This window comes from Roseobacter sinensis (genome assembly GCF_025755255.1).
Taxonomy (GTDB): Bacteria; Pseudomonadota; Alphaproteobacteria; order Rhodobacterales; family Rhodobacteraceae; genus Roseobacter; species Roseobacter sinensis.
This window is the reverse complement of record NZ_JALIEB010000006.1, coordinates 168,049-225,129: the sequence shown is the minus strand read 5'-3', so window position 1 is coordinate 225,129 and position 57,081 is coordinate 168,049. Positions and strand designations below refer to the sequence as shown.

The window sequence follows — 57,081 nt, the reverse complement described above, 5'->3', positions numbered from 1 at the left end:
ACCCGCTGGATATGCAGCCCCGAGGGCTGGTCCCATTCGTCCATCACCTCGCCCACCGGATCAGTCTGCTCGGCCACGGCGCGCAGCCCGTCGACAATCCCCCGGATGCGGCCTTCGTCGAGCATCAGGCGGTCCATCATGGCCGCGCTCAGCCCTTTCTCCCGACCGAAGTCGAGGTCCTTGGCATTGGCTTCGATGATCTCCGCACGCCTGCGCCACACGGCCTCGGCAGCGGAGATCAGCGCGGCATGCTTGCGCTCGGCACTTGCAAAGGCAAGCTGCGTGGCCGCCGCGCGTGCGGCGCGGCCCATGTCCCGCATCCGTCCGGGGATGTCCGTGTCATCCAGCATCGTGAAGCCTCCTCCGACAAGCCTATGCAACCGATACGGGATCAGCCTCACAGGTACAACAAAAAGCGCGATCAGGTCGCTGATGTCAGAGCGCCATGTCATCCCTGTGGATCAAGGCAGCACGGCCAGGGTAGCCCAGAATGGCCTCGATGTCGCCGGACCGATGCCCCTTGATGGCCCCGGCCTCTTCGGCTGTATAACGGCTCAATCCAAGGCCGATCTGATGGCCGGCGGCATCCTGGATCGCGATCGGATCGCCGCGCCCGAATGTGCCCGTGACGGCCTTGACCCCCGCCGGCAGCAGGCTGTTTCCGTTGTGCAAGGCCGAGACAGCGCCCGCGTCGAGCTGCACCGCACCACGAGGTTTCATGCCGCCGATCCAGCGCTTGCGGGCGGCATGCGGGTCGAGACCGGCGGTAAACCAGGTTGCGGGCGCGTCCTGCTCCAATGCCCGCAAGGGGTTCTCGACCGACCCTTTGGCAATCACCATCGCACAGCCGCCGGCCGTTGCCGTCTTGGCCGCCATGAGCTTTGTCTTCATGCCGCCCTTCGAAAGGCCCGAGCCCGCATCTCCGGCCATGGCCTCGATCTCCGGGGTGATCTTCTCGATCACGTCGTAGCGTTTCGCCGCAGGGTCTTCGGCAGGGTTCGCGGAGTAAAACCCATCCACATCGGACAGCAGCACCAGCACATCCGCCCCGACGGTGACCGCGATCTGCGCGGCCAGGCGATCGTTGTCGCCAAAGCGGATCTCATCCGTGGCGATGGTGTCGTTTTCGTTCACGATCGCCACCACGCCGAGCGATAGCAACTGCTCCAGTGTCGCGCGGCTGTTGAGATAGCGCCGCCGGTCGGCGCTGTCTTCGAGCGTGACGAGAACCTGCGCCGTGGTGATCTGATGCGGGGCCAGCACTTCTTCATAGGCGCGGGCAAGCCGGATCTGGCCGACCGCTGCAGCCGCCTGCGATTGCTCCAGCGGCAGATCCACCTGCGCCAGCCCCAGAACGCCGCGCCCCAGGGCAATCGACCCCGAGGAAACAAGCACAACGTCCATGCCCTGCCCTTTCAACCAGGCGACATCCGCGGCCAGCGTAGCCAGCCAATCGGCGCGCAAACGCCCGGTGGCGCGGTCGACCAGCAAGGCCGAGCCGATCTTCACCACGATCCGGCGGGCAGTGGTCAGGGATGCCACGGCGCGTCCTCCGCCTGCGGCTTGTGGCGCAGGCGGTCCTCGTCGATCTGCGCGCGCAGGGCCCGGAGCACCTCGGTCACACCGTCACCGGCGACACCGGACATCAGGAGGACCGGCCCGCCGCTTGCTTCTTCGAGACCCTGCCGGGCCGCCGCACGCTCTTCGGCGTCGAGCACGTCGATCTTGTTCAGGGCCGTCACGCGGGGCTTGTCGGCCAAGTCCCCACCATAGGCTTCGAGTTCGGCGAGGATGGTTGCGTAGTCATCCGCGAGCGTCTCGGAGGTGCCGTCAACGAGGTGCAGCAGCACGGCGCATCGCTCGACATGTCCAAGAAAGAGGTCGCCCAGCCCCCTCCCCTCGGACGCACCTGCAATCAGGCCCGGGATATCGGCCACCACGAACTCCGTCTGATCCACGCCGACGACGCCAAGATTGGGATGCAGCGTGGTAAAGGGGTAATCGGCAATCTTGGGCCGCGCATTGGAGGTGGCCGCAAGGAAGGTGGACTTGCCCGCATTCGGCAGCCCCAGCAGCCCCACATCGGCAATCAGTTTCAGCCGCAGCCAGAGCGTGCGCTCGACGCCGTCCTGACCCGGGTTAGCGCGGCGCGGCGCCTGGTTCGTGGCGGATTTGAAATGCAGATTGCCAAAGCCGCCGTTGCCGCCGCGCGCCAGTTGCACCCGCTGGCCCACCTCCGTCAGATCCGCGATCACGGTCTCCTGATCCTCGTCCAGGATCTCGGTGCCCACCGGCACGCGCAGCGTGATGTCATCGCCATCCTTGCCGGTGCGCTGACGCCCCATGCCGGGCTGGCCGTTCTTGGCGAAGAAGTGCTGCTGATAGCGGAAGTCGATGAGCGTATTGAGCCCCTCGACCGCCTCGGCCCAGACCGAACCGCCGGTGCCCCCGTCGCCCCCGTCGGGCCCACCGTATTCGATATACTTCTCCCGCCGGAAGCTGACACAGCCACCGCCACCCGCGCCCGAGCGGACATAGACCTTGCAGAGATCGAGAAACTTCATGGACGGTGTCCTAGCCCGGCGCGCGCGCGCCCTCAATCAGAGTTTTCGCAAGTAGGTCCAGGTGGGCACGGTTGTATCGCGCGCCAGGCTGAAGCTTTCTGCATCGCCCAGATACTCGAACCCGCAGTGGGTCAGCACCCGTGCCGAGGCCGGATTGTCCTGAAAGACACTGGCGAACATGGTCTTGTTGCGCAGCGGGTTCGCCTCGACCAGCGCCTGCACCGCATCCGACGCGAGGCCGGTGTTCCAATAGGGAGGCGCCACCCAGTAGCCGACTTCGGACTGATCGCGATCCATGCGCGCCAGCGAAATGATGCCCATCACCTCGGAGCCACCCGACAGGGTGCCATCCATCGCCCACACATCCTCGTCGCGATCATCCGCCAGGGCGCGGTCAACGAAGGCCTGGGTCCAGCCCGGCGGGACGGGATGCGGAAGGGAGGTCGTCATGCGCGCAACGCGAACGTCGCCGCTGTGAAGCTCGATCAGCCCCATGTCGGATTTGCGCAAGGGGCGCAGCACGAAGCGATCGGTTTCAACCGCAGGTTGGACCGTGATCTTTTCCATTTCCATCGTCATGTCCCTCCTCCGAACAGTACAAATACCACCGACGCGACGGTCAACGCCGCCAACGTCCACATAAGATAAGGTTCCATCGCCGTTCCTGCTATGGTCCGGGCGATCGCATCACCTGCAAGTGTCCAGAGCGGATGCAGAAACGCCTGGCAGCCCAGCAATACAGCAGCAATGGTTGCCGTTGCCTCAACAGCTGGCGTGCCCGGGGCAACAAATGCCGTGAACCCGCCGATAATCATGGCCCAAGCCTTCGGGTTGAGCGGGTGAACGACGAGGCCCGCCACGAAGCCGGGCGCCCTCTTCGTCGCGCCAACCGTACCCAACCGCATGTTTGCGACGCGCCACGCAAGCCAGATGATATAGGCCGCTGAAGCATACTTGAGGGCCTCGAAGACCCAAGGCGCCCGCGCCGCGAGCTCCATCAGGCCAAAGCCCACCGGCCAGATCACCAGCTGTTTGCCAAGCGCCACACCCGCCACAAAGGGCAGCGCCGCACGAAAGCCGTAGCGCGCACCGGTTGTCATCAGCGCCATATTCGCTGGCCCCGGCGTGCCGACCTGGCTGGCCGCAAAGATCGCAAAACTGGTCACTGCGACGCTCATGCTCTGCCCTGCCAGGTCTCGCGCGACAGCGTCACTTTTTGCAACTTGACGGGGGTGCCCGTCGCCTGGCAGGCCGCCATATCGATCCGCGTGGGTGCAAAGCCCAGCTTGGACAGGACCCGCGCCGAGGCGGCATTGCCCAACATGTACCCCGACTGGAGTGGGGCGCGATGCGTCGCGAAGTACGCTCCGACCAAGGCACTTGCCGCCTCGAACGCGTAGCCCAAGCCCCAATAGGGCTGCCCCAGCCAATACCCAAGTTCGTCCCTGATCGAACAGCAGCCGATCACAACGTCTGACTGCGTCACGGCCAGAACCAGCTTGTCACCGGCATGCCGGCCAAAAAAGCCAAGCGCGTCATCCACGCCGTAGGGATGCGGAACTCGGGTCAGCCAGCGCGCCACGTCCAGATTGCCAACCAGTTCCGCCACGCGCCTAGCGTCCGCGTCCCGGAAGGGGCGCAGAACGAGGCGTCGGGTCTGGATGTGCTCTGACATCGATTTGGCCTAACATTCTGGTGTGGCGAAAATGAGAAAGGGGACCGGCGGTGTCGCCGATCCCCCTGAATGTGTCATGTCCTTGAGGAAAGGCTTATTCAGCGGCCTCCGCCACCGGCAGGACCGAAATAAACGTGCGGTTCTTGAGACCCTTGTGGAAGGTCACGGCGCCACCGACTGTCGCAAAGATCGTGTGATCCTTGCCCATGCCAACGCCCTGGCCGGGCCAGAACTTGGTGCCGCGCTGACGCACGATGATGTTGCCCGGAACAGCGACCTGGCCACCGTAGAGCTTTACGCCAAGGCGACGGCCCGCGGAGTCGCGGCCGTTGCGGGATGAACCACCTGCTTTTTTATGTGCCATCTGGTCTCTCCTTAGCCTTTGCTGAGTTCTTTGGCCTGTTTGATCCAGCCTTCACGCTCGATCCGGCCTTTGAACGACAGTTTCTCGTCCATAGCAGCAACGTCCTCGTCGGTCCATGCTGCGATTTGGGCAAATGTGGTCACACCGGCCTCGAGAAGCTTCTTCTCAAGCGCAGGGCCCACGCCGCTGAGCTTCTTCAGATCGTCCGCTGCGGCCTCCGCCTTGGGTGCGGCTTTGGCCTTCGGGGCCTCGGCCTTCGCTTCAGCTTTCTTGGGGGCTGCTTTCTTGGCCGGGGCTGCGGCCTCGACCGCCTTGGCTGAGACGGAGCCTGCGCCAATAGCGGCTTTCACGCCGGATTTGTCGGCCCCCGAGGCGAGGATGTCCGTCACCTTGATCAGCGTCAGCTTCTGACGGTGGCCCTTGGTGCGCTTGGACGAATGCTTCCGGCGGCGCTTGACGAAGTTGATGACCTTCTCGCCTTTGACCTGGTCGACGACCTCGGCCTGCACGCCCGCGTCCTTGACGAAGGGCGCGCCAACGACAATCTTGTCGCCACCCAGCATCAGAATCTCATTGAATTGAATGGTTTCACCTGCGTCGGCAGCCAGTTTTTCAACGCGGAGCATGTCGCCCGATTGAACCTTGTACTGCTTGCCGCCGGTCTTCAGGACCGCAAACATAGCATTTCCTTTGCTCTTACCCGCGTCCTGTGGTCCCCGGCGATCGGGCGTTTTGGCCTCGCGGCCACCTCGAACAGCGCACTCCGGTCAGAGTGATCATTGAAAACAACAAAGCCCGGCGCGCCGGACCTCATCTGTGAAGCCGCCATGTGCATCAGAGCGCGGCACATGTCAAGCACGATTGCGCTCAGATATCGTTGCCCGCGGCGTTCATCGCGACGGCCCGCCCCAGGCCATAGGCGATATCGGTGAAAATCGCCTCGTAGCCAGCGAAGAGCGCCGCATTAAGATCGGCGCCTGCGGGGCTGTCGGCGAAGGCCACATAGGCCTCCAGATCCGCGATGTCGAGCGGCTGCTGCGCCAGATAGAAATACCCGCGCAGCCAGGTCTCGGCGTCTTCGCGCAGGCCCTGCTCCGACTCCCAGACCTGTGCCAGGATCTGGTCATCCGTCATCTCGAGCAAGCCCCCATCCGCCAGACCGCGCGAGAACTGATAGCTCGAACTCATGGTCAGCGCGACATTCAGCTCCAGCAGATCATTAAGCGCGATGAACCGAGAGACCAACTCGGCATAGGGGTTATCGGCTGCGAGCGCATCATAGGCAGCCGCGGCGGTCTCTTCGACCGACGGCTCCCGCATCGCATCACGCGCCGCGATCTCCAGCTCGGTGATGCGTTGACCCCGCGCGCTGTCGAAAAACTGAAGCGCGACGTCGAGCGCTGTATCGTCGAGCCCGTCTGCCAAGGCGCGATAAAACGTATCCTCCATGGGGCCTGTGTCGTAAAGCCGGGACACCTGCTGGCTCCAGAAGGCCCCGCCCTGCCCGTTCAGCATATCGGCGTTCAGATCATCCGCATCCGCCATGCCTTCGGCACGCAACGATTGCACCAGTTGCGGCAAGCGCAGCGCGTCCATCAGCACGGTCACCCGGGCGTCAGCCCAGACCGGCACCGCGATCACGCAGAACAGTGCAGCAAGGACAGCGCCGCGCATGGCCTCAAAGGTCCTGGCTGGGACGCAGGTCGCTCATCCGCTGTGCAACCGCTTCATAGCGGTTTGCCATGATCTCGAACTGAACCGCGTTCATCAGCTCGTAAACCTGTTTCATCTTCGGATGTTCAAGAGCGTCCGCATAAGCTGTGATGTCCTCATCCGAAAACGACTGATATGTGTAGGCCGAGCCGGACAGCGCCGATATCTGCATGTTGCGCCGCATCTCGCCCTCCTGAGCCTTCAGGCTCTCGCGCAGATCCGCCTCTTCCATCTGCAACTCGATGACACCGGCCGCGGCGGCGGCCATCAGGAACCGGACCTGCACCTCCTGGATCGCCCGGATCGACGCATCCTCGGACCCGGTGGCATTGTTCAGCCGCTTCAACTCCTCAAGCCGCGGCGAGCCGAGCCGCACGAGCCCTGCGACGATCGCCTCGCCCGCTTCGGTTTTCAGCGCGTCGTCCTCGGCCATATGCGAGGCGTTTTCCGCCACCACGAGACGCTGCCCCAGATCCGAGGCATAGAAATCCACCGCATGGGTCAGCAGGTCATCCTCGAGCGTCTGCGACAGGATATCGAGCGCCATGCCGTGCATCTGTTCCACATCGAAGACATCCTCGACCAGCCGCGTCCACTCCGCCCCGAAGTCATCCGCTTCGAGCCCGATCATATTGGGCGCCGTCTCGGCCGTCAGCTTGATGCTTTCGAGTGCGACGTCAAAGCCTGTGACCTCGAGAAAGGCTTCGAGCCGGTCGAGATCGGCGGCCCGGGCCGGCACAAGGGCGACAGCCATATAGAACGCGGCGAGCATCACCGGCACGCAGGATCTCAACAGAGCGGTCATAGGGGCCTCCTTCGCGTCCACTTGCTTTTTACGTAGTGCCGAAGCTTAGAGTTTTCACCTTTACGAGCAATGAAATTTCCCGTGTGGAGCGGCTGCGCGCCAATCGCCTCTTGTCACACGGCACAAAGGTGACTAAACGGCCATGCACCAGACCCCCGCGGAGAGGTGCCGGAGTGGTCGAACGGGGCGGTCTCGAAAACCGTTGTGGGTGCAAGCCTACCCAGGGTTCGAATCCCTGTCTCTCCGCCACAAAACTGGCGTCACGAGCCAAGCCGACCCCGAAAACCTCAATGATTTCAAATATCCTGCGGCGCGTTCACGCGCTGGAACGGGCGCTCCCCTCATAAAATCCAACATGATTTCCCGCATAGTGGCCGGTTTGGTGATGGAGGGTTTTGCATGGGGCTGACGTAGGGTCGGGGTCGGTATTACGTCGTGATGAATGTGCCAAAGCATCTTTTCGGGAAGGTTTTGAGCAAGGCCGGGCGGCAGGTGCGGCACGCGTTGCGGACGGCGGATCTGAGCTTGGCCGCTCTGCGCTCTCGCCGCGCGTTGGTCCGCCGACCGCCGGCCCATGCAGGACAATCTATCGGTCGCAAAGGGCGACGCCGATGCGTCAAGGAAACAGGTCTTGAGGCTAAATCAATCGTCTAGGCCCCCAAAAAAACTTTGCAATCAAGCCAATGAGGCGCTTTGAGCAGCTTGCGATCTGGAATACCGCAACTGACTACTGAACGTTTCTCAAAGTACCGATTGACTGGCTCGGAGTTTCACCGAACTGCTGCCGGTAGAGCTTGGCGAAATTGCTGGCACTTGAGAACCCCGCAGCGTGGGCGATCTCGGCGACAGTGTTGTATTGATCCAGCAGGATGAGGTTACGCGCGTAGTTGAGACGCACTGATCTGATGAAGGACGCCGGCGATTGGCCATTGGCCTGTTTCAGTCGGCGACCCAGTGTTTTCTGGCTCACAGCCAGCGCGGCGGCGAGCTTTTCGACTCCAAAGCTCTGATCGCCTATGTTGTCCAGCACGCCCTCTGTCGCGCGGTCGAGGAATTGATGCCGGATCGGCAGGTGCTGCTTGCTCTGGGGATTATCCGCCAGGACAGCTTCAAGGGCCTCCAGCCGGGCCCGAGTGGTTTTCTCGGCGTTACCTTGCAGTTGCTCGATGTCTTTTACCCGCTGACCCAGTGCGGCAAGTTCCACCACAGCGGACCGCCGCTCAACCTGCGCTGCGCGCACCATAGTCGAGATCGCCAGCATCATGAACAGCGTCTCGCCCACGATCGCTGCGATGTAGCCCAGCGACAGCGGCCGGGCCAGCACGACATCCAGGGCGGAACTCGCCTCGGTGATGCTGACCGGCACCAGGAAGGAATAGACCGCGACGAAGAGCCCGCCGCTGAAGGTCAGAAGGGAGGCTGCGACGGGCCAGGCCTGGGGAAGCCTCGCCCGGATTTTCCGGATCGCCACGACCAGAAGGATCAGCGGGCTGACAAAGTAGATCAGGTGCAGCGGCATCGCCAAGTGCCAAGGGTCGAGCACCGCCAACCCCGTCACCGCGATGATCACCACCGACAGAAACTGGAAAAGCCGTCGCCACGGCTGCGCGTCTGCGTCGACGTTCAACAGAATCCGGCAGTACTGCACATTTGCCAGCATACCCAACCCGGCGAAGCCTTCCGTCACGGGGGTGAGCGTTGTCGCCGGCAGCGTCACCTCGAAGAGTTGATTCAGCCAGCCATCGTAGATGAAGCTGAACATGAACAGGCAGACCAGATAGAGCGTGTAGTACTGGTAAAAGCGCCGGTCGACCTGGCGAAACACGATCACACTCAAGAGCGCAAATGTGGCAACATAGGCCAGAAACAACGCGGTCATGAGCAGCGTCGCCGTGGTCCAATCTGAGAAGAGCTCTGCCGACATGATCACGGCAGTGATGGTCGGCTCGAAGGTGCCTATGATGCGCAGATAGAACACCCGATCATCGTCGGGCTGCATCACAATCGGAAACCCGGTCCGGAGTGCCGTGCTGTCCTTCGCCTCGGGCCTGATCGTGCGCCCCGCGCGCGAGAGTTCGACGAGCGTTCCGTCCCGATCTTCGAACAGGACCACCTCGTCAAAGATCTTCTCGATGAAACTGATGACCCACTCACGCTCCGCCGTATGCGCGTTGGCGACGGCAAACCGCAGCCACAGAGCCTGGGAGGGCACAGGCGCCGTGAACACACCGCCGCAGCTGCGCGGATGAAAGCTCTGGTCTGCAATGCGATCCCGGTCGATCCCACCCGTGTGGTCCAGAAAGTATTCAGCGCGCAGCGCGCGCAGAAGGTCGTCGGGCGCATCGGACAGCGTGTGGGCCACCGGCGGAGCATCACCCGGGTGTACACATGCGGGCTGTGGGCCCGCGGTGTCTGCCGCCTCCGCCGGGACGACACCGAGCGCCGTCACCAGCAGAGACCAGACGATAGCGTATATCCTGAACATACGCCCTCAATCGACGTTGTGCTTTGTTGGTTCTATGCGAATTCGCCGCCATCGGCTGCGCTGATTTGGGACAAATGTGAGCGCGTTTCGGTCAAATCGGCCGCGCCCCGTTTTCTTCGCACTCCAAAGCTGGCTTGGATGATGCCTGTAACCCACGTGCATTTCAACTCTCGCGAGAAACTTCCCGAGGCAGGCACAGGCCGTGTGCCGCCGGCGCTCCCGTGTCTTGCTGCGCGCGAAACGTCCCAGGGCCTGTCGAGCAGAACCATTTACACGGAGACATAGATATGAAGATGAAGATACTGGCACTGGCTGCCGCCCTCGCCACTCTAACCGCAACGTCCGGTCTTGCGGCCACCGTCAAATTGAAGGTCATCGGAGGGCAGTTGCATGGTGCCTCCAATGTACCCGTGGCGGGCAAGCTCTATGATGTCGAGTTTATCGACGGAAGCTGCGTGTCGGTCTTCAACGGCTGTGATAGTGTCGCGAATTTTGTGTTCTCGACATCCGCACAGGCACAGGCCGCCGCCCGGAGTCTTCTCGATGTCGTGTTTGTCGATGGGCCTTTTGGAAATTTTGACAGCGACCCCACTTTGACCGCTGGTCTTGAGGCAGATGGGTTCGCTGTGATCCCATATGGTCTCACTCCTAGCAAACGGGCGGTTTATGCCGCACACGCCTTTAACAGCTTTTTTTCCGATTTTACGACGCCCATGATAGTCACTTCAACGCAGGATTTCTCAACCGATTTGTCGAGGACTCTGGCCCGTTTCACCCCATCGCCGGTAGCCGCGGTTCCGCTGCCCGCCGGAGCGGTGCTGCTGCTCACCGGTCTCGCCGGGCTGGGCACGCTGCGCGCCCGGCGCAAAGCCGCAACGGCAAGCTGATCCATGCAGTTCTCCGAAGGAATAGAGACATGACAATCAAGAACGTGACCCTCGCAGCCGCGCTGGCCGTCTTCACCGCAACGTCGGGCCTTGCGGCGACGCTCGACTTTACCTTTTCGTTCGCTTCCGGGGACAAAGCCGTCACCGGTCGCGTCGAAGGTTTGATTGACAACGCGACAAGCGAGGCCACCCGGGTCACAATTGAATCCAACCTGTTTGCGTCCTCAATTGGCGCACCGGATTTGGGGCTGGGAGAGTACATCGCCGACGGCACCAGCGTCTATGATGCCAATAGCTTCACCGTAGCCAACGGTGAGATCATTTTTGCGACATTTGGCGGTGTCGGCACGGGGTTCAACGAACTCGCTTTCGCATTTGACCCGCCAAACAGCAATACAGGAGGCATCTGGGAGTCGTTTTGGCTGGGCGTCGGGCCCATCGGTATTCTCAGCGTGCGGATCGAGTTCAGCCCCGTCTCAGGTGATAATCCACCCGTCTCTGCGATTCCTCTGCCTGCAGGAGGCTTTCTGTTGATTGCCGGCCTCGCCGGGCTCGGAGCCGTGCGAGCGCGCCGCAGAACAGCGGCGGCTGGTTGACTGAGTTCCCCCACCCCGGAGGACGGCATCGGTGATGCCGCATCACACCTCATGGATGACTATGCTCAAGCAGAGGCTTTCGGGCCAGAACCAGGCGGCCAACGCACCGCTGACGCGACACACGCGCCCGCAGACCAGGAGTTCCCCACCCCAGAGGCCCAAACGCATTGGCTGAGAAACCTGCCGGCCATCCTCTCGGCCGGGCTGATCTGCGGCGTGCTGACCGCGATGTTCGCCATCTCGGCCGCGGCGCTGCTGTTCTCCACGGTGCTGAGCACGCATATCACGCTGGCCATCGGCATCTGCCTGTTCGGAACGATCGTGCTGAGCGCGGCCATCGCGCTTTTCAGCTCTTACCCAGGGATGGTGTCGGTGACTCAAGAGGTCACGGTGGTGACACTGGCCGTCATTGCGGCCTCGATCTACGGCCGCATGTCTGGCACACACAGCGAAGCGGAGATTATCGCCACGGTCATCGTCATGATCGGGATGGCCACCACACTCACTGGCGTGGCCCTCTTCGCAATGGGCAAACTGCGGCTGGGGCGGCTGATCCGTTTCATCCCCTACCCGGTCTTGGCCGGGTTCCTTGCGGGGATGGGATGGCTCATCGTTGCGGGTGCCCTGGCTGTCACCCTGTCCGGCCCTCTCACCTTGCCGGATCTGCCGAAGCTGCTGGAGGCCGACGCCATGGTCAAATGGGTCCCAGCTGTTCTGTTTGCGCTTTTTGTGGACGTGGCGACCCGCCGCAGCGGGAACCCGTTCGTCCTACCCGCGGCGATCGCCGCATGCCTCATTCTGTTTCATACCGGCGTTTGGTGGTTCGAGCTGACCGTGCCCGAATTGCAGCACCACGGATGGCTCTTCGCTCCGCCACAGACTGGTAACATCCACCTTCCATTCGAGGGCAACCCGCTGGCCCAAGCAGACTGGTCGATGATCTGGCCCGAGCTGCCGAAGATCTGCGTATTGCTGGCGATCAGCACAGCCGCTCTGCTGTTCGCCTCCAGCGGGATTGAACTGTCGGTGCGCCGCGACATTGATCTCGACCGAGAGCTACAGGCCGCCGGCCTTGCGAACCTGCTGGCGGGTGCCGGCGGGGGTGCCGCCGGATTTCAAGGCTTGGGGCTCACCCTGTTGGCACATCACATGGGTGCCGCCTATCGCATCACGGGTGTTCTGGTCGCGGGCGTTTGCGGTGTCATCTTGATGTTCGGCGCAACCTTGCTGAGTGTCATCCCGATCCCGCTCTTTGGGGGCCTGCTGCTCTGGATCGGTGGCGGCCTCCTCTATCAGTGGCTGATCGCGATTTTTGCCAAAGTGTCCTTGAGTGAATATCTGATCATTGTGATCATCGTTTTCTTGATGATCACGAGCGGGTTGCTGGAGGGGATCGTGTTTGGCGTCGTCGCTACGGCGGCGCTCTTCTCTCTGGAATACGCGCGCGTGCGCGTTGTGAAGTACAGCGTGACCGGTGAAACCTATCACGGCCGTGTCGAACAAAACCCCGACGATCATGCCTACCTGCGCAGAAATGGCAGTCAGATCCACCTTCTGCGTCTCCAAGGCTTCATCTTTTTTGGCAGCGTTCACCAAGTGTGTCGACAGGCTCGCGGCTGTTTCGCGGCGAGCAGTGTCGCGGGGAGCCGATTTCTTGTCCTGGATTGCAAGGACGTCACCGGCTTTGACTCATCGGCCCTCCAGGGGCTGATCAAGATCTGTAGACTTGTCCAGGAGTATGAGGGCCAGCTGATCCTCAGCGCGCTAAGACCTGCCATTTCGAAACGGTTGAACAAACTCTCCCCAAACGCCACGCAGGGGCCGCCGATACTCTACTTCGATGACGTGGACACGGCGGTCGCATGGTGTGAAGATCGCCTCTTGAGCGCGTGGGGCCACCGCCCGAGCACATCGCCCATGTATCGCATTGCCGGTCAACTTGCATTCGGTCTGCAGGATGCTGATGCCTTTGACCGTTTGAAACCCTATCTCAGCGAGATCACGCTACAGGCTCAGGACGCTCTGATCAGACAAGGCGACCCGGGTACCGATATCTATTTCATCGAGAGCGGCACCGTGAAGGTGCAGCTTGAGAGCGCCACCAACCCACCCGTTCACTTGCGGACCCTGCGACCGGGCACGGTGGTCGGCGAGATGTCCTTCTTTCTGCAGCGTGTGCGAACGGCCTCTGTGATCGCCGAAACGACTGCCACGGTTTGGCGGCTCAGTCAGGACGATATTGAGCGGATGACCCGGTCACAACCTGCGCTCGCAGCGAAGCTCCACGAATACTTCCTGAGAACGATGGCCGAGCGCCTCGATCAGTCAAACCTGCTGGTGCGGTCCCTAACCGAGTGAGATCACCCCTACAGCAGACCCGCGCAAGTTTCTTGCGGGATCGCAGAGCATCCCACGATGACCAGGCCGATAGAAGATATGTGCCCGGGATGCGCGCAGTCTGCATATCGAGGACGCCGCGTGGCGCCGGGCCTATGGCGGAAGGGGTGCAGATCAGCGTGGCGATCAAGCGTTTCAGTCCGCGCTGCCCTCTTCTGTTGGGTCAACATTGGCTGTTGTGTTTGGCGACACGCTTCCGGCGCCGCAGGAACGCCACGGCGCCAAATCCCGCCAGCAGGAGCGGCAGGGAGGCGGGCAGCGGTATCACTGCGGGCGGCGGGCTGGAGAGTTCCAGACCGCTGAGCAGGGCGAATTGGCGGAACCCGCTGACGGTGTGCGTCAGACTGTAGGTTTCACCGGCCAGAAAGACCGGGATCGTGCCCATGTCGAACTGGGATGTCCCGCGTGAACCGAAGCTGTTGGCGCCCGAGGTGCCATTGACCCCGCTGATCTGGAACGTCTCGTTTCCTGTATTCTCGACATACCCCATGCTGTAGGTCTCGATGACGGTGTCGATGTTGAAGACCAGATCGAGCGTTATGATTGTGTTGGAGTAGTAGCTGCTGAAGTGCATTCCGGAGCGGCTCACCGAGCCGGTGCTCGTCGAGTCGATTACGACGTTCCGGAAGGTCAGCACAAAACCCCCGGCGCTGACGCTGTCGCCGCTGTTGACGTAGCGGTCCCCGAAATCCGCAACGGAGTCGCGTCGGAGATCGAGCGTGACCGTGGCGGCTTGGGCGGGCAGTGTGAGGGCGGCAACGGCGCAGACCAACGCGATTTTTAAGAGTTTCATAATGTCCCCAATTCTCTAAAATATAACTCTGGCTCGTTTCAGCACCCCGGGGGGCGCGGGGGAAAGCGCGGCCGCGTATTTTGTCCTGAATGCGTCGAGATTTGTCCGAAACCGCGTGGATACCTATGGATTTAATGTCGCAATGTTCTTCAAGTCGGGGGCGCGAACGGCCCTTCCCTCTCCCAGACAAACGTGTCCTTCGGCCGTCATTGTAAGTATGCGAAGCAACGTGCAGCGATTGAGGCAGCGATGCGAAATTGCATCCGGCAATCTCATGATCGAAATCTGTCGCCATGAGGCTCTGCCCCTATAGCCCGCACAACGCATCCCTGCAGCGACACATCTTCAGCGGTCTTCTCGTCTCTGGCTCCGATTGACGGCGCGGGACAGCTGATCGAGAGGCATCGATCCGCCAAGGCAAGGCACGCGCGCGATCATGATCGACGGCTGCTTTGCGCCTGGGCCTCGTCTGACCCGCTGCCTCGGTCGTGAGTTCGGAAACCGTACCGCTTGTTGTGCTGTCGCGCCGGGTCTGCGGCGGTCAAAGTGCAAACTTTCAGCGCCTGGTGGATATCGGCACTGTGGGATGCTGGAATCATACATCAAGTCGGCCGACCCAAAGATACGGCCCCGTTTTCAAACGTGTCACGAACGCTCGTTTCACGACCCGACAAACAAATTGCTTTAGTCAACTTCAGATGGAATAAACGCCTTCTCTGCAAGCCATTGATCGAGTCCTACATTGTCGGAACTGCACTACCTTGAAAGCGAGCTCGAGCAGCTTATTCAGGCTGATCCAGCAATATGGAAGTTCATCCGAGAAGCGTCTTTGGATGGTGTCTGGTACTGGGATCTGGACCACCCCGAACATGAATACATGAGTCCGGAGTTTTGGCGGCTCTTCGGCTTTGATCCGGACGACAAAGATCACCTAGCCTCCGAGTGGCAGGATTTGATCTATCCAGAGGACTTGGAGCTCGCCAAAACGAATCTTGCGGCACATTTGGCCGATCCGGATCATCCCTATGACCAAGTCGTGCGATACAAATGCGCGAACGGCGAAACGGCCTGGGTCCGGTGCCGCGGGATCGCCGTGCGCGACAAAGACGGTCAGGCCATCCGACTGCTCGGCGCCCACAATGACATCACTGCGCTCAAAAGGGAGGAGCGCGCCGCCAAGAACAACAGCGAATTCCTGTCACAGATTATGAACACTGCGCGCAGCGCGATCATTGGTCTGAGTGCGCACGGTCAGGTGACGTCGATCAATTCGGCAGGTCGCCATTTTCTGGGGGGTATCAGCGATGACGTCCCGTTTGACTGGCCGGACGAAATCGGCTTTCTGGAAACAGCGTCGTTGCAACCCCTCGAAAACTCCCACAACCCGATCTTGCGGATCTTGGCTGGGGCCACGTTAAAGGAAGAAGTCTTCTTGTTGACGCGCAACGACAGCAAAGACCCACGGTACGTGCGTGTCTCCAGCTCCCCTGTCGAGATATCCGGCGAAAGCCTGCTGAGCGTCATCATTCTCGATGACGTCTCAGAGCAGGAACGGAACCGCCAGCAAATCGAAAGAACGAGCCGCCTTGACGCCTTGGGGCAGCTAACAGGTGGTATTGCACATGATTTCAACAATTTGCTGGCGACCGTCCAATACGCTTTGCAACTCGCACAAGATGCCGGCAGCGAGATGCGCAGGACGCATTACCTCGATACCGCGCTGTCCTCCATTTCCCGTGGGTCGGACCTGACAAAAAGGCTGCTCGCCTTTGCAAAACAACAGCCGGGCAAGGCGGTTTCTCAAGCCGTCTCCGAAATCATGGACGACTTTCGGAGGCTGGCAAACCCTCTTATCGAGCGCAATGTCGCACTGGACTTTCAAGTCTCCGATGCGGATCTTTGGGTGTATTGCGACACCGCACAGCTCTCCAACGCATTGCTCAACCTGTTGCTCAACGCGCGTGACGCCATTCAGAGGAGCGCAAGGGGAAATCGTATCACAATACGGGCGCGGGGCATCGACGAGATCGACGCCGACGTCACCCTACGCCGCGAACATCCCGGCACATACATTGCAAAAGGACTGTACGAAGAGCACTCCCAGGATCGTGAACGCAAGGACAACGCTGCCTACCGCTACATCGAGTTTGCGGTCACCGACAATGGCCCGGGCATGCCAGATGAAGTGAAGCGCCGAGCCATCGACCCGTTCTTCACCACCAAGGATACGAATTCAGGCACCGGCTTGGGTCTGTCGATGGTCTATGGATTTGTCCAGCAGGCCAATGGCGAGTTGAGGATCTATTCTGAACCTGACCAGGGCACGACGGTTCGACTGCTGGTACCGCGCGGCACGTCGCAGGGCCAAAGAGAAGAGCCGGTCGAACGATTGCCCGAGACCCATGGGAGCGGTGAACGCATCTTGGTGGTCGAAGACGAGTTCAGCCTGCGTATGATGATGGAGGATTTGATCACATCCTTGGGCTATTCCATTGAGACGGCACAATCCGGCAGCAATGCCTTGGCCATGATCGAACGGGGAGAAACGTTTGATCTGGTGTTGACTGACATCGTGATGCCCGGAGACATCGGTGGCTTCGTTCTGGCGAAGAAAGTCCGGGAGCTCCTGCCTGAGATACCGATCATATACATGTCGGGCTACACTGGGTATTCGGAAGACGACATGATCGATGTGGTTGCGCCGATCCTGCAAAAACCTTGCCCTCCGGCAGAACTTGCAAAGACAATCTCGGACGCACTGAGAGCGCAAAAGTAACACCCTGCCAAATCCTGGATGCGGCCCCTCTGGCCCACGTTCTGCTACTCGAAGACGACGAGACATCTGGATCTTCGCTGGAAGATGCCGGTCATTCTGTCCACATCTGTCACCACGCGACGTCTGCGTTCTTTGCTTGTCGCGAGGAGTTATCCGATGTCGTTGTCGCAGATCTCATCATTCTGGAAGACGCGCGACCGGGTCCAGATGGTGGTTTGTCGCTCATCTCACGCATCGAGCACCGCGGAAACGCAGAACACCGGTCTGTACCCAGCGTCGCGATTTCCGGTATTCACAAGATGAAGGGGCTGGAAACCGCTCTCGATGCAGCGCGGCAAATCAGTGCGGATGTCTCGCTGCAGAAACCTTTTTCGCCCGCAGATCCGTTGGGTGTGATCGACAGACTTTTGCTCCAAAGGCCTTGTCGCACCCCGCCTGAACGCCTTGACCAGCCGCACAATTGATCTTCGGTCCGAGACGCGCGATCCTGTCGAGGACGTCACGCTCTTGGGCCAGGCAATGCGGTCGCACGCCGCATGAGCGGCCAAGGAGCGCATCGCCGCTCCGGCAGATGGAGTGCGGCCAGATGAGGCAGGGGCAGTCAGGTCGCACTCGATTGGTCCGCGAGCACACGGCGACCGCGTGAGCGGTGAGTACAGTCCCTGATGACGCTCTGAGCGCGACACATCGGATTCACGAGATTTTAGCGAGCACCAGCTTAAAGAAGCAGGATTGTTAAGTCTTTTGGAGCACAAATGTCAGAGGTCAGCGAACTTTGGATCCTCCTGTGCGGACTTATTGTGCTGGATCTGCAATGTGGGTTCCTGTGCCTGGAAGCGGGCACGGTGCGCGCCAAAAACGCCGGGAACGTTGCGCTGAAGAACATCAGCGACATCTGCTGTGTCGCAACTGTCTACTGGGTGTTCGGCTTTGGCCTCATGTTCGGTGCGAGCTATGCAGGGCTCTTCGGTACCACGGGCTTTCTCCCCTCTCTCGACAACTCAACCGGCGAGCTTGCCGCACTTTTCTTCTTTCAGCTGGCCTTCGCCGCGACCGCGGCGACGATTGTCTCCGGCGCGGTGGCCGAACGCGAACGCTATGTCGGCTACGTGCTGTTTTCCTTGATCCTCGGTGGGTTGGTCTACCCGGTGATCGGGCACTGGGTCTGGGGCGGCGGCGTGTTTTCAGGCGACCTCGGCTGGCTGCAGCAGGCCGGGTTTCACGACTTCGCGGGGGCGACTGTCGTGCACGGTGTCGGCGGATGGGCCGCGCTGGTCGCCATTTGCGTGATCGGCCCCAGATTGGGGCGGTTCACGCACCTGAAGCGACGGTTTGAAGGCAGTTCCACCGCGCTGAAGGCCCTTGGCGCGGTCTTCCTGTGGATCGGATGGGGTGCCTTCAATGGCGGAAGCGCGCTCTACTTCGGAGACGCCGTGGGCCCCATCGTCGCGCGCACCACGATCGGCGCCGCTGGCGGTGGTATCGCCGCAATTGCAATCTGTCTCCTGGTGTATGGCTATGCGCGGGTAGACACGATCATCAACGGCGTTCTGGCCGGGCTTGTCGCTGGCACGGCCGGGATCGACATCTACACCGCTGCAGATGCCTTTGTGATCGGAGCGCTTGGGGCATGCGCCATGGTGCTGGCGGTGGAAGTCCTTGAACTGCTGCGCATCGATGACGTCGTCGCCGCCGTGCCGGTGCATCTCGCCGCCGGGGTCTGGGGGACTCTGGCGGTCGCTCTGTTTGGTGATCTCGATGCCCTCCCGGCAGGATCGAGAAGCGCGCAGCTCCTGGTGCAGGTGCAGGGAATCCTCGCAATCGGTCTCTGGGTGGTCCTTGTTCTGACGCCCGCAGCCATTCTGCTCAATCGCGCGGGGCTGTTCCGCGCCACCCGGCGGGACGAGGTCAGAGGACTCAATTACGCCGAAAACCGAGAGCGCAACGCGTTCGCGGATTTCGTGCGCCAGATCAGAACACATCAGCGCAAAGGCAACATCAGTCACCGATTGGCGGTGGAGCGATCCACCGAAAACGGCGCGCTGTCGGCGAGCTTCAACGGCGTGCTGGACCGGATCGAAGAGGAAATCGCATTGCAGCTCTCGCGCCTCAACAAGGAGCGTGAGATGCGGATGCAAGTGGAGAAGTCGTTCTCCGCCTTGCGAAAGGTGCAGGAGGAAAGCGCATGGGCCGCGCGCCATGACGCATTGACCGGGCTGGGGAACCGCATCCTCTTGGAAGAAGTGGCAGGGTCCGAGGTGAGCTCGGATGGCGCCCAAATCCTCTGCATCGCGATCGATCTGGACCGTTTCAAGGACGTGAATGACAGTTTCGGCCATGATGCGGGAGACCGTGTGCTTGTCGCGACAGCCGACCGGATCCGGGCAAAACTGCGCAAGGGTCGCGACTTCGCCTTCCGGGTCGGGGGCGACGAATTCATCGTTCTTGTGGAATTCGAGGGCAACCAGACCGAAGCACAGGTGTTCTGCGACACACTCGTGAGTGATCTGTGCGAGCCTGTGGCGTTTGGTCTCTCGATGCTGCGCGGCGGTGCATCGGTCGGATTTGCGATTGCCGAGCAGGGAGAACGGAGCGCCGAAACCCGGCGGCGGGCCGACCTGGCGCTTTACGAAGCCAAGGCCCAGGGCCGCAATTGTGCTGTCGCATATTCGTCGACCATGGGGGCCCTGCATGAAGAGCGGCTGGACATGCTCCGTGATTTCAAGACCGCGCTGGGGAATGACGAAATCGGTGTTTACCTCCAGCCACAGGTCACCGCTGTAGGGCGCGACCTGGTCGGTTGCGAGGTCCTCGCGCGGTGGGAGCATCCCACGCGGGGGCGTCTTGCGCCGGATGTGTTTCTACCTCTTGCAGAGGAGTTGGGCCTGACCGCAGCGCTCGACGCCAAGGTGTTTGATCTGGCGATAAACGCGTGGTCGGACGTGGCGCGCGCCGGTATCGATCTGCCCGCCCTTTCGGTGAACGTGTCGGCGGAACGGCTCACAGATCCAGCCATCGTGTCCGACATCCGCGACGCCGGGCCCTTCCCCGGGCGCCTGTCCGTCGAAATCCTCGAGACAGCCTTTCTCGACAACATCAGTGAAGCGTTGCGCGACAGGCTTTGGGAGTTGAAAAACTTAGGCGTTCGGATCGAAATCGACGATTTCGGCACCGGACATGCCAGTATCGCCGGGGTGCTCGAACTGCGGCCCGACTGCCTGAAGATCGACCGCGTGTTCGTTCCCGGTATCGATCAGGTGGCGGAACGCAGCAGCCTCGTCAAAGGCATGATCGAGATGGCGCAGAGTGTCGGGACACTGGTGACGGTCGAGGGTGTCGAGACGGAATCGGAAGCAGCCGCACTGGTCGCCGCGGGTGCCGACCAGCTTCAAGGGTACTTGTTCGGGCGGCCCATGCCGGTGGACAGCTTTATCGAATGGGCTGAAAGACGCGCCCCTTCTGAATCAACTGCTGCTGGCTGAACAAAACCGGGCCTTCCATGAAGACCACCGGGGATGATGCGGTAGGCTCAACCACAATTGGGTTTTGCTCAGGTCGTCATCCTCCGATGGCGGTCGGCGCGGCAAAAGCTCCGGTCGAACCGCGCATTGACGCAGGATGCGCGAGCGTGACAATCAGATGTGAGCCAACAAGCGACACGGGCCCATCGCTCCAACCAGCTCAGGTGGGCAAGGGCGCCGTCTCCCGATCTCGCGCAAGCGCTATGTCAGCGGACCACATCTCGCAGGGTGGCCACGGGGTTTGGCGCGCCCGTGGTCAAGCGCTTGCGTCAAGCCCGTCGCGGAAGTCATTCCAGCCACCATCCACTGACGAGGGGGCGTCATGCCACTGATGCAGGACTTCTCCCGTGGCCGGATCGCGGTCGGGAATTGGCAGCATCATGATCCGCTTGCAGGCCTGGTAATAGAGCTCAGATGTCAGAAACGCCTCTTGAATGTTGTCCCAGTCCCGGCCGCCGGCATAGCCGCCGCACATCATGATATCCTCGGAATGGTCCGTCATCTCATGGCTGACACCGGCCGGCATCACGATGACATCCCCCACCTCGAGCCGGAGCTTGGTCCAGCCTTCGACCGAGAGGTTGAATTCCATCCATCCGGCCGCGCAGCCGAGGCACTCATGCGAGGTCGAATGAAAGTGGGCATATTCATAGATGCCCGGATACTCCCAGTTGTTGCCCCAGCCGTTTTCGCGGAACCGCGCCTTGACCGCATCGACACCACCGCCGGGAATGGCGCCGCGGTGTACCAGAAGAGGAAATCGGCTGTTCGGGATTTTGCCTGTCGGTTTCGACGTATAGCTTTCCGTTTTCATCTGTTGCGCCTCCCTGCTTGCGCATGATCAAGGTCTCTGTGCAGCCCGCGTGTTCAAGTAGACGGCCCGCAGCGTCGTCGTGGCACAGATGAACAGCCGATTGCGCTTGATGCCACCAAACTCGACATTGGCGACGACCTCGCCAGTGAGGATCTTGCCAATCAGATCGCCCTCGGGCGTGTAGCAGTGCACCCCGTCCCCCGCCGAGGTCCAGATGTTGCCGTGGAGATCAACCCGGAACCCGTCGAAAAGCCCGGTGTCGCTGGTCGCAAAGATCTCGCCGCCGGACAGGCTGTCACCAGCGCCAACGGCAAAGCGACGGATATGTCGAGGACCATCCTCCACATGGGTGGCTCCGGTGTCCGCCACGTAGAGCAAGCTTTCATCTGGAGAAAACGCCAGACCGTTCGGCTTGACCATATCGGTGATCACCGCGGAGACGGCACCGCTGACCGGATCAATACGGTAGACGTAAGAGCCGTCGATCTCCGCCTCGGCCTTGTCGCCCTCATACTCGCTGTCGATCCCGTATGTGGGGTCGGTGAACCAGATCGAGCCATCCGATTTCACGACCACATCATTGGGCGAATTGAGGCGCTTGCCCTCGAACCGATCCGCAAGAATGGTGGTGGAGCCATCAACTTCGATCCGGCTGACACACCGCCCGCGATGCTCGCAGGAGACGAGCCGCCCGTCCCGATCCACCGTATGGCCGTTGTGATTGCGGCAGGGCCTGAGGAACTCCGACACAGCGCCGCTGGTCTCGTCATAGCGCAGCAGACGGTCGTTGGGGATATCGGACCAGATGAGATATTTGCCCGCCGCAAAATACGCCGGCCCCTCGGCCCAGCGTGTCCCGGTGTAGAGGGTCTCCAAATGCACATTGCCCATCGCATACCGCGTGAACCTCTTGTCGATCACTTCGAAGGCATCGGTGAGCATTGGCGGTTTCCCCCTAACTTGTGACCTTTTGTCCACGTCCGTAGACCAGTAGCATGACAATGATCACACTGCCGTAAATCACCTGTCGCCCGGATTCCGGCATCTGCATGATCGACAGAACCGAGTTGAGCAGGACGATCAGAATGACACCGATCAGCGTGCCGAGATAGCGCCCGCGCCCGCCGAGGATATGGGTGCCGCCGATCACCACGGCGGCAATGGCGGGCAGCAGGTAAGCGTCCCCCATGCCCTGATAGGCTTTCGTGGAGTAGCCCGCGAGCAGCGTACCGGAAAGGCCGGCCAGCATCCCGCAGAGGCAGAAGGCGGCGACAATCACCCAGCGTGTCGGCACGCCAGCGAGATAGGCTGCGGCCTCCTTGTTGCCGATGGCGTAGATGCTCTTGCCGACAGCGGTGCGCTGCAAGAGCAGCATGACGATGATCGACACGGCAGCCCAGACCATCAGCGCCACGGGAATGCCCAAGATCTTGCCGACGGCGAGATACTGCATGAGGTCGGTCGCCGCCGTCTGCGGGGCAAAGCCCCCGGTGTGCGCCACCATCAGGCCCCGCATCACCGCATTGACCCCAAGGGTGAAGATCATCGACGGGATCCGCAGATACGCCACCCCAAGCCCGTTCACCAGACCCACCAGGAGGCCAACGCCGAGACCCACAGGGATCGCCATGGGCCCGCCCACCGTCGTGGCCATCATCGCGCCCGCCGCGATGGTCCAGGGGATGGACAGATCAATGTGGCCCAGCAGGATCACCAACATCATCCCTGCGGCGACGATCCCCAGGAAGGCGCCGACCTGAAGTTGCTGCAGCAGGTACTCCGGCGACAGCAGCGTTGCCGTGCCCTGGGTGTAAAGCGTGTAGACCGTGCCGACGGCGAGGATCACAAGGATGAAGGCCGCGGACATGACAATGGGTTTGTCATCTTCGCCGAGCTTGAAGCGGGCGCGCGCGGTATCTTGCGGCAGGGACGTCATCGGAAGAGCTCCAGCGTGTTCTTGACCCGCAAGACCCGGAAGGCCCCCAGACTGACCGCGGCCAGCAAGACCACCCCTTCGAAGAGCGGCTGCATCAGCGGATCAATCTCGAAAATCCGGAAATTGAACGAGATGGTGCGCAGGATGAGCGCACCGAAGACGGACCCGATGGCGGTGCCGACGCCACCCAACAGCGAGGTGCCGCCGATGACAACCGCGGCGATGGAGTTGAGCGTATAGGCCCCCGCTTGCGGGATGTCGGCGTTGCCCGAAGAGGTTTGCAGCGTCAGGTACAGCCCACCGATGCCCGCAAAGAACCCGCCCAAGGTGAAGGCTGCGATCTTGGCGCGATCGATCGGCAGGCCCGACATATAGGCCGCGCCTTCGCCCGAGCCCACAGCATAGACCGTGCGCCCCGTCACCGACCGCGAGAACGGAAGCCAGATGAAAACCACAACCAGCACCAGCAGCACGAGCGGCACGGGGATCCAGGCAATGGGCTGAAACCACGTCGCTTCACCGTCCTGCGCATAGCCGTAGGTGGCGGCGATCTCGTAAAGATCGTTGGTCGCCGCCCACGACAGATCGTCGTCCACGTTACCACCCGGCGAGGGCCGCAGGAACAAGGCCAGTCCAAGGAAAATGGCCCCCGTGGCCAGCGTGGCGATGATCGGCTGAATACGCCCATAGACGACGATACAGCCGTTCACGAAGCCGCAGGCGGCCCCCGCCGCAAGGCTGACCCCCATCCCGAATGCCATCTGCGCCGGGCTGCCGTTCAGCAAATGGCTGGCGATGGTGTTGACCAGCGTCATGATCGCCCCCACTGACAGATCGAGCCCACCCATCAGCACCGGCACGGTCTGCGCCATGGCCACCATGGCGAGCGTAAACACTTCGTTGGAGTTCTGAATGAGCACGGCGACGGAAAAACCGCGCGGGTGGTTCATGTTGTAGAAGACATAGAACAGGATGAAGATCGCAATCGCGGTCAGCAAGGCCGCGTTCTGGGACAGCCGCACTCTTAGATCACTCATTCCGCCGCCTCATCCATCTTGAGCGCGGAGGCGATGATGTTGCGCTCGTTGATCTCATCGCCCTTCAGCTCCCGCACGATCTCGCCGTCATACATCACCGCGACACGGTCGCAGCAGCCGATCAGCTCTTCGTAATCCGTCGAGTAGTAGATCACCGACGCACCGGCTTCCGCGAGGCTGCGCAGCAGACGGTAAATCTCCTGCTTGGTGCCCACGTCGATGCCGCGTGTCGGATCATTCAGGAGAATGATCTTGGGGTCCGTCATGAGCCATTTGGCGATGACGACCTTTTGCTGGTTGCCGCCCGACAGTGTCGACACCGGATCGGAGCTTGACCCCACCTTGATCTGCATCCGTTGGATACCGTCCTCAACCGCAGCAGTCAGCGCGTCCTGATCGACGAACAGCCCGCGCGACAGCCGGTTCAGCGATGCAATCGTGAGGTTGTCGGCAATTGACATCGGCAGCATCAGCCCTTCGGTCTTGCGATCCTCCGGGATCAGGGCCAGATCGACGCCCGCTGCCTTCGCGTCTTGCGGGGAGGCGATGGTGACCTCTTTGCCCTGGACGGTGATCGTCCCGCTTGTGCCCTTGAGCACACCAAAGAGCCCCAGCAGCAGTTCCTTCTGCCCCTGCCCGTCCAGCCCGCCGAGCCCCACGATTTCGCCAGCGCCCACAGTCAGGTCAATGGACTTCAGCTTGCCCTCCCAAGAATATTTCTCAAGCTGCAACATGGGTTTGGTCGCCTCCGGTGGCGGCGGCTTGGGTGGGAAATGCGCGGTGATCTCCCGGCCGATCATCATCTGCACAATCTCGCCTTCCGATCGCGCGCCCTGCGCGAAGGTCTCGATATGCCGCCCATTGCGGAAGACCGAGCATTTGTCTGCAATGGCTTCGATCTCATGCATCCGGTGAGAAATCGTCAGGATCGAAATTCCATCCTCACGCAGACGTCGCAGGATGCCGAACACCGTGTCCACATCGGCCGAGGTCAGCGCAGAGGTCGCCTCATCGAGGATCAGAACGCTCGGATCCTTGGCCAGCGCCTTTGCAATCTCGACCATCTGCCTGCGCGACAAGGGCAGATCGCGCACGCGCGCCATCGGATTGACGTCTTCACACCCGATCCGCGCCAGCAGGTCTTCCGCGCGTCTGCGTTGGGCTTTCCGGTCGATCAGACCGAACCGCCGCGGCGGTTCGGCAATCGAGATATTGTCTGCCACCGAGAGATCGGGCAACAGCGAGAGCTCCTGGAAAATGCAGACGATCCCTTGGGCATTTGCTGCCGCCGGATGTGAGAAGCTTGTCGGAGTCCCATCGAGGCGAATTTCACCCTCGTCCGGCTGCACCACGCCCGACATGATCTTGATCAGCGTCGATTTGCCGGCTCCGTTCTCACCGAGGACCGCATGGACCGATCCGAGCTCGCAGGCGAAATCGACATTGTCGAGCGCCGTCACCCCGCCATAACGTTTGGTGACGCCGGTCAGTTGGACGTGCGCTTGCGCAGGCTCGCTTGGGGATGTCGACATGGAGCTCCCGAAACACTCAAAGGGACAAATGTACGGTGCCGAACCATGGCCCGGCACCGCCTTTCATGGTGTTATTCGAGGTTCTCCGCGTCGTTCGTCATGATCTCTCGCGCCGTGATGTTCACCCCGCAGGCAGGGAACTCGTTCACGGTGAAGAAGTTGTCCGTGAGATCCGGCCAGAAGTTCTTGCCCGCTTCCAGCTCGTCATAGCGTGTCGCAGGGATCGGGATCGAGATGAGCTGCGGCATGACCTGCCCATCAAGCGCTGCAAGGGCGGCCTTCATCGCGACCGAAACCATCCCTGGGGATTGGCCGATGGAAATCGCCTTCAGCCCGTTGTCCGCCTGCTCTGCGAGGATCTTGCGGAACCCGTTTTCGGCTTCACCGGCCAGTGGGACCATCGGGTGACCCGCATCCAGCATCGCGCGCACCGCGCCTGTGGTGCCTCCTTGGACAACCACGCCATCGAACTGGCTGTGCACGGCAATGGCATCCGCCGTCACTTTCTGCGCGGTGCCGTCATCCCAGTTTCCGACAACCTCGACGATATCCCAATTGCCGCCCGAGGCGTCCATGACCTCGTGGAAGCCGATGTTCCGGTCGCGGTCAACCGAGTTGCCCGGCAGGCCGCGGACCTCCAGGATCTTGCCTTCCGTCTTGTCACCAAGTTGCTCCAGCAGCCAGCGCCCGTACATGCGGCCCATCTCAAGCTGGTCCTTGTTGACCTGCATCACCTTGTCGGTGTCCAGCACGTTGTCGAACGGGACCAGCACCACGTCATTGCGATCCGCAAGGCGGATGACGCGGTCGAAGCCCTCGGGTGAAACCGCGATGGTCACGATCGCATCATACCCCTGGTTGATGAAATCCTCGATCGCGCCGAGCTGCGCGGCCACGTCTGTCCCGGTGGAGACAACCTTGAATTCCTCGATCTGAGCCGCGATGTCCGGCTGGGCGGCATAGGCTTTGGCGGTCTGGATCATCTGGATTCGCCAGGTGTTCCCGACGAAGCCATTGACGATGGCGATCTTGTGCGGCCCTTCCCGTTTCTCCCACTGGAAATAGCCAATCTCGTCATTCCACGGCGCAAAGCACCCTGGGTCAAATCCGGGACCCGAAACCTTGTTCGGGGCGCCAACGGCCGCACCGGCGGCCATCATCAATGCCAGTGCCGACGGGGCAATGGCGCGCTTTAAGCTAAACATTCTGTTTCCTCCACTTTGTATTGCTGGGCCTTATTCGCCCATTATTATTTTCGTATCGCAGCGCCGTGATCGGCGTCTGCTCAAATTTGCTTTTGACCGACGATAGCCGACTTTTGTTTCTTTGCAAGAAATTGGCAGGCCCGGCGTGACCAAGAACAGTCTCAGCAGCGCCGCTGGAGACGCGGCTCGGCTCAATGATGCGCGGCGGCTTGTTCTGCTGGTTCACCTGGCCCCAATCCATACGAATGCGAATGGCACTCGGGTCACCGCGGCCCGCTCTGCAGCAGCTCCCGCGGTGCATGGTGACAGCCTACTGCCTATTCCGCGACCAGGCCGTAGTTCGGGATCAGATGCGCCTCGGCCACATAGCCCTGGGCGTCGAGGGCCGCCCCCTTCGCAAAGGCCGCATCGATCGCAGGATCGCGGAACTGTGGACGCTTCTGGTGATCGCCCGACACGATGACAAGCGCCTCGACCACGGCGTCACTGGTGTTCTCAAGCGAGCGCACTACACCGGCGGGGATCGAAACCGTATCCCAACGGCCCAGATCGACGGCAACATCGCCCGTGTCGTTCATCGCCAGCCGGAGACCGGCGTCCCGAGGGATCACGACCATCTTCTCGGCCAAGGCAAACGCCGACACCTTTTGCCCCGGCGCCAGGCGCAGCCACTCCATCGAAAACCCATGCGGGTTCCGGATCCTGGCGACATGATCCCGGTTTTGCGTGATGCCATAGCCAATGACGGGTGCACTCTCGGCGCCACACCCATCGAGCCCGGCATCGATGAACGCCGGTCGGAAATCGCGGTCGGAGGTGGCCACGATGCGCGCGCGCATATCCTCGGGGCTGTAGTGCCGCAGCTTGGCCACGTCCTCATCCGGCATGGGCGCCATCCGCTGGTCCTCGCTCGGCACCGGGTCCCCCTGCGTGGTGTCGATGAGCTGGTTGTTCTTGGAGAGGTACAAGCCGAAATCGGCGGCCTCGCGGATGATCTCGGGGTGGAAAATGACACCGCCGGTGTTGTCGCCACCAAGGGCTGTGAACACCCACCCCTCGCCCGTGCCAGTGTTGGTGAAGCCACGGAAAATCCATGTGGGGACGGACAGGATATCGCCGGGGCGGCCGATGATCTCGTTTTCGCCGTTCGAGCCCCATCGGAAGGTGTATTCCCCGTCATAGACCATGAACACCTCGGCGGTGAAATGGATGTGCAGGTTGTTGGTGATCCCCGCGGGCATGGCCGCGGCCCCGATGTTGAAGCCATGCGCTTCGGGCAGGTTGATCACCTGCTCCGACGAGGAGGTCACGCCGGGGCCGATGATCGAATAGTTTTGTTTCAGATGCGATCCGGGCGTCCTGCAGTCGATGAACGCCACCGTGCAGGACCGGTAGTCGCTCCGCTTCACGTGCCGCGCGTTGGCTTCGGTCTGGGTCAGTCGGGTCATATCCAAACTCCTGTTTGTCTTCAATCCTGTCGGTCGGTGGTCACGCCGGTCGCGCTGCGCGTGTGCCCATGGGGCAGCCGGGCCGAGCCGCGCACGATCAGCTCACCCGCGATCTCGATCTTTTCGGGCGGTCTGTTATTGTCCTGGATCTCGGCCAGCAACAGGGCCACGGTCGCGTCGATCATCCGTTGCAGCGGTTGCCGGACCGTGGTGAGATCGAAAGTTTTCCAAGCTGCCATCGGTGCGTCGTCATATCCGATGACCGAGACGTCTTCGGGCACGCGCAGGCCGAGTTCCTCCCGTAAGACCTCGAGCGCGCCGAAGGCCATGTGGTCGTTGGCGACGAAGAGCGCATCGGGCGGCCTCGCGGTGTCGAACAGCCGGCGGACCTCATCCATCGCCACGTTTCGGCGGAAATGGCAGTCGGTGCAGGCAACCGGTTCCAGCCCCGCTGCCGCCATCGCGGCGAGGAACCCGGTTTTGCGGTCCACCCCGTTCAGGGCGTCGCGCCAGCCCGCAAGATGTGCGATGCGCTGATGTCCCGCCTCGATCAGAAAGGCGGTGGCCTGGCGGGCGCCTTCGGCATTCGACGCGGTGACCATGGAGGCCAGAGGGTCGCATTGACCGCGATTGAACAGAACGCAGGGAATGCCCGACTTTCGGACCCGCGAGACCAACTCGTTCGACAGGCTGATGCTGGCCAGGACGATCCCATCGACGCGGTCGGCCAGCAGATCGTCGACGATGACGTCCACCTCGTCCGACCGGTTGCCCGCAAAGTAGACGGTGACCGAATAGCCTTGTGCGTTCAGCGCCTTCGACAGCCGCTGCAACGCCTCTCCGAAAAAGCCGTTCTTCAAGTAGGCCAGGACAACTCCAATCCGGAAGGAGTTCCCCGAATTGAGCGAGCGCGCGACAAGATTGGGGATATACCCCAGCTCGCGCGCCGCGGCGCGCACGCGTTCCGCCTTGACAGGATCGACAGCGGTGGAGCGGTTGAAGACCCGGCTGACGGTCGGCTGGCTGACACCAGCTGCCTTCGCCACGTCACTTGCTGTCACCCGCGCCGATCCCATCTGATCAAATCCTGATCCGGTTTTCGGTCTCGGGATCGAAGAGGTAGAGGTGGTCTTCGTTCAGGCTGATCCCGACCACATCATTCTGATCCTTGCGCAGATGCCTATCCCCGCGCGCGATGACCCGTTGCCGACCCCATTGAACGGTCAGCAGCGTACTCTCGCCCGTGTTCTCGAAAGCGTAGATCTTCACGTCGATGTCGCCCTGCCCAGCCTCATGCACCTGCATGTCGTCTGCACGGACGCCCAGGATCGCCGCGTCCCGGTCTTGCGCATCTATCTTGACCAGGCGCGTCCCACCCGTGGTGACGAACATGCCATCCTTCACCGACCCGTCGATCAGGTTCATCGCGGGCGAGCCGATGAACCCGGCCACGAAAAGGTTGGCCGGATCGTTATAGATCTCGTCCGGCGTACCAAGCTGCTGGATCACGCCGTGCTTCATCACCGCCACCCGGTCGGCCAGCGTCATCGCCTCGATCTGGTCGTGCGTCACATAGACCGTCGTGATCTGCAATTCGCGGCTGAGGTGCTTCAGCTCTGCCCGCATGGTGACGCGCAGCTTGGCGTCGAGGTTCGACAGCGGCTCGTCCATCAGGAACACCTTCGGCGTTCTGACGATGGCGCGCGCCAGGGCAACACGCTGTCGCTGACCACCCGACAGCGCCTTGGGCTTGCGGTCGAGAAACTCGGTCAGCTCCACCTGTTCGGCGGCCTTTTCGACCCGCGGCCGGATGTCGGATTTGGCGACACCGCGCACCCTCAGCGGATAGGCAATGTTCTCGAAGATCGTCATATGCGGGTAGAGACCGTAGTTCTGAAACACCATGGCCACATCGCGATCCTTGGGCAGATCATCGTTGACCAGCCGATCCCCGATCCGGATCTCTCCCGCGGTGGGCTCTTCCAGCCCTGCGATCATCCGCATCGTCGTCGTCTTGCCGCATCCCGAGGGACCAAGCAGCACGAGGAACTCGCGATCCCTGATGTGCAGCGACTGATTGTCGACGCCGACGAAATCGCCCCAGCGTTTGGTCAGGTTATCGAGTCTGATCTCAGCCATCTTAGCGGACTGCTCCCATGGTCATGCCTTGCACGAAGTACTTCCGGATCATCAGGGCGAGCACGAACATCGGCGCCATGATGATGATGCCCGCCGCCGAGAGCAGGTTCCAAAGATCGCCCTCTTCACCTTTGAACAGCGCAAGCCCGATGGGCAGCGTGACCGCGTTCTTGTTGGTGAGGATCAGCGCAAAGAGAAACTCGTTCCAGGCGATGATGAAACAGAAGATGGCACTGGTCAGCAGGCCCGGCGCCGCCATCGGCAGCACGATGTTGCGGATCACCTGCAGACGCGAGGAGCCATCGACCATCGCCGCCTCTTCGGTGTCCATCGGAATGCCGTCGATGAAGCCCTTGATCATCCAGATCGCAAACGGCATCACGATGGCGAGGTTCACCAGGATCAGCCCGACACGCGTGTCCAAGAGCCCGATGTCCCGGAACATGACGAAGAACGGCAGGATGATCACCACCGCCGGCACGAATTGCGTGGCCAGGATGATCACCAGCATCATCGTCTCGCCCCGCATGCTGAACCGGCTGAAGGAATAGGCGGCAAGCGTGGCAACCGGGATCGCGATGATCACCGTCACCAGAGCCACCACGGTGGAGTTGAAGAGCTTTTCGCCCAACCGGTAAGGATCGTCGAAGACGATGCCGAAGTTCTCAAGCGTCGGGGTGAAGAACAGTTTCAGCTGATAGACATCGACATGCGTTTTGAACGCAGCGAGGAAGATCCAGAGGATCGGGACCAGCATGATGAACATGGCGATGAGGATCAGAGCCGTCTGAACGGCAGCCCAAAGCTGCTTTCTTTGTCTGCCCGTCACGGCTCAGCCCTTCCGAAACACGAATTTGGCATAGGCGTAGGTGAGGAAGATCATCGGGATCACCATCAGCCAGGCGACCGCGGCCGAATAGCCGATCTGCCCGTATTTCATGCCGTTGAAATAGATGTAGTGGCTCAGCGTCTGGGTCGCTGTGCCCGGGCCGCCGTTCGTCAGCATGAACACCTGGTCGAAGGTCTTCAGGCTGAAGATCGACTTCAGGATGATCACCACCGCCAGCACCGGGCCCAGCTGCGGCAAGGTCACGTCCCGGAAGACACGCCAGCCGCTCGCCCCGTCGACCTGTGCGGCTTCGATGGTATCGCGCGGCACACTGGCCAGCCCGCCGATCAGCACCAGCGTAAGAAACGGAATCCAGCCCCAGACATCGGCCATCACCACCACGGCAAAGGCGAGGGTCGGATCCGCGAGCCAGCTCACATCCGCCAGCGGCGGGATCAGCACGCCGAAGAAAGCATCGAAGAGGCCGAACTCGGGGTTGAACATGAACCGGAACGACACACCGATCAGGGCCGGTGACATGGCGAACGGCAGAATGAGCAGCGTCTGCGCCGAACTTCTCAGCCGCCCGCCCGGAGCAAGCAGAAGCGCCAGCCCCAGGGCCAGGATCGTGGTCAGCCCAACCGTGAGGGTCGTGTAGACCGCGGTCACCCAGACCGAGTTCCAGAAGGCGGGCTCTTCCAGAAACGCCCAAGCGTAGTTTTCCCATCCCAGGTACTGGTCCAGCGACCCCGGACGGTTCAATCGACCAACCGTGAAGGACAGGCGCGCTGCCTCGATCAGAGGCCAGATCGCCGTTGCAAACACAACCACGACCGCAGGCAGGACAAGAAGGTACTTCAGTGTGTTGTCGCGCATGAGACGCACTCCGCTGACGGACGAGTAGTTCGGCGGGTAGAGCGCGGTCTGGCGCGCCTCACCCTCTGTCGGGTCCCTAAGTCAGGATCAAAGACGCCCCGCGCGGCGCAGCGCCTTGTCCGCCCGCTCGGCCGCCTCCGTCATCAGGGTCTCAACATCGCCCCCCGCTGCGGCTTCCGCGATGGCCGCCGAGAGGATATCGCCGATCTCGGGCCACTCCGCGATCTGTGGCATGATGTCGGACTCCTTCAGGCTGTCCCAGGCTGCCGACTGGATGCCGTCATTGGCCGCGTTCACCTCCGGGTCCTGCAGCGACGAGATATGCGTCACCACATTGTTGACGATGGTCTTGCCGCCGACATCGCGCTCGATGGCGTTGGCCTTGTCCATCTCCGGGTTGGACAGCCATTTCAGGAATTCCCACGCGGCGTCCTGGTTCTGCGAATACTCGGAAATCGAAAACGGCATCGAGATCGCATAGGTCTTGGTCTTGCCCTGATAGGAGGGCATGCCGGTGAAGCCGACCTGCTCCTTCGTCAGCGTCGAGCTGTCGGGGTTGTAGAAGCCCGAATAAGCCCACCACCACACCGGGATCATCGCCGATTTGCCCTGCATGAACGACTGGCGCGCGTCCTGCTCGACGAAGGCAAGGCTGTTCGGGTTCGTGACCTGATGCTCGGTGTGCAGCGCGATGTAATCCTTGGTCGCCTGGATCCCGGCCTCCGAGGCCCAGGCCGCGCTGCCGTCTTCGTTGAAGATATCAGCCCCCGCGGCCCAGAGGAAATTGATCCAGATAAACAGGTTCTGACGGTTGCCGTCGTTGTTGTAGTAAAGTGCGAGCGGCGCGATATCGGGGTTGCTCTCCTTCAACTCCTTGCCGATGCGGATCACGTCGTCCCAGGTCTCGGGTGGCTCCGGGATCAGATCCTTGCGATAGAACATCAGCTGCGGGTGCGCCCGCAGCGGGAAGCCGAGCGTTTCGCCCTCAAACTGCGCAGAGCGCGCGAAGGCCGCCGGATAGCGATCCATGCTGATGCCGTCCCGTGCCATCAGATCGTCGATGCGTTTGAGCCAATGCGCGTTCGGCGGCCCCCAGCTGTCCAGATAATTCACCACGTCGAAGGTGCCATTCGCCGCCACGCCCTCGGCGTTGATCTTTTCCTGAAGCGAGCCGAAGGGGATGAACGTCCATTCCAGCTCGATGCCGGTCAGTTCGGTGAATTCCTCATCGCGCAACATCAGGCCGTCGAACTGGGGCGTGACCACGCTCAGGATGTTCAGCTTGGTGCCCTCGAACGGCTTGCCGGGCAGCAGGTTGTAGGTCTCCAGATGACCGTCCGCCAGAGCCACGATCGGCGACAGGGCCATCGCGGCGCCCACCGCGACTGAGGCCAGGAATGTTCTTTTGCGCATGTGTTCCTCCCATTGCGACATGTCCCTCAATTCGGTATACGGCATTGTGAATACGTATTCAACGCTGATGAATTGGCAGTCTTTCGGCAGATCCGCGAAAGGTTACCGGCCGGACGGAAGGGCATGGACGTGAGACAGAACAAGCTCCGAGAGATGGTCGCGGCCAAGAAGCCAATCCTGAATGCATGGCTCTCCATCCCGTCGGGCTACCTTGCGGAAGGCGCCGGCCATCAGGGCTTTCACAGCATCACCATCGATCTGCAACATGGCATGATCGGCTTTGAAACCGCAGTCGCGATGCTGCAGGCGATATCCGCAACACCTGCAACCCCGTTGGTCCGGGCGCCGTCGCTCGATCCGGCGGCGATCATGCAGCTTCTGGATGCAGGCGCCTATGGGGTTGTCTGCCCGATGATCTCGACACGCGCGCAAGCCGAAGAGCTTGTGGCCGCCTGCCGCTATCCCCCGGACGGTGCGCGTTCCTTCGGCCCGGCGCGCGGCAAGCTCTACGGCGGCCCCGACTACTTCGATGCGGCGAACCGCGAGATCCTTGCAATCCCGATGATCGAAACGGCCGAAGCGGTCGAAAACATCAGTGACATCCTCTCGGTCCCGGGCGTCGACATGATATACATAGGCCCAAATGACTTGGCCCTCGATCTGGGCGAGGCGCCGGGCGCGGAACTGCGCGAGAGCACCACGTCGACGACAATCGCGCAGATACTGGACCGGGCCAGATCCGCCAAGGTTGCGACAGGTATCTTCTGCAGCGACGGAGATCTGGCCAGGCGCCGCCTGGCCGAAGGGTTCGACCTTGTCACACCGGGCAACGACTTCGGCGTCCTGATGTCGGCACTGCAGCGCGAGATCGAGAAAAGCCTCTCCTGACGGACCTGGCCCGGCTTATTGAAGTCGGGATCTCGCAGTGGTGGCGCAGCTCGGACGGATGCCCCGCCCCTCCTCACAAACCGATCATCACCCGCAAAGCCGCGACCGGACCGCGCGATGTCGCTTGAGGTTGCGATACTCGAAGTGGGTCGGTGGACGGAAGACCTCCTTCGTCCGCCTCTCGGGAAAGCGCAGCTGTCCGCGCCAGGACACAATCAGACGCTGGGTCTCCACACTCGGAAACACGAGCTCGATCTCATTGCCGACGGGCAAGCGAAGGTCCTCCGACCGGACGGTCTGGCACAGCAGCCGCTCTGAGGTCTGCGCCTGCGCCATCTGTCCGGGCGCCGCCGTGGACAGGTCGATGATGTGCCCGGCCTTGATGCCCGGGTTGCGGATTTCGAAGGTGAGCGGCGCCTCCAGCTCGAAGTGCTCGGTGAGCGCGCCGGGGCCAAAGAGCTCTCGCTCGTCCTGCCAGACCCGGCCCGCGGCGAAGCGCACCCGGTACACGCCCGGCGGCACGAGCACATTGAAGAAAGCGCCGCCCTCGATGTAGGCCGCCAAGGCCTCGGCGCCGGTCTCGTTGTCGATCAGCGTCAGGACATAGTCCCGCCCGGCCCGCGATTTGACCTGCAACGGAAAAACGGCCGGCAGGCCCGTCCGGTTCCACATCAGGCCTGCGGGCTGCGCCAGGGGCGTTTGGTCTGCCAGCTGGTCAGCTGCAAGCGCGGGTGGACTGCACCAGCCGAACAGGGCAAAGACAAGGACAAAGCTGAGATAGGTGGTCGGTCGAGGCATACGTGAGTGTCCCACATCGGCGATCCGATTTCATCCCTCATCAACGCCCCGCGGTCTTCACCTCCGAGTGATCGCGACGGACTTTTCTCAGCGGGCTCCGATGCGCGCTGCGGTGCCGCCGTCCGGCAGGTTGGCGCCCCGGAGAGCCGTCTAATTGGGCGCACGGTATGATTCCAAGCGTCCGCGTTCGGAAGCGAAATGCAAGTGATGTTGAACTTTAAAATCGACTCTGAAATATATGAATAAATTACATTTATTTGGATTGCGTGACTCGCTTGACCTACCATCGCACGGCTGACCCATGTCATGCCAAGGTCAGACAGGGGATGCTAGTCTTCTTGGCATGACGGACCCAGACCCGATCCCATGGTTGCTCGCGGGTGATCCTGCGATCCAGTATCAGACCCACCGCGATCTTCTCGGTGTGGACCGCCCCGACATTCGGGCGCGGATCGCGACCGAGGGCTGGGGCGCCGCGTTTCTCGCTGCGCGCCACGCCGACGGTTCCTGGGGTGAGGGCTTCTATCGGCCGAAATGGACCTGCACGCACTACACGCTGCTGGACCTGAGGCTGCTGGGCCTGGCGCCGGATCACCCGCAGGCCCGCGACAGCATTCGCCGCCTTCTGGCCGACGGAAAAGGCCCGGATGGCGGTCTGCTCTGCGCGCCGGAGGACCGGGCGAGCGATGTCTGCGTCAACGGGATGGTGCTCAACTATGCAAGCTACTTCCGCACGCCCGAGACGCTGCTGCGCTCGGTGGTCGATGCGCTGCTGGCCCAGCACATGCCGGACGGCGGGTTCAACTGCCGCAGCAACCGCTCCGGCGCGCGGCACAGCTCGCTGCACTCCACGCTGTCGGTTCTGGAAGGGATCCAAAGCTATCAGGCCGGAGGCTATGGCTACCGTCAGAAGGCTCTGCAAGAGACCGCCGCGCAGGCACGCGACTTTGTCCTCCAGCACCGGTTCTACAAATCCGACCGCACCGGCCGGATCATTCGGGACGATTTCCTGCGCCTCTCAGTCCCGCCGCGCTGGTGCTATAACATCCTGCGCGGCCTCGATCATTTTCGCGAGGCCGGTGCACCCTACGACGCGCGGATGGGTGATGCCCTTGAGGTGCTGGTCTCAAAACGCAGGCGTGATGGGCGATGGCCGGTGCAGGCGGCACGGCCGGGGCAAACCCATGTGCGGATGGAACACCCCCGCAAGGCGAGCCGGTGGGTGACGCTGATGGCGCTCCGGGTTCTTGGCACCTACCCCATGCATTGATCGGCAAGACAGCCTGCGTTCGGCCGATCCCGGACGCCCCTGCCCCGCGACTTCCGTCGCGCTCTATCGCCCCATGATCCGCTTGCGCCGGTCGGCCATGCGGTCGTTTGCCTCGACCGTGCCATCGTGAAAGGTGCCCATCCACTTGTCCCACGGGATCTCTAGACTGCCGTAATTGCACTCGAAGTACCGGTGGTGCATCTGGTGGTGGAAGGTGCCCAGGTTCAGCCGGTTCTTGTCCTTGATCAGCAGGCCCTGGTAGCCCGTATGCGTGCTCATGGCTGTCAGGAAATAGTACTGCAGATGGAACAGGATATGCACCGGATGCGCGCCGATGAGAAGATGGATGAACACGGATCCGAGGAAGATCATCTGCTCGATCGGGTGCATCGACATGCCGGACCAGGGGCCAACGTTGATGTTGCGGTGATGCAAGTAGTGGATGTGCCGGTAGAGGACCGGGATGTGGATCAGACGGTGAATACAGTAGAAGTAGAAGCTCTCCCATACCGGGATAAGGAGGAAGAGCGCGATGAACCAGACCGGATGGGCGGCCCAGGTCAGCAGCGGCATATGGCCGTTCGCCAGCGCCCAGAAGAGGATCACCTCATAGGCCGTCCAGATCAGCACGCCGGGGCCCAGCGTCCAGAACATATTGTCGCGCACCTGCCCGCCGAGCGTGAATTGCTTGCCGTTCACCATCAGCGGGCGCGGATCGTACTTGAGCGCCTGTCCTTGCGCCGAGAAGGTGTAGAACCACAGGTGCAACGCGCCGCCCACGGCCAGAGCAAGGACGAGATTGCGCAGGTACATCTGGGCGATCCATCCGACGGCGAAGGTTTTCGTCTCCTCCAGCGGAGGCTGAAACCAGATCAGGCTTGCCCAGGCGAGACCGAGGATGATCAGCTTCTCGGAGATCAGCGCCCAGGAATTCCAGACCCACTTGACCATCTCGACCGGGTTCGGCGGCCAGATGAAGAAGGGGGATACCTTCAACGGCACCTCCGGCATGTGATTCCAGCCCTTCAACCCCGTGTCAGACATGCCGCAACCCCTTGTGACGCCCGAGAAGAGTTTGACATATCGGGCATCCTGCGAAAAACAGAATTAAACGACTTATTACATCTGATTTTGCGAGGTTCGGTGGCGATATCTCTGAAGTCCATGCGCTATTTCACCTGCGCGCTGTCTCACGGCAGCATCTCTCGCGCCGCCGAGGAATTGAATGTGGCCGCCTCGGCCATCTCGGCGGCCATCGATCAGATCGAAGCGCAGTTCCAACTCAAGCTCGTCAACCGGTTCCGGGCGCGAGGCATCTCGGCCACGGCGAGCGGGCGTGCCCTCGCGCGCAAGTTCGCCCACCTGCTGGAGGAATATGAGGCGGTGCTCGCCGAGGGCTCGGATCTGAAACATGCGCTGACGGGATCGCTGCGCATCGGCTATTACGCGCCTGTCGCACCCGCCTTCCTCCCCGAGATCCTGTCAACGCTTGCAACGACCGAAGCCGCGCCAACGATCCATCTGGAGGAATGCAACAACGACCGGGCGCAGGCCGGGCTGCTGGCCGGTGACTTCGATGCGATCCTATTCGTCCCCGACGCTGTTCCGCCTCAGGTCGACTTCGAGGTGCTGATCGAGGCGCCGGCCTATTGTCTCTGCTCTGCCGCGCATCCTCTGGCGCAGCAGGATGCCGTCGATTTGCGGCAGCTCGGCGGCGAACCCGTGATCGTGCTGAACCGCCCTGTCGCGGTCGATTACTATCGGCAACTCCTGGAGGCTGCGGGCCAGAACCCGGCAACGCTCGCCTATGCGAATTCCAGCGAGATGGTGCGCAGCCTCGTCGGGGCTGGCCATGGATGCGCCATACTCAACATGCGCCCGGCCCTCGATATCAGTTATGCGGGGCAAGCGCTGGCAGCGCGGCCCATTCGCGACCCCTTGCCATCGCTGTCGCTCGCCGTGGGCTATGACAGATCCAACCCGCGACGCGTGGTGACGCGTTTCGTCGATGCCTGCCGAGCCTATTTTCGCGAGGGCGCTGGCGCCGCGCTCGTTGTGACAGGGCGAGAGCCGGCGCCACGATGATGTGCGGCTTCATCGGCACCGGCGCCCCTTTTTCCTGAGCCGCGCGAGCCGTTTGCGCCCATCTTTGAGGACATGCCGCTGCGGTTTTGCGCAACGAGAGGGCTGATCTTCGCCAGTTTGCGACGTCGCAGCGGTGCGCAGTTTGACGGTTTTCTTCCGAAAAACAGGTCGATCTTCCGGAAATCTTCAAAAGTCGGAGAATATTTCCGCGTCGTTTTCTTCAAAATGCAGAATACTGGCCTGTCAGCCGCCTGAGTGCCTGTGAATTAATCATTTGCCGAAATACACGTCTGCGTTGAACATGGCCAGAATAACAAGACGACCAAAAAACGGAAAAAAGGGACAAATCATGACAACCAAACTGGTGATTGGCCTGGATGGTGAGGGGTCCGGCGAACGTGCCCTCCGCTTCGCCACCGATCTGGCCAACAAGATCGGGGACTGCGAGCTGATCGTGGCCTATGTGATCGAGTGGTCACCCTACTCGTTCCAGACGGCTGAGGAAAACGCCGAACGGCACAAGCGGCGGGAAGAGGAAATCTCTACCGCGCGCGAACGCGTGGTCGACCCGGCTGTCGCGCAATTGACGCAAAGCGGCATGAAGGCCACCGGCGTCGTGCGCCACGGCGACGTGGCCCATACGCTCAACAGCATCTGCGAGAAGGAAGGGGGGCACCAGATCATCGTCTGCCGCTCTTCCGAAGGTGGCATTACAAAACGCATCTTCGGCAGCTCGACCGTTAATCTTGTCATGAGCGCGACCGTGCCTGTCACGGTCATCTCATAAAGGGGGACAACCATGAAGTATTTGAAAACAGGTTTTTTTGCTGGTGCAGCCGTGGCGGCTGCCCTGCCCGCGCAAGCCCAGGAGGCCGGCACGCTCGATGAACAGGTCAACGCGGTTTTCGCCGAATTCACCGGGCCTTTCGTGAACCTCATCTTCGCGCCATTGCCGGGCACCAGCTTTCCCTGGATCGTTCTGTGGCTGGTGGTCGCAGCCTCGATCTTCACGATCTATTTCTCCTTTGTGCAACTGCGCTTTTTCAGCCACTCCATCGCGTTGGTGAAGGGTGACTATTCCGACCCGGATGATGCCGGTGAGGTCAGCCACTTTCAGGCGCTGGCGACCGCGCTCTCCGGGACGGTGGGTCTGGGCAATATCGCGGGCGTGGCGGTTGCCGTCGGCATCGGTGGTCCGGGCGCCACGTTCTGGATGATCCTCGCGGGCCTTCTCGGCATGGCCTCGAAGTTCACCGAATGTACGCTCGGGGTCAAATACCGCAACGAATACCCCGATGGCACCGTCTCGGGTGGCCCGATGTACTACATGTCGAAGGGGTTCAAGGAACGCGGCCTGCCGGGCGGCGGCCTCCTTGCGATCCTGTTCTCCGTCTTCTGCATCCTCGGCGCTCTGGGGGGCGGCAACATGTTCCAGGCCAACCAGGCCCATGCCCAGATCACCCAGATCACCGGCGACTACCCGGGCTGGATCACCGGCCTCATCTTTGCCGCGGTGGTCTTTGCGGTCATCGTCGGCGGCATCAAGTCCATTGCGCGCGTCACCGAGAAAGTGGTGCCGTTCATGGGGATCATGTATGTGGGCGCAGCGCTCATAATCCTCATCGTCAACTACGACATGGTCGGCTGGGCCTTTGGCCAGATCTTCGCGGGCGCCTTTACCGGCCTCGGCGTGGCGGGCGGCTTTGTCGGCGCGCTGATCCAGGGCTTCAAGCGGGCGGCCTTCTCCAACGAGGCGGGCGTCGGCTCGGCAGCCATCGCGCACTCTGCCGTGCGCACCAAGGAGCCGATCACCGAAGGTTTTGTCTCGCTTCTGGAACCGCTGATCGACACGGTTGTGATCTGCACCATGACAGCGCTGGTGATCATCATCTCGCAGCAGCTGATCATCGACGCGGACACCGGCAACTACATGCTGAATGAAGCCGGCACCGCAATCGCGACGGTCGACGGCAATTCGGGCGTCGCGCTGACCTCCGCGGCCTTCGCCTCGGGCATCAGCTGGTTCCCCTACATTCTGGCGCTGGCCGTGGTGCTCTTTGCCTTCTCGACCATGATCTCGTGGTCCTACTACGGCCTGAAGGCCTGGACCTACCTCTTCGGCGAAGGCAAGGCCTCGGAGCTCACGTTCAAGATCATCTTCTGCATCTTCATCGTCATCGGCGCGGCGGCCAGCCTCGGCCCGGTCATCGATTTCTCCGATGCGGCGATCTTTGCGATGGCGGTGGTCAACATCACGGCGCTCTACTTCCTGATGTCGATCGTCCGTGAGGAGCTGCGCTCCTACTCCGCGCGCCTGCGGAGCGGCGAGATCAAGAAGTTCGCACATTGACCTCTCACCGGGGCGGCTCCGGCCGCCTCGGGCCTCCTGGGCCGGCACGTGGGTGACCGCTCAGGAGGTGTAGCCCGCCACCACCTGCAAGAGCTTGAAGGCCGTGGCCGCATCGTTCTCGATCACCGAGAGCAGCTCTTCCGCGCCGAGACGCAGTGCCTTCACATCCGTCTTGGCCTGCATCGTCAGCGCCCGCGGCACATTGCGGATCACGCCCAGTTCACCCACCAGTGTCCCCGGCCCGACCTCCGCCACAGGTGCGGCCGCCTCCCCGTCCTCCGGATGATACAGCACCGCCTCGCCGGAAAGGATCATGTAGGCCCCGTCCGTCGGCATGTCGGCCTTGCGGAAGATCACATCGCCGGCAGAGGCCGAGAACCACCGCGCGCCGAAGGCCAGCAGACGAAGCTGCTTGCGATTGAGCCCGGAAAAGAGCGGCGTCGTCTCCAGAGCCCGTACCTTGCGCAGCAGGTCGGCGCTGGCCGCGCCCTCCTCGACCCCGCGGCCTACGTCCTCGGCCGAGACCATCCGCCCCTGACGGATTTCAAGGTGGCTGTCGAACCCGTCGTAGGTGTCGAAGCTGTCACCGAGGTAGAGCATTGTGGTCTCGGGAAGAAGCGCGCGCAGGCGCTTGAGCGCGGCAGCGCGATCGCCCGCCGCCTCGCCCTTCAGCACATTGTCGAGGATCAGGATATCGGGGCGCTTGATGGCGGCGCGGCTGATCGCCAAAGGTTCGGCAAAGACCGCGGGCAGATCGGCCCCGCCAAGAGAGAGCGGCAGATCGTAGATCAGCTCGGTGATCGGCAGGCGCAGCCCGGCTGCATCGAGTACGGTTGCCGCGATCCTGCGCAGCTCATCCGCGCGGCCACCGGCACCGTCGGAGATCTTGCCGAAGAGCGCGTTCTCCAGCACCGTCAGCCCCGGCGCGATCTTGTCAGGCTTCAGGGGCGCGTAAAGCGACAGCAGTACACTGCGGGCGTCGAATCCGTTGGCCTTGCGCAGATCCAGGATGCGGCTCTGCATCTCTTCGGTGAAGGTCGGCCCGATCTGCTCGGCCGAGATATGCGCGGGCACGGTCATCAAAAGGGTCTTTTCCGCATCGCTCAACGGCTTGGCGCCGGCGGCGCGGCGACCAAGAACCAGCGCCACCGACTGTTCGAACAGATGCGGATCAAGACCCAGTTTGCGGAACAGCGGATGTTCGGTGCCATCGGTGCCGAAGATCCGGTGCAGCAGCGCGATGACATCGCGCGAGAGCTCCAACAGATCGGCCTCGAGCCCCAAAGCGCGGATCAACTCGAAGAGATCGGTTTGTGCGGCCAGATCCGCCTGGCTGAGCGACCGGCGCATGGTTGCAAAGAGCAGGTTGCTGGTGACCGGCAGGGCTGGGTTGTAGCGGTCGGGATCGAACCGGTAGACCTGCCGGTCGAGACCTGCGGCCACCACCGCCTCCCACACCTTGGGGCGTGCGGCCACAAGGGCTTCGGCCAGCTCCGCGCTGGTCGCGTCATCGAGCCTTTGGTCGAGCGCCCGGCGATAGAGCGGATCAGCCGCGCCCATGCCCTGGAGCAGACGGTGCCACCAGGCGCGGACCTCTCCGGAGGTCTCGAACCCGGCCACCGCCGGCGCGAGCCAATCGGCCTCCACCGGGTCATTGCCAGCGCCCGCCCGCGCGCTTTCCTCCGTGGCGCGCTGCATCTCTTCCGATATCTCACCTCCGGGATGCGGCTTGAGCGGCATCACCGCGTTGTCCTCCAGACTGCCGCGAAAGAGCACCGGGCTGCGCTGTGCGTGCCCGATGCGCGCGGCGATCACCGATTGATGCAGCCCCGCCAGCGGCTGGTCGCCCACCGTCACGCCGCCACTGGCCGGGATCACCTCTCGGGTCAGCACATCGGCGAGCGCCTGCCGGTCCTCGACACTCGGCGCATCGATCGCCACCAGAGATCCCGGCGCAAAGCGCGCGGTGATCTTCTCCAGCACCGGGTTGCCGTCCGCGTCGGTCACCGTCACATCGCTCAGCGCAATCGCACCGCTCAGGCGGGGGATCTCATCCGGCGTGCCCTGCAACAGTGCCTCATCAATCACCCCCGTGGGCGAGAATTTCTCCGTCACCGTCTCCCACCGCAGAGACATGTCCTGTGCCTGGTTGTAAAAGGCAAGCAGCTCCTTCCACGGGGCGCTGAGATCCTTGTAGGCCGCAAGTGCTGCGACCAGCGCCCCAAGCGACACCGCCCCGTTGATCACCAGGTAGCCGCCGACCGAGAAGAAGAAAAACGGCGTCAGCTGGGTGATGAAGTTGTTGAGAAACTTCATGAAGAACTTCTTCCGGTAGATCCGCAGGCGGATCCCGAAGATGATCCCCAACCGATGGCTGATCGCCGAGAGACGGTATCGCCAGCCGCCGTGGATGCGCAGCTCGGACGCGCCCGCCGCGCTCTCGCCGATCAGCGCCGCCAGTTGGCGTACCTCCTTGATCCGCTCCTTGTTCATCACATTGATGTGCCGCTGAAGCCGCGGGATCAGCCAGGCTTGCAGCGGGATGAGCGCCACTGCGGCAAGGCCGAACCATACGCTCTGCAGAAACAGGAAAATCAGGATCGTGAGCATCTGCCCGGCCTGCAGCACCGGTTGGGTGAGCGCGTCGCCCATCATACCGCCCATCGGCTCGGTCTCGCCGGTGATCATGGCGACCAGTTCACCTTGCGATGTGCGGCGAAAATAGGCCTTGGGAAAGCGCAGCATGCGCGAGATCAGCGTGTAGCGCAGACGCCGCAAAAGGCGTTCGGACAGGATACCCTTCTGCGTGTTGATTCGCATCTTGAGCAGCCCATGCGCCAGCACGGAGGCGAGGAAGGCCGCACAGAGCAGGAACAGAAAGCCGAGCTGGGTGAACTCGAGACCGAAGGCGGCAACACTCGTCGCCTGCGCCCCGATGGCGTCATTGATGATCCGCTTCGGCAGCTCCAGCGTCAGGTATAGAAAGGGAAACAGCGTGCTGGTGATCAACAGAAGTTTCAGTTGGTCACGCTTCGAGTACTTCCAAATGAATTGAAAGAGAGACTTTTCGATGGTTCGCACCCCCATGCGAGACCCAGGTGCTGCGGTTCCTGCGCCGTCCGTGTTTTCAGGCAGCATAGCCCAGCCGATGTCATTCGCGAAACGGCTTCGTCACAACGCGGCCATAGCCCTGCGGTCACGCAACGGGGGCGCCGGCAACGGCTCAGGGCGTCGCCCGGCCAGGATACCGCGCTCCAGCGACATGAACGACACGGCCAGGACGACCCCCGAAGTCGCAATCACGCGGTTGGTCTTTGAAGAGTCCTTTGGGGCCAGAGCCGATTTGCGCGCTTCCCCTGACCTTGCCTCTTCAAAGGATTTCGGAAAAAGGGAGGGCGCCAGCAGCAGAATGGCCTGCCCGAACCGGGAAGGCCATCAAGATGTCAAAGGATCTTCTGCGCGTGGGTCAGAGGAGGCAGGACGTCTGCCTTGGCAGACGCGTCCGAAGGCGCGCCTGCATCTGCGATCAGTAGAAGGCTTCGGCGTTCAGGCCCACCGTCATCGCCCCGACCACCTGGTTGGTCGCCGGGTCGGTCAGCGTGAAGGAGACCTGCCCCTGGTAGGTCTGAGTGCTCTCGTCGAATTCGATCTCGCTGACGTGGATCGCATCGGGGCCGACGCCGTAGGTCTTGATGTGCTTGTCCTCATCACCTTGCCAGTAATCAGAGGTAACATCGCTGGCCGCCACGTTCAGGCCGACGGCGTCCATGACGAAAATCTCGGTGATACGTCCGCCCGATGCGGCCACCTGCTCGGACAGAAACGCCGAGAGCGGGTGGGACATGACCGCGCTGACCAGCGGCTGGTCCGTCTGGCCCACTTCCGCGCGCCACTGGGTGTCCCACTCTTCAATCTGCGCCGCACTCACGCCCGCGGTCTTGCCGTTCTTTTCGTTCACCGCGTCGATCACCTGCTGGCTTTGCGCCCAGGACATGATGTCGGTTTCGACAAAGGCTGTCATTGCGGGCGGTGCTTCGACGGCAGCCGCCATGCTGGCTGCAACGACGACCGGGAGGGAAAGTGCAAATGTGCGGAGCATCTATGGGTCCTTTTCAGCGTGGATACGCCAGAGGCGGCGCAAAACTGCGCTCACGCTAAGCTGAACTTCTTTAATGGATGGTAAAGCGGTCAGCGGGCGCCGCGAAACCCTGTTGCCACAACGAATTTTTCGGAGCTGTCCGAGCGTGACGCGGGTGGTTTGATGTTGGCCACCTTGGAGAATCGCTGCTTCAGCAGCTTCTGCAATTCGCCTTCCGCCCCGCCCGCAAGGACCTTGGCCACGAAAGTGCCACCCTCGTCCAGCACGTCGAACGCAAAATATGCAGCCGCCTCACAGAGCGCGATGATCCGCAGGTGATCGGTCTGCTTGTGGCCGGAACTGCTGGCCGCCATGTCCGACATCACAACATCCGCCTTGCCGCCCAGCCACTCTTTCACCTTGGGATCCGCATCCTCCTCCATGAAGTCGAGTTGGTGCAGATCGCAGCCCGCGATGGGCTCCATCTCCTGCAAGTCGATGCCGAGGATGGTGCCCACGGCCTTGCCCGACTTCTCCCCCAGCGCATTGACCCGCTTCACCGCCACCTGGCACCAGCCACCGGGAGCCGCCCCAAGGTCCACCACCCGTGCGCCGGGCACGAGGAAGCGATACTTGTCATCGAGCTCCATGATCTTGTAGGCCGCGCGGCCGCGATACCCCTCGGCCTTGGCGCGCTTGACGTAAGGATCGTTCAACTGCCGCTGCAACCAGCGGGTCGAGCTGAGCTTGCGCCCGCGGGCAGATTTGACCTTGACCTTCAGCTCACGCTGCCCGCGCCCGGATGTGTTCTTGCCGCTTGGCGTCTTTGCCATCAGAACTCTCCGTCTTCCAACACGCCGTCGGCATTCATCTGAGCGTAGAGCAGCCCCTCGCGCAGCCCGCGATCCGCCACCGAAAGCCGGTCCGTCGGCCAGCAGCGCATCAGCGCCTGCAGGATCGCCGAACCGGACATGATCAGCGCTTGCCGGTCCTGCCCGATGCGCGGATCGGCCCGCCGACCCGCCGGGCCGAGCGCGAGATACGAGCGGATCACCCGGTCGATCTGATCCGAGGTCATGTGCAGCCCGTCAACCTTCGTGCGGTCGTAGCGTTTGAGACCGAGGTGGCTCGCGGCCACCGTGGTCACGGTACCGGAGGTGCCCACGATCTGGAATTTCTCATGCGGCTGCGTGTCGTGATAAGGCGTGAAGTCCGCAAGGTTCTCCTCGAAGAACCAGCTCATCAGCGCAAAGCGCGCCGCATCGTCTTCGACGTCGTTGAACTGGTCGCGCAGGGTCGCGACCCCAAGCGGCACCGAGATCCAGTCCACCACCCGCGCCTGCGGCAGGTCCGTCATCACCGGATTGAACCCGTTGTGCAGCCGCATGATCGATTGCGGCCGGTCGTGGCGCGGCACATCCGTCAGGTCAATCCACACCAGCTCGGTCGAGCCGCCGCCGATGTCCACCACGAGCAGGTTCTCGGTATTGCGGCTGACCAGCGGCGCACAGGAGATCACGGCCAGCTGCGCCTCCTCCTGCGGTTTGATGATGTCCAGCCGCAGCCCCGTCTCGCGCTGCACGCGGCGCAGGAAATCCTGTGCATTGAGCGCCCGGCGGCAGGCCTCGGTGGCCACGAGGCGCATCCGCCGCACCTTGTTGCGCCGCAGCTTCTGCTGGCAGATGCGCAGGGCCTGGATGGTGCGCGTCATAGATCCGCGCGACAACCGCCCGGTTTTCTCCAGCCCCGCGCCCAGTTGCACGGATTTGGAGAAGCTGTCGACCACATGAAAACCATTGCCCTTCGGCTGGGCAATCAACATGCGGCAGCTGTTTGTGCCCAGATCGAGCGCGGCATAAAGCTCACCGGATCGGGGCGGAACTGGCGCGGGGCTCAGAGCCGTCTTTTTTTCGAGCGCGCCCGCACCTTTGGGACGCTGTGGCGCCATCTTTTGCGCCTTTCATTTCGAGTTGCGGGTAGAGTAATCCGGCGCGCGCCCGTGCGCAAGCGCTGCTGTGTCCCAGGACATACCGCTCCCGGCCCGGCCGATGCAGTGCGCCTCACAGTCATCATGAGGATTTTGGCGGCGCGCATCGCTCGCTCTGCGCGCGCAGATGCGATACACCCACGGGGTCGCGGACAACGCGCGTTCTGTCGAAATTCGGCCTCGAAAACGGATCAGCAGCCGTTAGACAGGCGCGAAGAGATGCTCATAGGGAATCAGCCCATGCCCGATGTGACAATTGTTTACTGGCGCGATATCCCGGCCCAGGTGATTGTGGGCAAGGGGCGGCGTGGGGCCAAGCGCCCTCTTCCCGAGCGGTTCGAGCAGGCGATCGACCGGGCGGCGATGAAGGTGGGTGCTGCGGACACCGATGCATATCTGGGAGAGTGGCGCAAGGCCGATCCGTTTTCGGTCGACGGCGACCCGGAGGCGATTGCCGACGCGCAGGCGGCGCGGCTCGACACAGAATACGACCGCGACCGCATAAAGGCGCTGATTGATAACGACGGCTGGGCCTGACCCCTGCTGCGCTTCCTCGACCCTCTTCTGACCCGAAAGGACCGTCTGATGGCTCTGCTGAATTTCAAGAAGAAAGCGGCCCCCGTGCTGACCCCGACCAACCCGGAGGTCGAGACGTTCCTGCAGGGATACTCCATCGAGGTGATGCCGCGCACAGCCGAGAAGGTCGAGAACTTCCGCGACCTGCTGCCCGAGGGCACGCGCGTCTATGTCGCTCACATCGAAGGCACGCCCATCGACGACATGGTCGCAACCGCCAAGCGCCTGAACGCCGACGGCTACCCGGTCATGCCGCATTTCCCGGCGCGTATCATCAAGGACAGGGCAACGCTCGCCGACTGGATCGCACGCTATCAGGGCGAGGCGGACGTCAAACAGGCGCTGCTGCTCGCCGGGGGCGTGGCGAGGCCGCATGGCGATTTCGACAGCTCCATGCAGCTGATGGAGACCGGGCTCTTCGATGAAGCAGGCTTCGAGCGCCTGCATGTGGCCGGTCACCCAGAGGGCAACCGCGACATCGACGCCGACGGCTCCATGACCAATGTGACCGCCGCGCTGAAATGGAAGAACGACTTCCAAAGCCGGACGGATGCGCAGATGGCGATCGCCACGCAGTTTGCCTTCGATGCCAAACCGATCATCGCCTGGGCCGACGATCTGGCCGCGCAAGGCATCACCCTGCCCATCCACATCGGCATTGCGGGCCCCGCAAAGCTGCAAACCCTGATCAAATTCGCCATCGCCTGCGGCGTCGGCCCGTCGCTCAAGGTGCTGCAGAAGCGCGCGATGGACGTGACCAAGCTGCTGCTGCCTTATGAGCCCACGGATGTGCTCGGCGTCCTCGCCGCGCACAAGGCGGCGCACCCGGACTTCAACATCACCAACGTGCACTTCTTCCCATTGGGCGGCATCAAGACGAACGCCACATGGGCCATCGACAACGGCGGTGCCTCCGCCGTTCCCGCCAACGCCTGACCTAAGGACCGCTGCATGACCCGCACAATCGTCGAATCCAAGACCAAGACCGCGATCATCGGCTTTGATCAGCCCTTCTGCGTGATCGGCGAACGGATCAACCCCACCGGTCGCAAGAAGCTGGCGCTGGAACTGGAAGCGGGGGATTTCTCGACGGTGGAAGCGGATGCGGTGGCGCAGGTCGAGGCAGGCGCGAACGTGCTCGACGTGAACTCGGGCGCCGTCTTCACCAACAAGATGGCAGAAGACACACGCTATGCCGACAACAATTTCGTCGAACCGCCGCTGATGAAGGAACTGGTCGAGCGTGTCCAGGCCATTGTCGATGTCCCGCTCTGCATCGACAGCTCGGTCCCCGGGGCGCTGGAATCCGGCCTCGAGGCCTGCGAGGGCCGTCCGCTCCTGAACTCCGTGACGGGCGAGGAAGAGCGGCTGGACATCGTGCTGCCGCTGGTGAAGAAGTATAATGTGCCGGTCGTGGCGATCTCCAACGATGACACCGGCATCTCGGAAGACCCCGACGTGCGCTTTGCCGTCGCCAAGAAAATCGTCGAGCGGGCCGCCGACTTCGGTATCCCCGCCCATGACATCGTCGTCGATCCTCTGGTGATGCCTATCGGAGCCATGGCCACCGCGGGCAATCAGGTCTTCACGCTGGTGCGCCGCCTGCGCGAAGAGCTGGGCGTGAACACGACCTGCGGTGCATCGAACATCTCCTTCGGGTTGCCGAACCGTCACGGGATCAACAACGCCTTTTTGCCGATGGCCATGGGCGCGGGCATGACCTCGGCGATCATGAACCCGGTGGCCCTGCCCGTCTCGGCGGCCAAGATCGAGGCGAAGCGGGCGGAACTCGCGGCAGCCGGCGTGAGTGTGCCTGACGACATGGACCCGGAGCTTTTCTGTCAGCTCACCGGCCTTGGCTCGACCAAGCCGCGCCCGGGCAAGGAAATGGAGGCGATTCGGGCCGCGAATTTCCTGACAAACAACGACCCGCATGGTGGGGCCTGGATCACCTTCAACAAGGAAGCGCCGAAGCCGGGGCACGAAGGACGCGGCCGCGCGGGCCGCGTCGGGGGACGACGGCGGCGCGCCTGACGTCGCCCATCGTCATGGATGAGGACCCCGGCCTGATCGGCCGGGTTTTTTGTGCTTGCCGGCGCGGCGAGAGCCACTGACACCACCCCCGATGCCGAGCGGTTGAAAAGTTTTTTTGCGGGTAACTCCGTCTTAACGTCCTGCGCTCTACAACCCCTCCATTCGTGAGATCAGTTGACGTGGAGAGAGCGATGCAGCCGCACAATTCCTTCATCCGGAGACCAGCGCAATGAGTGACCCTATCGTTCTCGCCTCCCGCCTCGACCTGCCCGCAGCGTCAGCACTCAAGACCCAGCTGAAAGAGCATGCCGAAGGCGACCTCATCATGGATCTGTCCGAGGTCAAACATCTGGGCGCCCTCTGCCTGCAGGTGATGCTGGCCGCCGCCACCGGTGCCGTGGCCGCCGGCCGCGCCGTCTCGGTCATCAATGCAACGGACCGGGTCACCGATCAGCTGCGCGTCATGGGCATGAGCCCCGAAACAATTGCGCGGGGGCGGACATGAGCTTGGAGATCCTTGCCGTTGATGACAGCCGCACCATGCGCGACATGATCCGGTTGGCGCTGTTGCCCGCCGGCTTCAACGTGCACACCGCCGATGATGGCGTGCATGGTATCGAAGTGCTCGAAGGGATCGAGCCCGATGCCATCATCACCGACATCAATATGCCGCGGATGGATGGCTTCGGCTTCATCGACGCGGTGCGCGGACAAGACAAGCACCGCGCAACCCCAATTCTTGTCCTGACGACCGAGGCCGCCCCCGAGCTGAAAGCACGGGCCCGCGATGCCGGCGCAACCGGGTGGATCGTGAAGCCGTTCGATCCGACGAAACTGATCAAAGCTCTGCAGATGGTCGCGGGGTAAGAGGGGCTCATGTCTAACACCAACGATCCGATGGCGGAAATTCGCGCCTCGTTTTTTATCGAATGCGAAGAGCTGCTGGAAGCTTTGCAAGACGGTCTTCAGGCGCTCGACGACGGCGATGATGACCCCGAAACCATCAACATTGTCTTCCGTGCCGTGCACTCGATCAAAGGTGGTGCCGGCGCCTTCGGTCTCGAAGCCCTGGTTCGATTTGCGCACCGCTTCGAGACGGTGTTGGACGAGGTGCGCGCCGGCCGCATGTCGCCCGATACGGAAGCCCGCAAGGTCTTCTTTCAGTGTGCCGACCACCTGTCGGATCTCGTGCGCATCAGCCGCGACGATGGTGAACTGCCGACGGAAGAGACTGCGGCCCTTCTCGACTCGCTGAACGGCCTCCTTGGTGAAGCCGGGATCGAAGAGGAAGCAGACGACGCAGAGGAAGAAGAGATCGACTTCCAGCCTGCCGTTCTCTCGCTCGACCTGGATCTGGGCGGCGACGACGAGGAAGGGTCAATCCCGGATCTTCCACCCTTGGATGCGCTGCCGACTGCCGCGCCGTCTGGCTTTACGATCCGCTTCAAGCCGGACAACGATCTCTTCGAAACCGGCAACGAACCGTTTCACATGCTGCGCGCTCTGGATGAGTTGGGCACATGCACGGTGACCTGCCATCTGGACGATTTGCCCGACCTCGACGCTTTGGCGGCCGAGACATCCTATCTGTCATGGACGATCGATATCGAAACGGATGTTGAGGAGGCAGAGATTGCCGCCGCTTTCGAGTTCGTCGACGGGCTCTGCACGCTCGATATTAAAAAAAAGACTGCCGATGACGTGAGCAGCGCGCCTTCGCAGGAGTCTCCGGCAGACGAGGAACCGCCAGTCCAGGAGGATGAGCCGGTCGTGAAAGCCGATGCGCCGGCGGAGCCTTCCCCTGTACCGCCGACCGAGACACCGGTGGCCGATGCTCCGCAAGAGAGCAAAGCCGAACCGGCGCCGGCAGCTCCGATGAAGGCAGCACCGGCACCTGCCAAGCAGGCAGCTCCCGCCGCCGCCAAATCCGTTGTTCGTGTCGACCTTGATCGGATCGAACGCCTCGTAAACCTTGTTGGTGAGTTGGTCATCAATCAGGCGATGCTGTCGCAAAGCCTGGAACGCTCCGGGCTCTCACCCCACTCCGACGCGATGAACGGGTTGGAAGAGTTTCAGCGTCTCACCCGCGACATCCAGGACAGTGTGATGATGATCCGGGCTCAGCCGGTCAAATCGCTCTTTCAGCGGATGTCGCGCATCGTGCGCGAAGCCTCCGCGGCGGTCGGTAAAGACGTGCGCCTCCATACCGACGGCGAAAGCACCGAGGTCGACAAGACGGTGATCGAAAGACTGGCTGATCCGCTGACACATATGATCCGGAACGCCGTGGATCACGGCCTTGAAGACTCCGAGGCGCGCATCGCTGCAGGCAAACCGGAACAGGGACGGGTGAACCTCACGGCTGCACACAGGTCCGGCCGCGTCGTTATCGAAGTGTCCGACGACGGCGGCGGCATCAACCGCCCGAAGGTTTTGCAGATCGCGATTGACAAGGGCCTGGTTTCACCGGATGCCACCCTCTCGGACACGGAGATCGACAATCTTCTGTTCTTGCCGGGCTTCTCCACCGCATCGGTGGTCTCGGATCTCTCCGGTCGCGGTGTGGGAATGGATGTCGTGCGAACATCCATCCAAGCTTTGGGTGGTCGGATCTCGATCACATCAACTCCGGGCGAAGGAACGACCTTCTCCATCTCGCTCCCCCTGACCCTCGCGGTGCTCGATGGCATGGTCGTCCAAGTTGCAGAAGAAACTCTCGTACTGCCTTTGAACGTCGTCATAGAAACGCTGACGCTGACCAATCAAGATGTTGAGATGGTTCGCCCGGGAGCTCACGTCGTTCGAGTTCGTAGCGGGTTCGTTCCACTCTTCGATCTTGGAAAAGAGCTCGGCTATCGCGACCCCGTCGAGGATTACGATGGCTCGGTGGTTCTGCTTATCGCCCATGAAGATGGCAGCCGGGCTGCACTCATTATCGACAGCATTCAGGACCAGCGCCAAGTCGTCATCAAAGGTCTTGACGACAGCTTCTACCGTGCTCCGGGCATCGCCGCCGCTACGATCCTGGGTGACGGCCAGATCGCGCTCATCCTTGACACCTCGGACATCATAACAAACGCAATCGGCTCCAGCGGAGCTTGCGCACCACAAGTAACCACAGGACTGACGGCATGAGTGACAAAGAGACACCCACCGCGATCGAATTGCTGACGTTTCAATTGGCAGATCAGGAGTATTCTCTCGATATCATGTCGGTAAGAGAGATCCGTGGCTGGACAAAGACAACGCCGCTGCCACATGCGCCGAGTTACATGAAGGGTGTGATCAACCTTCGCGGAACCGTTTTGCCTGTGATGGATTTGTCCGAACGACTGGGCCTCAAGCCGCAGAAGCAAACCGATCGGAACGTGATCATCGTCGTAAACCACGGGGATGTTATGACAGGTCTTTTGGTTGATGCGGTGTCAGACATCATCGCGCTGACCGATGATGATCTGCAACCGCCGCCGGAGATGCAAGCAAATAGCTCGCCCAATGTCGTCAGCGCCCTGACGCTGATCGACGAACGGATGATCCGTGTTCTAGACCTCAGTTCCATTGTGACTTCAGTGCAGAGTAACGCAGCATAATGACCGACCGAATTGGCGATAATGGCCTGACTGCGGAAAGCTTCGCGGCAATCGCTCAACTGGCGTATCGCGAAAGCGGATTGCAGCTGGCGGTGGAAAAGACGTCGATGATACAGTCTCGTCTGCGTCATCGTCTCCGCGCGCTGAACATCTCGGACTTCGAGAACTACAGTGCATTCGTCTGCTCCGAAGACGGCCGAACTGAGCGCCGCCATATGATTTCTGCTCTGACGACCAATGTCTCTCACTTCTTTAGAGAGAAGCACCACTTCGATGTTCTGACCGCAGCGCTGAGGCAAAATCTCCTTCCAAAGCTTCGATCCGGACAGAAGGTACGTATCTGGTCCGCGGGCTGCTCGAACGGCCAGGAAGCCTTTTCCATCGCGATGACACTTCTGGAGTTCTCTGCTGAAATCGCCGAATTCGATATCCGCATTCTGGCGACGGACATAGATGCGAATGTCGTGAGGTTTGCAACAGAAGGAAGATATCCTGATCGTCTGATCTCGGGCGTACCCGACACGCTCTTGCAACGCTACTTCGACAAAGAAACACTGAATGGAGAAGTCATTTTCTCCGCACACAAAAAAATTCGAGACATGGTTGCCTTCAAGGAGCTGAATTTGCTGTCAAATTGGCCGATGAAGCAGCAGATGGACATCATATTCTGTCGAAATGTCGTCATCTACTTCGACCTTGAAACCCAAAACCGGCTTTGGCCGCGCTTTCACAATATTCTAAAACCGGACGGCTACCTGTTCCTCGGACACTCGGAGCGTATTGCCGAACCAGATGACGTTGGCTTCACCACCAGCGGGCCTACCACCTACAGACCAGTCGCCGCGGGTCTACACCCCTCAACGCCACTAAAGGAATCCTGAATATGTCACTGCGAGACCAAATCAGAATTATGGTTGTGGATGACATGTCAACCAGCCGCGGCCTGATCACACAAGCACTTGATGCGTTTGGCATTCGGAACGTATCCACTGCAGATAATGGTGTGAGCGCGCTGAAAGCTTTGGCCACACATCCCGTTCACCTGGTAATTTCGGATTACAACATGCCTGAAATGGATGGGCTCAACCTTCTTCACCATCTGCGAAGCGGGCCGAAAACCAAGGGCGTCGGGTTCATTCTCATTACCGGACGTGCAGAGCAACAGATCATCGATCACGGCAAAAAACTGGGAATGAACAATTATCTCAAGAAGCCGTTTGAACAGGCTGATCTACGCAATTGCATCGAAGCCGTTGTGGGCCGCCTCTAAATGTTCGCTGATAACGGATCGGAGCATCCGATATCGACCATCAACATCAGACTCTCGTCCTATCTGGACAAACTTGCCGGCCAGATCTTCGATCTGGAAGAAGCAATCAGTCACGCTGTAGACACGAGCAGTTCCGCTGAGCCTCAAACAATCACGAGCCTCCAGTCACTCGATTTTTTGCGCCAGTCCCTCGAAGATTTGGCCATAATGACCCTGTTGATCGGACAAGAAAACAAAGTGTCACTCACGGCCCCGGAAATTGAAAAAATCTCTCAGAAACTTAAGCTGAAGGTGACTTGCGCTGTTCTGGAAGGGCAGCAACATGACGATTTCGGGACGAAGAAGGACAGCGCTGACGATCTGGACCTCTTCTAGCGAAGCCGGGCGTTTTTTCAACACTCTGGGGTCTGAGTTGAACCGGCCGGGAAAAACTGCACCCGATGCAAGTGCAAGACGATTGATCCATGATCGAAATGCGACGTCTTTCTATGGTCGTTTGCGCCAATAGTATCCCAGATTGTTTTAGTTTCGCCGAACTCGGTCGCAACGGTGAGATGGGGTCGATCACACGTTCTCGGCCAATCAGCAAACCCAAATCCGATCTTTCCGCAAAAACTGCTGCAGAAAGGTGAAAATACATGGGTGAGCGACTTTCGCAAGTCGTCCGATTGAACAGACAAAGCTCAAGACGAAGTGCTGCATATCGCTATCGATCCGGCTAGATCTCTGGATGCTGAGCGGTCCGCTGTGTTGCCGTTGATTATCACAAGCCCCACGGGCCACCTACGCTACGACCAAGAGCGAGGCCAGGAGCCATGCCGCTGCAGCAGTTGGTCATCGACCTGCGTCAGCAGGTCCGGCTAAGAAAGCAACGAGGCGACCACGGCACTTGTGAACAGGAACAGCGTCGTGCGATGCCGCCAAGCCGTAAGGAACGCTATTCCCGACACAGATGGAGCCGGCGCTTTGCTTGCATGGGGAAGCGGGCTGATTTTACCAACCACGACGTGTTGAACTAAGCAGTCAGGATACGCCCAAGGACCATCCTGGCGGAGGACCGCCCTGCCGGCTGTTTGCGAAGCTCGTCGCTTAGGCCTGCGTCGGACGAAGTTTCACTGAGGATCAAGTCGACGCACGTCGCCAATCCGAAAACTGCCTAACGCGCGCGTAGACTGATCAAGCTGCTGCCGCCATAGGCAGGATTTGAGGAAGCTCACATAAGCCTATTGAAGTAATTTCATTTTCTCAGAAGGCAGGACAAATCCGGTTTTCAGGATCACGAGCTGTTAAGGCAAGACTACGTTCAAGCCGGTGACCGCCGAACGCCTTTGGCCCGCTGCGCCGTCAAACGCATGCGCATACGAATCGCGGTACCGTCAGGTCCGCACAGAGGCGGCCCCAAACAGCCTGCGGTGCAAATGAGATGGTTCGAAGCCCCGGGCGTTGCAAGTGATCAAAACAGCTCGAGCCCGTTGCCCGCGCTTTCCGGTGCGCTGACCTGCGCGACTGTCTCCTGCGGAGCATCGTCGCGGATCCTCTGCATGACACGACCCGATGCGGGCCAAAACTTCAGATGACGCGCGGTATATCCACCCAAGGAATGGCTTTCACAGACAATCCCCTCGCGTTCGAGGAAGTTGAGGATGAAGTCGCTGTTCTGTTTCCCGATCTCGCTCAGGCCCGCAACCATCCGCGCGCCGCCGAACGCCTTGGCCCGCAGGCGGCGGCGATCGCCGCCCTGTTTGAGGATCTCGTTGATGAGAAGCTCCATCGCGTTGACACCGAGCAGCTGAGACGCACCGCCGCCGGACGCCGAACTGGTCAGGAGCATATGGTTCATCCCGCCGACCCCAGCGCCCGGATCCCAGAGGCAACAAGAGACGCAAGATCCCAGCAGAGTGGTGATCACCATGTCGGGATCAGACCCAACAGCTTGTTCACCCTGCGTGATATGAACCCGCGGACCCGTCATTGCATCTGCTCCGTTCCATGCGCCTCATCTCGTCTCGGCGCAATGCGGCTATCGCGGATGGCCGCACCGATGTCGTCCAACGGCAGTTCACGCTGTATCGCACCCAGTGCCTTGGCAGCCTTCGGCATGCCGTAGACGACGCAGGTCGCTTCGTCCTGGCCAAAAGTTGCCGCCCCTGCCTGCGAAAGCTTCAGCAGCCCATCCGCCCCGTCGCGGCCAAGACCGGTGAGCAGGGCCGCGGAGATGTGCCGCGCCTGCGACGCCGCAGAGGCGAACAACACATCGACCGATGGGCAATGCAGCGCAGGTGGATCGTTCGGAACGAAGCGGCAATACCAGCTGCCGCCGCGGTTGCGCACTTCGGTGTGACGGTCATGC

Annotated in this window: 52 protein-coding genes and 1 tRNA gene (2 of these 53 cut by a window edge); 21 read left to right on the top strand and 32 right to left on the bottom strand. The window is 61.5% G+C overall.

What is annotated here, in order from left to right; genetic code table 11:
• The 10 genes from MUB52_RS11810 to MUB52_RS11765 form a co-directional block, all read right to left on the bottom strand.
• Positions 1-350 carry the 5' portion of a glutamate-5-semialdehyde dehydrogenase gene (locus MUB52_RS11810; RefSeq protein WP_263844427.1) on the bottom strand. 916 nt of this gene lie to the left of the window's left edge, so the window shows 350 of its 1,266 coding nt (coding positions 1-350); the start codon lies at positions 348-350; its stop codon lies off the left edge, out of view.
• Between the two features lie 85 nt (positions 351-435).
• Positions 436-1,542 carry a glutamate 5-kinase gene (proB, locus tag MUB52_RS11805; protein ID WP_263844426.1) on the bottom strand — a complete coding sequence of 369 codons (1,107 nt, stop codon included), beginning with the start codon at positions 1,540-1,542 and terminating at the stop codon, positions 436-438.
• Complete coding sequence (obgE, locus tag MUB52_RS11800) at positions 1,530-2,564, bottom strand: GTPase ObgE (protein ID WP_263844425.1); 1,035 nt, start codon at positions 2,562-2,564, stop codon at positions 1,530-1,532. The genes proB and obgE overlap by 13 nt, the downstream gene beginning before the upstream one ends.
• A gap of 36 nt (positions 2,565-2,600) precedes the next feature.
• Positions 2,601-3,137, bottom strand: a complete 537-nt coding sequence (locus MUB52_RS11795) for a GNAT family N-acetyltransferase (RefSeq protein ID WP_263844445.1) — start codon at positions 3,135-3,137, stop codon at positions 2,601-2,603.
• 2 nt (positions 3,138-3,139) lie between these two features.
• Positions 3,140-3,742, bottom strand: coding sequence for a LysE family translocator (locus tag MUB52_RS11790; protein ID WP_263844424.1), 603 nt, complete (start codon positions 3,740-3,742; stop codon positions 3,140-3,142).
• The gene (locus MUB52_RS11785; protein WP_263844423.1) at positions 3,739-4,239 is read right to left on the bottom strand and encodes a GNAT family N-acetyltransferase; all 501 of its coding nucleotides are present in this window, start codon (positions 4,237-4,239) and stop codon (positions 3,739-3,741) included. Before MUB52_RS11785 ends, MUB52_RS11790 begins: the two co-directional genes overlap by 4 nt.
• Before the next feature lie 94 nt (positions 4,240-4,333).
• Positions 4,334-4,603 (bottom strand): 50S ribosomal protein L27, encoded by a 270-nt coding sequence (rpmA, locus tag MUB52_RS11780; RefSeq protein WP_263844422.1) that lies wholly within the window; start codon positions 4,601-4,603, stop codon positions 4,334-4,336.
• 11 nt (positions 4,604-4,614) lie between these two features.
• Positions 4,615-5,283 carry a 50S ribosomal protein L21 gene (locus MUB52_RS11775; RefSeq protein ID WP_263844421.1) on the bottom strand — a complete coding sequence of 223 codons (669 nt, stop codon included), beginning with the start codon at positions 5,281-5,283 and terminating at the stop codon, positions 4,615-4,617.
• 187 nt (positions 5,284-5,470) lie between these two features.
• A complete protein-coding gene (locus MUB52_RS11770; protein ID WP_263844420.1) occupies positions 5,471-6,277 on the bottom strand; it encodes a DUF2059 domain-containing protein in 807 nt (268 codons plus the stop codon).
• 4 nt (positions 6,278-6,281) lie between these two features.
• Entirely contained in the window at positions 6,282-7,121 is an 840-nt protein-coding gene (locus MUB52_RS11765; protein ID WP_263844419.1) for a DUF2059 domain-containing protein, read from the bottom strand.
• A gap of 159 nt (positions 7,122-7,280) precedes the next feature.
• On the opposite strand from MUB52_RS11765, the gene MUB52_RS11760 reads away from it, so the two are divergent.
• Positions 7,281-7,370, top strand: a tRNA-Ser gene (locus MUB52_RS11760).
• Between the two features lie 478 nt (positions 7,371-7,848).
• Here MUB52_RS11760 and MUB52_RS11755 read toward each other — a convergent pair.
• The gene (locus MUB52_RS11755) at positions 7,849-9,606 is read right to left on the bottom strand and encodes a helix-turn-helix domain-containing protein (RefSeq protein ID WP_263844418.1); all 1,758 of its coding nucleotides are present in this window, start codon (positions 9,604-9,606) and stop codon (positions 7,849-7,851) included.
• 287 nt (positions 9,607-9,893) lie between these two features.
• Between MUB52_RS11755 and MUB52_RS11750 the strand changes: the two genes are divergently transcribed.
• From MUB52_RS11750 to MUB52_RS11740, 3 genes are read left to right on the top strand one after another with little or no spacing between them, the layout of a single operon-like run.
• On the top strand, positions 9,894-10,493 hold the full coding sequence (locus MUB52_RS11750) for a VPLPA-CTERM sorting domain-containing protein (RefSeq protein ID WP_263844417.1): 600 nt from the start codon (positions 9,894-9,896) through the stop codon (positions 10,491-10,493).
• 29 nt (positions 10,494-10,522) lie between these two features.
• Complete coding sequence (locus MUB52_RS11745) at positions 10,523-11,089, top strand: VPLPA-CTERM sorting domain-containing protein (protein WP_263844416.1); 567 nt, start codon at positions 10,523-10,525, stop codon at positions 11,087-11,089.
• Between the two features lie 51 nt (positions 11,090-11,140).
• Positions 11,141-13,447: an SLC26A/SulP transporter family protein gene (locus MUB52_RS11740; RefSeq protein WP_263844415.1), complete on the top strand. Its 2,307-nt coding sequence runs from the start codon at positions 11,141-11,143 to the stop codon at positions 13,445-13,447.
• A 202-nt stretch (positions 13,448-13,649) separates the two neighbouring features.
• Here MUB52_RS11740 and MUB52_RS11735 read toward each other — a convergent pair whose 3' ends face one another.
• Positions 13,650-14,279, bottom strand: a complete 630-nt coding sequence (locus MUB52_RS11735; protein WP_263844414.1) for a VPLPA-CTERM sorting domain-containing protein — start codon at positions 14,277-14,279, stop codon at positions 13,650-13,652.
• 742 nt (positions 14,280-15,021) lie between these two features.
• Here MUB52_RS11735 and MUB52_RS11730 point away from each other — a divergent pair.
• A complete protein-coding gene (locus tag MUB52_RS11730) occupies positions 15,022-17,055 on the top strand; it encodes a hybrid sensor histidine kinase/response regulator (protein WP_263844413.1) in 2,034 nt (677 codons plus the stop codon).
• A 755-nt stretch (positions 17,056-17,810) separates the two neighbouring features.
• The gene (locus MUB52_RS11725) at positions 17,811-20,537 is read left to right on the top strand and encodes an EAL domain-containing protein (protein ID WP_263844412.1); all 2,727 of its coding nucleotides are present in this window, start codon (positions 17,811-17,813) and stop codon (positions 20,535-20,537) included.
• A 295-nt stretch (positions 20,538-20,832) separates the two neighbouring features.
• Here MUB52_RS11725 and MUB52_RS11720 read toward each other — a convergent pair whose 3' ends face one another.
• From MUB52_RS11720 to MUB52_RS11665, 12 genes are all read right to left on the bottom strand, one after another.
• Positions 20,833-21,390, bottom strand: a complete 558-nt coding sequence (locus MUB52_RS11720; RefSeq protein ID WP_263844411.1) for a hypothetical protein — start codon at positions 21,388-21,390, stop codon at positions 20,833-20,835.
• Positions 21,391-21,417: 27 nt separating this feature from the next.
• Entirely contained in the window at positions 21,418-22,332 is a 915-nt protein-coding gene (locus MUB52_RS11715) for an SMP-30/gluconolactonase/LRE family protein (RefSeq protein WP_263844410.1), read from the bottom strand.
• Positions 22,333-22,345: 13 nt separating this feature from the next.
• Positions 22,346-23,326: an ABC transporter permease gene (locus MUB52_RS11710; protein WP_263844409.1), complete on the bottom strand. Its 981-nt coding sequence runs from the start codon at positions 23,324-23,326 to the stop codon at positions 22,346-22,348.
• Entirely contained in the window at positions 23,323-24,363 is a 1,041-nt protein-coding gene (locus MUB52_RS11705; protein ID WP_263844408.1) for an ABC transporter permease, read from the bottom strand. The genes MUB52_RS11710 and MUB52_RS11705 overlap by 4 nt, the downstream gene beginning before the upstream one ends.
• The gene (locus MUB52_RS11700; RefSeq protein ID WP_263844407.1) at positions 24,360-25,895 is read right to left on the bottom strand and encodes a sugar ABC transporter ATP-binding protein; all 1,536 of its coding nucleotides are present in this window, start codon (positions 25,893-25,895) and stop codon (positions 24,360-24,362) included. The genes MUB52_RS11705 and MUB52_RS11700 overlap by 4 nt, the downstream gene beginning before the upstream one ends.
• A gap of 71 nt (positions 25,896-25,966) precedes the next feature.
• Positions 25,967-27,100 carry a sugar ABC transporter substrate-binding protein gene (locus MUB52_RS11695; protein ID WP_263844406.1) on the bottom strand — a complete coding sequence of 378 codons (1,134 nt, stop codon included), beginning with the start codon at positions 27,098-27,100 and terminating at the stop codon, positions 25,967-25,969.
• Positions 27,101-27,417: 317 nt separating this feature from the next.
• Positions 27,418-28,548 carry a cupin domain-containing protein gene (locus MUB52_RS11690; protein ID WP_263844405.1) on the bottom strand — a complete coding sequence of 377 codons (1,131 nt, stop codon included), beginning with the start codon at positions 28,546-28,548 and terminating at the stop codon, positions 27,418-27,420.
• A 20-nt stretch (positions 28,549-28,568) separates the two neighbouring features.
• The gene (locus tag MUB52_RS11685; RefSeq protein WP_263844404.1) at positions 28,569-29,624 is read right to left on the bottom strand and encodes a LacI family DNA-binding transcriptional regulator; all 1,056 of its coding nucleotides are present in this window, start codon (positions 29,622-29,624) and stop codon (positions 28,569-28,571) included.
• Between the two features lie 4 nt (positions 29,625-29,628).
• A complete protein-coding gene (locus MUB52_RS11680) occupies positions 29,629-30,687 on the bottom strand; it encodes an ABC transporter ATP-binding protein (protein ID WP_263844403.1) in 1,059 nt (352 codons plus the stop codon).
• A gap of 1 nt (position 30,688) precedes the next feature.
• Complete coding sequence (locus tag MUB52_RS11675; protein WP_263844402.1) at positions 30,689-31,516, bottom strand: carbohydrate ABC transporter permease; 828 nt, start codon at positions 31,514-31,516, stop codon at positions 30,689-30,691.
• A gap of 3 nt (positions 31,517-31,519) precedes the next feature.
• The gene (locus MUB52_RS11670) at positions 31,520-32,392 is read right to left on the bottom strand and encodes a carbohydrate ABC transporter permease (RefSeq protein WP_263844401.1); all 873 of its coding nucleotides are present in this window, start codon (positions 32,390-32,392) and stop codon (positions 31,520-31,522) included.
• Between the two features lie 87 nt (positions 32,393-32,479).
• Positions 32,480-33,805, bottom strand: a complete 1,326-nt coding sequence (locus MUB52_RS11665) for an ABC transporter substrate-binding protein (protein WP_263844400.1) — start codon at positions 33,803-33,805, stop codon at positions 32,480-32,482.
• A 123-nt stretch (positions 33,806-33,928) separates the two neighbouring features.
• Here MUB52_RS11665 and MUB52_RS11660 point away from each other — a divergent pair, with 123 nt between their 5' ends.
• Positions 33,929-34,693: an HpcH/HpaI aldolase family protein gene (locus MUB52_RS11660; protein WP_263844399.1), complete on the top strand. Its 765-nt coding sequence runs from the start codon at positions 33,929-33,931 to the stop codon at positions 34,691-34,693.
• A gap of 87 nt (positions 34,694-34,780) precedes the next feature.
• Here the strand turns inward: MUB52_RS11660 and MUB52_RS11655 are convergent, their stop codons facing one another.
• Positions 34,781-35,491: a hypothetical protein gene (locus MUB52_RS11655; RefSeq protein WP_263844398.1), complete on the bottom strand. Its 711-nt coding sequence runs from the start codon at positions 35,489-35,491 to the stop codon at positions 34,781-34,783.
• A 343-nt stretch (positions 35,492-35,834) separates the two neighbouring features.
• Between MUB52_RS11655 and MUB52_RS11650 the strand changes: the two genes are divergently transcribed.
• Positions 35,835-36,761, top strand: a complete 927-nt coding sequence (locus tag MUB52_RS11650) for a hypothetical protein (RefSeq protein ID WP_263844397.1) — start codon at positions 35,835-35,837, stop codon at positions 36,759-36,761.
• A 63-nt stretch (positions 36,762-36,824) separates the two neighbouring features.
• On the opposite strand, the gene MUB52_RS11645 is transcribed toward MUB52_RS11650, so the two are convergent.
• A complete protein-coding gene (locus tag MUB52_RS11645) occupies positions 36,825-37,805 on the bottom strand; it encodes a sterol desaturase family protein (protein ID WP_263844396.1) in 981 nt (326 codons plus the stop codon).
• Positions 37,806-37,904: 99 nt separating this feature from the next.
• Here MUB52_RS11645 and MUB52_RS11640 point away from each other — a divergent pair, with 99 nt between their 5' ends.
• From MUB52_RS11640 to MUB52_RS11630, 3 genes are all read left to right on the top strand, one after another.
• Entirely contained in the window at positions 37,905-38,846 is a 942-nt protein-coding gene (locus tag MUB52_RS11640; RefSeq protein ID WP_263844395.1) for a LysR family transcriptional regulator, read from the top strand.
• A 349-nt stretch (positions 38,847-39,195) separates the two neighbouring features.
• The gene (locus tag MUB52_RS11635; RefSeq protein ID WP_263844394.1) at positions 39,196-39,633 is read left to right on the top strand and encodes a universal stress protein; all 438 of its coding nucleotides are present in this window, start codon (positions 39,196-39,198) and stop codon (positions 39,631-39,633) included.
• Positions 39,634-39,645: 12 nt separating this feature from the next.
• Positions 39,646-41,196 carry an alanine/glycine:cation symporter family protein gene (locus MUB52_RS11630; RefSeq protein WP_263844393.1) on the top strand — a complete coding sequence of 517 codons (1,551 nt, stop codon included), beginning with the start codon at positions 39,646-39,648 and terminating at the stop codon, positions 41,194-41,196.
• A gap of 60 nt (positions 41,197-41,256) precedes the next feature.
• On the opposite strand, the gene MUB52_RS11625 is transcribed toward MUB52_RS11630, so the two are convergent.
• The 4 genes from MUB52_RS11625 to MUB52_RS11610 all read right to left on the bottom strand — a co-directional run bounded on the left by MUB52_RS11625 (position 41,257) and on the right by MUB52_RS11610 (position 47,222).
• Positions 41,257-44,283 (bottom strand): ABC transporter transmembrane domain-containing protein, encoded by a 3,027-nt coding sequence (locus MUB52_RS11625; RefSeq protein WP_263844392.1) that lies wholly within the window; start codon positions 44,281-44,283, stop codon positions 41,257-41,259.
• Between the two features lie 439 nt (positions 44,284-44,722).
• The gene (locus MUB52_RS11620) at positions 44,723-45,295 is read right to left on the bottom strand and encodes a hypothetical protein (protein ID WP_263844391.1); all 573 of its coding nucleotides are present in this window, start codon (positions 45,293-45,295) and stop codon (positions 44,723-44,725) included.
• A gap of 89 nt (positions 45,296-45,384) precedes the next feature.
• Positions 45,385-46,107, bottom strand: coding sequence for an RlmE family RNA methyltransferase (locus MUB52_RS11615; protein WP_263844390.1), 723 nt, complete (start codon positions 46,105-46,107; stop codon positions 45,385-45,387).
• A complete protein-coding gene (locus MUB52_RS11610) occupies positions 46,107-47,222 on the bottom strand; it encodes a Ppx/GppA phosphatase family protein (protein ID WP_263844389.1) in 1,116 nt (371 codons plus the stop codon). Before MUB52_RS11610 ends, MUB52_RS11615 begins: the two co-directional genes overlap by 1 nt.
• A gap of 279 nt (positions 47,223-47,501) precedes the next feature.
• Between MUB52_RS11610 and MUB52_RS11605 the strand changes: the two genes are divergently transcribed.
• The 10 genes from MUB52_RS11605 (at position 47,502) to MUB52_RS11560 (ending at position 55,106) form a co-directional block, all read left to right on the top strand.
• Entirely contained in the window at positions 47,502-47,798 is a 297-nt protein-coding gene (locus MUB52_RS11605) for a virulence factor (RefSeq protein WP_263844388.1), read from the top strand.
• Between the two features lie 48 nt (positions 47,799-47,846).
• Positions 47,847-48,773 (top strand): methylenetetrahydrofolate reductase, encoded by a 927-nt coding sequence (locus tag MUB52_RS11600; protein WP_263844387.1) that lies wholly within the window; start codon positions 47,847-47,849, stop codon positions 48,771-48,773.
• A gap of 15 nt (positions 48,774-48,788) precedes the next feature.
• Complete coding sequence (locus MUB52_RS11595; protein ID WP_263844386.1) at positions 48,789-49,871, top strand: methyltetrahydrofolate cobalamin methyltransferase; 1,083 nt, start codon at positions 48,789-48,791, stop codon at positions 49,869-49,871.
• A gap of 229 nt (positions 49,872-50,100) precedes the next feature.
• Positions 50,101-50,376 carry an STAS domain-containing protein gene (locus tag MUB52_RS11590; RefSeq protein WP_263844385.1) on the top strand — a complete coding sequence of 92 codons (276 nt, stop codon included), beginning with the start codon at positions 50,101-50,103 and terminating at the stop codon, positions 50,374-50,376.
• Positions 50,373-50,738 carry a response regulator gene (locus MUB52_RS11585; protein WP_263844384.1) on the top strand — a complete coding sequence of 122 codons (366 nt, stop codon included), beginning with the start codon at positions 50,373-50,375 and terminating at the stop codon, positions 50,736-50,738. The genes MUB52_RS11590 and MUB52_RS11585 overlap by 4 nt, the downstream gene beginning before the upstream one ends.
• A gap of 9 nt (positions 50,739-50,747) precedes the next feature.
• Complete coding sequence (locus MUB52_RS11580; protein ID WP_263844383.1) at positions 50,748-53,006, top strand: chemotaxis protein CheA; 2,259 nt, start codon at positions 50,748-50,750, stop codon at positions 53,004-53,006.
• Positions 53,003-53,461, top strand: coding sequence for a chemotaxis protein CheW (locus MUB52_RS11575; RefSeq protein ID WP_263844382.1), 459 nt, complete (start codon positions 53,003-53,005; stop codon positions 53,459-53,461). The genes MUB52_RS11580 and MUB52_RS11575 overlap by 4 nt, the downstream gene beginning before the upstream one ends.
• Positions 53,461-54,342, top strand: a complete 882-nt coding sequence (locus MUB52_RS11570) for a CheR family methyltransferase (protein WP_263844381.1) — start codon at positions 53,461-53,463, stop codon at positions 54,340-54,342. Before MUB52_RS11575 ends, MUB52_RS11570 begins: the two co-directional genes overlap by 1 nt.
• A 2-nt stretch (positions 54,343-54,344) precedes the next feature.
• The gene (locus MUB52_RS11565) at positions 54,345-54,731 is read left to right on the top strand and encodes a response regulator (RefSeq protein WP_263844380.1); all 387 of its coding nucleotides are present in this window, start codon (positions 54,345-54,347) and stop codon (positions 54,729-54,731) included.
• Positions 54,732-55,106: a hypothetical protein gene (locus MUB52_RS11560; protein WP_263844379.1), complete on the top strand. Its 375-nt coding sequence runs from the start codon at positions 54,732-54,734 to the stop codon at positions 55,104-55,106.
• A 1,078-nt stretch (positions 55,107-56,184) separates the two neighbouring features.
• Here MUB52_RS11560 and MUB52_RS11555 read toward each other — a convergent pair.
• Positions 56,185-56,562, bottom strand: coding sequence for a chemotaxis protein CheD (locus MUB52_RS11555; protein WP_263844378.1), 378 nt, complete (start codon positions 56,560-56,562; stop codon positions 56,185-56,187).
• Between the two features lie 137 nt (positions 56,563-56,699).
• A protein-coding gene (cheB, locus tag MUB52_RS11550; protein WP_263844377.1) for a chemotaxis-specific protein-glutamate methyltransferase CheB crosses the window boundary here: on the bottom strand, positions 56,700-57,081 show its 3' end. Its footprint extends 752 nt past the window's final position; 382 of the gene's 1,134 nt are visible here — the last part of the coding sequence; its start codon lies beyond the right edge, outside the window; its stop codon occupies positions 56,700-56,702.

What these genes read in the sequence shown, in the direction of transcription:
- MUB52_RS11650 (WP_263844397.1), top strand. Translation starts at nt 35,835, where the DNA reads ATGACGGACCCAGACCCGATCCCATGGTTGCTCGCGGGTGATCCTGCG.
- MUB52_RS11595 (WP_263844386.1), top strand. Translation starts at nt 48,789, where the DNA reads ATGACCCGCACAATCGTCGAATCCAAGACCAAGACCGCGATCATCGGC.
- MUB52_RS11615 (WP_263844390.1), bottom strand. Translation starts at nt 46,107, where the DNA reads ATGGCAAAGACGCCAAGCGGCAAGAACACATCCGGGCGCGGGCAGCGT.
- MUB52_RS11735 (WP_263844414.1), bottom strand. Translation starts at nt 14,279, where the DNA reads ATGAAACTCTTAAAAATCGCGTTGGTCTGCGCCGTTGCCGCCCTCACA.
- MUB52_RS11745 (WP_263844416.1), top strand. Translation starts at nt 10,523, where the DNA reads ATGACAATCAAGAACGTGACCCTCGCAGCCGCGCTGGCCGTCTTCACC.
- MUB52_RS11775 (WP_263844421.1), bottom strand. Translation starts at nt 5,283, where the DNA reads ATGTTTGCGGTCCTGAAGACCGGCGGCAAGCAGTACAAGGTTCAATCG.
- MUB52_RS11625 (WP_263844392.1), bottom strand. Translation starts at nt 44,283, where the DNA reads ATGGGGGTGCGAACCATCGAAAAGTCTCTCTTTCAATTCATTTGGAAG.
- MUB52_RS11690 (WP_263844405.1), bottom strand. Translation starts at nt 28,548, where the DNA reads ATGACCCGACTGACCCAGACCGAAGCCAACGCGCGGCACGTGAAGCGG.
- rpmA (WP_263844422.1), bottom strand. Translation starts at nt 4,603, where the DNA reads ATGGCACATAAAAAAGCAGGTGGTTCATCCCGCAACGGCCGCGACTCC.
- MUB52_RS11655 (WP_263844398.1), bottom strand. Translation starts at nt 35,491, where the DNA reads ATGCCTCGACCGACCACCTATCTCAGCTTTGTCCTTGTCTTTGCCCTG.
- MUB52_RS11670 (WP_263844401.1), bottom strand. Translation starts at nt 32,392, where the DNA reads ATGCGCGACAACACACTGAAGTACCTTCTTGTCCTGCCTGCGGTCGTG.
- MUB52_RS11725 (WP_263844412.1), top strand. Translation starts at nt 17,811, where the DNA reads ATGTCAGAGGTCAGCGAACTTTGGATCCTCCTGTGCGGACTTATTGTG.
- MUB52_RS11660 (WP_263844399.1), top strand. Translation starts at nt 33,929, where the DNA reads ATGGACGTGAGACAGAACAAGCTCCGAGAGATGGTCGCGGCCAAGAAG.
- MUB52_RS11680 (WP_263844403.1), bottom strand. Translation starts at nt 30,687, where the DNA reads ATGGCTGAGATCAGACTCGATAACCTGACCAAACGCTGGGGCGATTTC.
- MUB52_RS11645 (WP_263844396.1), bottom strand. Translation starts at nt 37,805, where the DNA reads ATGTCTGACACGGGGTTGAAGGGCTGGAATCACATGCCGGAGGTGCCG.
- MUB52_RS11695 (WP_263844406.1), bottom strand. Translation starts at nt 27,100, where the DNA reads ATGTTTAGCTTAAAGCGCGCCATTGCCCCGTCGGCACTGGCATTGATG.
- MUB52_RS11665 (WP_263844400.1), bottom strand. Translation starts at nt 33,805, where the DNA reads ATGCGCAAAAGAACATTCCTGGCCTCAGTCGCGGTGGGCGCCGCGATG.
- MUB52_RS11715 (WP_263844410.1), bottom strand. Translation starts at nt 22,332, where the DNA reads ATGCTCACCGATGCCTTCGAAGTGATCGACAAGAGGTTCACGCGGTAT.
- MUB52_RS11710 (WP_263844409.1), bottom strand. Translation starts at nt 23,326, where the DNA reads ATGACGTCCCTGCCGCAAGATACCGCGCGCGCCCGCTTCAAGCTCGGC.
- MUB52_RS11600 (WP_263844387.1), top strand. Translation starts at nt 47,847, where the DNA reads ATGGCTCTGCTGAATTTCAAGAAGAAAGCGGCCCCCGTGCTGACCCCG.
- MUB52_RS11785 (WP_263844423.1), bottom strand. Translation starts at nt 4,239, where the DNA reads ATGTCAGAGCACATCCAGACCCGACGCCTCGTTCTGCGCCCCTTCCGG.
- MUB52_RS11740 (WP_263844415.1), top strand. Translation starts at nt 11,141, where the DNA reads ATGGATGACTATGCTCAAGCAGAGGCTTTCGGGCCAGAACCAGGCGGC.
- MUB52_RS11580 (WP_263844383.1), top strand. Translation starts at nt 50,748, where the DNA reads ATGTCTAACACCAACGATCCGATGGCGGAAATTCGCGCCTCGTTTTTT.
- MUB52_RS11770 (WP_263844420.1), bottom strand. Translation starts at nt 6,277, where the DNA reads ATGCGCGGCGCTGTCCTTGCTGCACTGTTCTGCGTGATCGCGGTGCCG.
- obgE (WP_263844425.1), bottom strand. Translation starts at nt 2,564, where the DNA reads ATGAAGTTTCTCGATCTCTGCAAGGTCTATGTCCGCTCGGGCGCGGGT.
- MUB52_RS11685 (WP_263844404.1), bottom strand. Translation starts at nt 29,624, where the DNA reads ATGGGATCGGCGCGGGTGACAGCAAGTGACGTGGCGAAGGCAGCTGGT.
- MUB52_RS11795 (WP_263844445.1), bottom strand. Translation starts at nt 3,137, where the DNA reads ATGGAAATGGAAAAGATCACGGTCCAACCTGCGGTTGAAACCGATCGC.
- MUB52_RS11555 (WP_263844378.1), bottom strand. Translation starts at nt 56,562, where the DNA reads ATGCTCCTGACCAGTTCGGCGTCCGGCGGCGGTGCGTCTCAGCTGCTC.
- MUB52_RS11790 (WP_263844424.1), bottom strand. Translation starts at nt 3,742, where the DNA reads ATGAGCGTCGCAGTGACCAGTTTTGCGATCTTTGCGGCCAGCCAGGTC.
- MUB52_RS11575 (WP_263844382.1), top strand. Translation starts at nt 53,003, where the DNA reads ATGAGTGACAAAGAGACACCCACCGCGATCGAATTGCTGACGTTTCAA.
- MUB52_RS11570 (WP_263844381.1), top strand. Translation starts at nt 53,461, where the DNA reads ATGACCGACCGAATTGGCGATAATGGCCTGACTGCGGAAAGCTTCGCG.
- MUB52_RS11635 (WP_263844394.1), top strand. Translation starts at nt 39,196, where the DNA reads ATGACAACCAAACTGGTGATTGGCCTGGATGGTGAGGGGTCCGGCGAA.
- MUB52_RS11720 (WP_263844411.1), bottom strand. Translation starts at nt 21,390, where the DNA reads ATGAAAACGGAAAGCTATACGTCGAAACCGACAGGCAAAATCCCGAAC.
- MUB52_RS11620 (WP_263844391.1), bottom strand. Translation starts at nt 45,295, where the DNA reads ATGCTCCGCACATTTGCACTTTCCCTCCCGGTCGTCGTTGCAGCCAGC.
- MUB52_RS11630 (WP_263844393.1), top strand. Translation starts at nt 39,646, where the DNA reads ATGAAGTATTTGAAAACAGGTTTTTTTGCTGGTGCAGCCGTGGCGGCT.
- MUB52_RS11585 (WP_263844384.1), top strand. Translation starts at nt 50,373, where the DNA reads ATGAGCTTGGAGATCCTTGCCGTTGATGACAGCCGCACCATGCGCGAC.
- MUB52_RS11610 (WP_263844389.1), bottom strand. Translation starts at nt 47,222, where the DNA reads ATGGCGCCACAGCGTCCCAAAGGTGCGGGCGCGCTCGAAAAAAAGACG.
- MUB52_RS11705 (WP_263844408.1), bottom strand. Translation starts at nt 24,363, where the DNA reads ATGAGTGATCTAAGAGTGCGGCTGTCCCAGAACGCGGCCTTGCTGACC.
- MUB52_RS11560 (WP_263844379.1), top strand. Translation starts at nt 54,732, where the DNA reads ATGTTCGCTGATAACGGATCGGAGCATCCGATATCGACCATCAACATC.
- MUB52_RS11700 (WP_263844407.1), bottom strand. Translation starts at nt 25,895, where the DNA reads ATGTCGACATCCCCAAGCGAGCCTGCGCAAGCGCACGTCCAACTGACC.
- MUB52_RS11590 (WP_263844385.1), top strand. Translation starts at nt 50,101, where the DNA reads ATGAGTGACCCTATCGTTCTCGCCTCCCGCCTCGACCTGCCCGCAGCG.
- MUB52_RS11755 (WP_263844418.1), bottom strand. Translation starts at nt 9,606, where the DNA reads ATGTTCAGGATATACGCTATCGTCTGGTCTCTGCTGGTGACGGCGCTC.
- MUB52_RS11565 (WP_263844380.1), top strand. Translation starts at nt 54,345, where the DNA reads ATGTCACTGCGAGACCAAATCAGAATTATGGTTGTGGATGACATGTCA.
- MUB52_RS11750 (WP_263844417.1), top strand. Translation starts at nt 9,894, where the DNA reads ATGAAGATGAAGATACTGGCACTGGCTGCCGCCCTCGCCACTCTAACC.
- MUB52_RS11605 (WP_263844388.1), top strand. Translation starts at nt 47,502, where the DNA reads ATGCCCGATGTGACAATTGTTTACTGGCGCGATATCCCGGCCCAGGTG.
- MUB52_RS11765 (WP_263844419.1), bottom strand. Translation starts at nt 7,121, where the DNA reads ATGACCGCTCTGTTGAGATCCTGCGTGCCGGTGATGCTCGCCGCGTTC.